Raw genomic sequence first — 45,660 nt, 5'->3', positions numbered from 1 at the left:
ATTGGTGCTATGAACCTTCAACGAAAAGGAATAGAGTACATCGTTGAAGGAACGACACAGGCATGACCTGCGTCGTTGGGCAGCTGTCAACCTGCCCCTAATGCAACCCCAAGTCAAGGAAGGAGGACGAAGTCCGCTCGCACTTCTGGGGAGTTGCAAGCCTCCACTTCAAGCGTTAGCGAAGTGGGGGTAGTTGACTCACGTTCTGCTGGAATGGATTATTTTGTACGAGCAACGGAAAAATCGAAGGCCATCGATGGCGCGGCAGAATAGGCCGTCTAATGATCCCGGCTCACTAGGCTGGGTGGGGGCAGCCTTTTGGTTGTTTGCGGATGAAAAGCCATTTTCTTCATACGTAAAACGAAACATGTGGAAAGGATGGGAAACGGTGTCGTTCAGCTACTACGGGTCGACCTGTGCAACGGAGCCAACGCTGCCGTTTCCCATGGGTGTGATGGAAACAATTACCGGCGCTTGGCGATGGCAAGCGCCTTTTTCGTATTGGCGAAATGAAGCTTGGCGCACGTCTCAAGCGCTTCTTCCCCCCGCGCGCGGATGATCCGGGCGGCGGCTTCGTCAACGATGGCGCCGGCACCTTTTGGAAGCAGGAGGCCGACGGCGCGGGATAATCGCTCCATCTCTTCTAAAAACACATAGCGGGCGATGATCGAGGCGGCGGCGACCGCCACGTGCACGCTTTCTGCTTTTGGCAGGCAATGCACCCGCTCGCGGATAATGCGATCTTCATCGGAAAGGTAACGGAAATACGAATCCCGTTTTAAAAATTCGTCGATGATGATTGCTTCTGGTTCGGCGGGCGCGATGGCGTCAACAAGTTTCGCGAGCGTCCGGTTGTGAAGCAGCGCCTTCATTTTCGTCTGCGGCATGCCGCTTCGCTGCCAGCGGTTGTATTCGGCGTTATCAAGCACAGTGACGGCATACGGCGCCGTTTCCATGATGGCGGGGGCGATCCGTTTGATTGCCTCATCGTTCAATTGTTTCGAATCTTTCACGCCAAGCGCCGCGATTTTGGCGATATGCGGCCGATCCACGTAGGCGGCGGCGACGACGATCGGGCCGAAATAATCGCCGGTGCCGACTTCATCGGAACCGATGGCGGAAAGAGACCCGAGTTGATGAGCTGCCAAAGCGGACGGCTGGTGGTCAGCTGTTTCGTTTGAGGCGCTCGCCCCTGATATCCATTTCGCTGCTTCTTGCTCCGCCGCTTTCCCTTGAAACAGCACTTTGCCTGAGCGGTAGGCGGTGATCACGACATCCGGGCGCTTGACGGCAAACAACGCTCCGGCCGGAAGCCGGTCGGATAAGGCGTCTTGGTAGTGGGCGCGCAAGGCGTCAAGCAGCTGTTGGTCGGCTTGAATCACATAGTTTGACAACGTTCGATCGCTCCTTTATCTTCTCTATCGTTGCTGTGTGTCGCTTCTTTCCATTATACCAGCGTTCATGATATGATAAACAGTAGGATTTGGCGAAATGGGGGAGAAAGCTTGACAGAACAGCCAAAAACGCGAGTGAGCGTCCGCATCTATGGACAAGACTACACGATCGTCGGCGCGGAAAGCCCGGCCCACATCCGGCTCGTGGCGGCGTTCGTTGATGATAAAATGCATGAATTCAGCGAGAAAAATCCGCTCCTTGATGTGCCGAAGCTGGCCGTGTTGACAGCCGTCAACATCGCCAGTGAGTATCTCAAACTGAAAGAACAATATCAACGGCTGGCGGAACAGCTGAAACAGGAAAAGGACGGGAAACAGGATGATTGATGTCGTGCTGCTGTTTGTCCTGTTGATGGGGGCGATGATCGGGCTGAAGCGCGGCTTTATCCTTCAATTCATTCATATGGCCGGGTTTCTGATCGCCTTTTTCGTCGCCTATCGCTATTATGAACGGTTTGTGCCGACATTGCGCCTTTGGATTCCGTATCCGACGTTCGGAGACCCGGAGACGATGAAGCTGCTGTTTCAGAGCACGCATTTGGACGATGCCTATTATCGGGCGATTTCCTTTGCACTTTTGTTTTTTGCTGTGAAAATCGTCCTGCAAATCATCGGCTCGATGCTTGATTTCGTCGCCCAGTTGCCGCTCTTGCGAAGCGTCAACCGTCTGGCGGGGGCGGCGCTCGGGTTTGCGGAAGTGTATTTGCTCGTCTTTTTGCTGTTGTATATCGGGGCGCTCGTGCCGATTGACAGCGTGCAGGAGCAGCTGCAGCATTCGCTCATGGCGACCGTGATTGTGAAACATACGCCGGTGTTGTCGGACATGCTTAATCATTGGTGGATTCATGGCCGCGTCTGACCGGGCGCGGCCGCGGTTTTGCGGGAAAGGGAGGAAATGGGGATGAGCGTCCATAAAAAAGAGGTCATCCGCCTGCTTGAAACGATCGCACTGTATATGGAGATCAAAGGAGAAAATCCATTTAAGGTCAACGCCTTCCGCAAAGCGGCGAACGCCTTGGAAACGGATGAGCGGAGCCTCGCGGAAATCGGCGACTTCACCGCCATTCCCGGCATCGGCAAAAGCACGGCGGCGATCATCACCGAGTTTGTCGAAACCGGTTCATCATCGGTGCTCGAGGAATTAAAGCGCGATATTCCGGAAACGCTTCTTTCCTTGCTTAAGATCCCGGGGCTTGGCGGCAAAAAAATCGCCAAGCTGCATCAAGAGCTCGGTATTGTCGATATGGATGGATTGAAAGAAGCGTGTCTGGCGGGAAAAGTGCGGAAGCTTCCCGGTTTTGGCGCGAAAACGGAAGAAAAGCTGCTTGCGGCCATTGAAAAGGCAGGCAAACGCCCTGAGCGGCTGCCGCTCGCTCGGGTGCTCGCCGCCGCGGCGGATGTGGAACGCCAGCTTGCTTGTCTTGACGGCGTGATTCGCTTCTCGCGGGCCGGCAGTTTGCGGCGCGTAAACGAAACGGTGAAAGATTTGGATTATGTCATCGCCACCGACCGTCCGGCTGCGGTGCGCGACGGGCTTCTTCGTTTTGAGCGTGTCCGTGAGGTCATCGCTGCTGGGGAGACAAAAGTGTCGCTTCTGCTTCGCTATGACGACGATGTGGCCGTCGACTTCCGGCTGGTCAGCGGGGCGCAGTTTGCGACCGCGCTCCATCATTTCACCGGATCGAAGGAGCATAACGTGCGCATGCGCCAGCTCGCCAAAGAGCGCGGGGAGAAAATCAGCGAATACGGCGTGGAAGACGAAGCGACCGGCAAGGTGAAAACGTTCCCGGATGAAGCGGCGTTTTACGCCCATTTCGGGCTGCCGCACATTCCCCCGGAGCTGCGTGAAGACGGCACGGAAATCGAGCGCTATTCGGACCGATATCCGCTTGTCCGCCTTGAAGACATTCAAGGCGATTTGCATATGCATTCGGCATGGAGCGACGGGGCGTGTTCGCTTGAGGAGCTCGTTGAGGCGTGCCGCCGCCGCGGCTATCGGTATATGGCCATCACCGACCATTCGCAATTTTTGAAAGTCGCCAACGGTTTGACGCCGGATCGATTGCGGCGCCAGCGCGAGGAAATCGAACGGCTGAACGCGCGCTATTCGGATTTTACCATCCTCGCCGGCATTGAGATGGATATTTTGCCGGACGGGACGCTCGATTACGATGATGACGTGCTCAAGGAGCTGGATTTTGTCATCGCCGCCATTCACTCTGCGTTCAAACAGCCGCGCGAGGCGATCATGAAGCGGCTCGAGGCGGCGCTTCGCAATCCGTACGTCGATGTCATCGCCCATCCGACCGGAAGGCTCATCGGCCAGCGCGGCGGTTATGACGTCGATCTCGAGCGGCTCATGAAACTCGCGGCCGAGACGAACACGGTGCTTGAGTTAAACGCCAACCCGAGCCGTCTCGATTTGTCGGCAGCTTACGTGAAAAAAGCCGAGGAAGCGGGGGCGTATATTGCCATTAACACGGACGCCCACCATTTGGACATGCTTGATGATATGGCTATTGGCGTGGCGACGGCAAGGAAAGGCTGGATCAAGAACGAAACGGTCATCAACACATGGCCGCTTGACAAGCTGCGGCAGTTTTTGCGCGACAAACGAACGAAATGAATGAGCTGGGGGTCAGATACGTGCAACGAAAAGTGCTTCACACCTTGGAGTTCGATAAAGTGAAAGAGCAGTTGGCTGAGCATGCGTCCTCGCCGCTCGGTTTGGAAAAAATCGAGGCGCTCATGCCGTCATCCGATTTGGAGGAGGTGGCCGCTTGGCTTGAGGAAACGGATGAAGCGGCCGCTGTTTTGCGACTTGCTGGCTATGCGCCGCTTGACGGAGTTGTCAACATTCGCCCTCATTTGAAACGGGCGGCGATCGGCGGCGTGCTCAGTCCGCAAGAACTCGTGGAAACGGCATCCACCTTGACCGCAAGCCGGCAGATGAAACGGCTGATTATGGATCTGCATGAAGAGCAGGGGGGATTGGATCGTCTGTCCATTTATGCCGATGAGCTCGTGGAGGTGCCGGCGCTTGAGCATGACATTCGCCGTTCGATCGACGACCATGGCGAGGTATTGGATGCCGCAAGCGACCGCCTCCGTTCGCTCCGCGGGCAAATTCGGTCAGTGGAAGCGCGCATCCGCGAGAAGCTTGAGAGCATCATTCGCTCGCCGTCGGCGCAAAAGCGGCTGTCGGACGCCATCATTACGATCCGCAACGACCGCTATGTCATTCCGGTGAAACAAGAGTATCGCAGTGCCTATGGCGGCATCGTCCACGACCAGTCGGCGTCCGGGGCGACGCTGTTTATCGAGCCGCAGGCGGTCGTCGAGTTGAACAACGCACTCCGCGAAGCGCGGGCGAAAGAAAAGCAAGAAATCGAACGCATTTTGCGCGAACTGTCGGCAAAAGTCGCTGATCAGGCTGAACCGCTTGCGCGGGCGGTTGAGTCGCTTGCGGCGCTCGATTTTGCGTTTGCCAAGGCGAAATACGCCCGCCGGCTGCAAGCCGCGAAGCCAGCGGTCAATAACCGCGGCTATCTTCGCTTTGTGCAGGCCCGCCATCCGCTGCTTGATCAAGAAAAGGCGGTGCCGAATGACATTGAACTCGGCGGCGATTATACGACGATCGTCATAACAGGCCCAAACACCGGCGGGAAAACGGTGACGTTGAAAACGGTCGGCTTGTTGACATTAATGGCGCAAGCGGGGCTGTTTATCCCGGCGGCCGACGGATCGGAAGCGGCGGTGTTCCGCGCAGTGTACGCGGATATCGGCGACGAGCAGTCGATCGAACAAAGCTTGAGCACGTTCTCGTCCCATATGGTCAATATTGTCGACATTTTGCGCCATGTCGATGGCCAAAGCCTTGTGCTGTTTGATGAGCTCGGAGCGGGCACCGACCCGCAGGAAGGGGCGGCGCTTGCCATCGCCATCTTGGATGAAGTGCACGGGCGCGGGGCGCGGACGGTGGCGACGACGCATTATCCCGAATTGAAAGCGTACGGCTACAACCGCCCCGGGGTGGTGAACGCGAGCGTTGAATTTGACACCGAAACGCTCCGTCCGACGTATAAACTATTGATCGGCATTCCCGGCCGCAGCAACGCCTTTGACATCTCACGCCGCTTGGGGTTGGATGAGCGGATTATCGAGCGGGCGAAAGCGCAAGTGAGCGCGGAAAGCCATAACGTGGAAAACATGATCGCGTCGCTCGAACGAAGCAAAAAGCAAGCCGAGGAAGACGAAGCGCGGGCGCGCGCGGCGCTGGAGGAAGCGGAGCGGCTGCGCGCCGAGTGGGAGCAAAAGCTCGAAGCGCTCGAAGAGGAAAAAGAAGAGCGGCTGGCTGAAGCGGCGAAGCAGGCAACGGACATCATCCGCGCCGCCGAGCGCGAAGCCGAGCGGGTGATCCATGAACTGCGCCGCCTGCAAAAAGAAAAGCAGGCGGAAGTGAAAGAGCATGAGCTCGCCGAGGCAAAACAGCGGCTCGCCGCCGCCGTGCCGAAAGTCGAGAAACGGAAAAGAGCAAAAAAACAGGCGCCGCGCCATGTATTCCAGCCGGGTGATGAAGTGAAGGTGACGAGCCTCAACCAAAAAGGCTACTTGATCGAAAAAGTGTCGGACGATGAATGGCAAGTGCAGCTCGGCATTTTGAAAATGAAAATTCACGAGCGTGACTTAGAATACATCGGCAGCGCGCCGGTGAACGACGTGACGCCGATTGCGACCGTGAAAGGCAAGGACGCCCATGTGAGCCTTGAGCTTGATTTGCGCGGCGAACGGTACGAAGACGCGCTCCTTCGGCTTGAGAAATACTTGGATGACGCCGTGCTCGCCGGATATGCGCGCGTCTCCATCATCCACGGCAAAGGGACAGGCGCGCTCCGCCAAGGGGTGCAGCAGTTTTTAAAGCGGCACCGGGCGGTCAAAAGCTTCCGATTTGGTGAGGCGAATGAAGGCGGGACCGGGGTGACGGTCGTGGAACTGAAATGATGGGGGCGAGAATGATGGCGCCGTTTTGGGAGCACGAAATGGTGAGAACCGCTGCCAATTTCAGCGTCGCCGTGCTGTGCATCGTGGTGTTTTTGGCCGTGTTTGAACTCGTCACGAAGTATAAAAACTGGGAAGAAATTCAAAAAGGCAATATGGCGGTGGCGATGGCAACCGGCGGAAAGATTTTTGGCATTGCCAATATTTTTCGTTACGCGCTCGCCCACCATGAGTCGCTGTTGTCGATGGTCGGCTGGGGGCTGTACGGGTTTTTGCTTCTGCTCGCAGCGTATTTTATTTATGAATTTTTGACGCCGAAGTTTAACATCGATGATGAAATCGCCAACGACAACCGGGCGGTCGGCTTTATCTCGATGGTCATTTCCGTCGGTTTGTCGTTTGTCATCGGCGAAGGGATTCAGTAAAGGGGAACAACGAATGAACGCAGTAGTCAAATGGTTGTTGATCGCCGTCGGGCTGCTTTTGATCGCCGGCATCGCGTATATGGCGGTGCGCAACCGGTCGGTCGATGTGCTGGCGAAAATCTTGTTTGTCATTTGCGCGTGCTTTTTCTTCATTGGTTTGGTGTACTGGTTTTGGTGACGTCTCGCTCAGGCGAGGCGTTTTTTTTGATGAAAAATTACAAAAAGTGAAATAAAATAGAAACAAGGAGGGATGCATATGGAAAAACCGTGGCTCGCTCATTATCCGCCGTCCATTCCTGCTACGCTCGACTATCCAAAGAAAACGCTTTCTGACTATTTGCGGGAGACGGCGGAACAATTCGGAAGCCATGAGGCGATTGACTTTTTGGGCAAAACGATGACGTTTCGAGAGCTGTACGAGCAGGCTTTGACGTTCGCGCATTATTTGCGGACGATCGGATTGAAAAAAGGGGATCGGGTGGCGGTGATGCTGCCGAACTGCCCGCAGGCGGTCATCAGCTACTACGGGACGCTCCTAGCCGGCGGCATCGTCGTGCAGACGAATCCGCTTTACACCGAGTATGAGCTTGAATACCAGCTGAACGACAGCGGCGCCTCGGTGCTCGTGACGATGGATCTTCTGTATCCAAAGGCGGAAAAGGTGAAAGGGAGGACGCCGGTCAAACATTGGATTGTCACGAGAATGCAAGATTATTTGCCCACGGTGAAGAAATGGCTGTATCCGCTTGTGCAGCGGAAGCAAAACATGCCCATCGTCCGCATCGCGGAAAGCGAAACCGTTCATATGTTCCGCACGATCATGAGCCGCAAGGAAACCGCTCCGATCGGGGTGGACATCGATCCGGTGGAAGATGTGGCGCTGCTGCAATATACAGGCGGCACGACGGGACATCCGAAAGCGGCCATGTTGACGCATCGCAACTTGATCGCCAATACGCTCATGTGTGCCCATTGGGTGTATAAATGCGAAAAAGGAAAAGAAACGGTGCTCGGTGTGCTTCCGTTTTTCCACGTGTACGGCATGACGACGGTGATGAATTTGTCCGTGATGATGGCGAGCAAAATGGTGCTGCTCCCGCGCTTTGATGTCAAGCAAACATTAAAAGCAATCGAGCGCACCCGGCCGACGATGTTCCCAGGCGCGCCGACGATGTACATCGCTTTGTTGAATCATCCGGATTTTCCAAAGTATGATTTATCATCAATCAACGTCTGCATCAGCGGATCCGCTCCGCTGCCGGTTGAGGTGCAGGAGCAGTTTGAACGGGTGACGGGCGGAAAATTGATTGAAGGCTATGGGTTAACCGAGGCGTCCCCTGTCACCCACAGCAACTTCCTTTGGGACGGGGAGCGGGTGAAAGGAAGCATCGGCGTTCCGTGGCCGGATACGGACGCGAAAATCATTTCCTTGGAAACGGGTGAGGAAGCAAAGCCGGGAGAGTGTGGAGAACTCGTCGTGCGCGGGCCGCAAGTGATGAAAGGCTACTGGAATCGTCCGGAAGAGACCGAGCAAGTGCTGCGCGACGGATGGCTGTATACAGGTGACATTGGATATATGGATGAGCGGGGGTATTTTTATATCGTCGACCGCAAGAAAGATGTCATTATCGCCGGCGGTTACAACATTTACCCGCGCGAAGTCGAAGAAGCGCTGTATGAGCACCCGAAAGTGCAGGAAGCGGCCGTGATCGGCGTTCCGGATCCGTACCGCGGCGAGACGGTGAAAGCGTTCGTCGTGTTAAAGCCGGGGGAGATGTGCAGCGAACAGGAGCTTGACGCGTTTATGCGCCAGCGCCTGGCTGCTTACAAAGTGCCGCGCATCTACGAGTTCCGCAGCGAATTGCCGAAGACGGCGATCGGCAAAATTTTGCGCCGCGTGTTGGTGGAAGAGGAGAAAAAGAAGCTTGACAAATCGGCAGAATTGCCCGTAAAATGAAAATATGAATGATGGTTCATTCATTTGGCGGATGGAAAGTGAGAAAAGGAGAATCTATATTGCGGAGGGAAAAGCCGAAATTTAAACAAATCATTGACGCTGCCGTCGTCGTCATCGCCGAGCACGGCTACCATCAAGCACAGGTGTCGAAAATCGCCAAGCAGGCCGGTGTCGCCGACGGCACGATCTACCTTTATTTTAAAAACAAAGAGGATATTTTAATTTCGCTTTTTCAGGAAAAGATGGGGGCGTTCATCGAGAAAATTGAACAAGAGACAGAAGGAATTTCAAGCCCCTTAGAGAAATTGTATGTATTGGTGAAAACTCATTTTTCCGCCCTCGCCGCTGATCCGCATATGGCGGTCGTGACGCAGCTTGAGCTGCGCCAGTCGAACAAAGAGCTGCGCCATCGCATCAATGAGGTGCTGAAAGGATATTTGCGGCTCATCGACCGCATCATCATGGAGGGGATGGAAAAAGGGGAGTTTCGCCAAGATTTAGACGTCCGGCTCACTCGGCAAATGATCTTTGGCACCCTGGATGAAACGGTGACGACGTGGGTGATGAACGAGCAAAAGTATGACTTGGCCGCCCTCGCCGATCCGGTGTACGAACTGCTCGTCAAAGGGTGCGCCGCCGGACGTTAGGAAAGGCAGAAAGGGGAGAGGCTTCATGGACTTTTTTCGTTTGGCGAAAGAGGAGTTCGTCGCCGTCGTGACGTTTTCGCGGCCGCCGGCGAACGCCCTTTCATCAGCGGTTTTGAAAGAGCTTTCAACTGTGTTGGACGAGCTCGAGACCGACCCGGACGTGCGCGTCGTGTTGCTTCATGGCGAGGGGCGGTTTTTCTCAGCCGGCGCCGATATTAAAGAATTCACGTCCATCGCTTCCGTCGAGGAGGCATCCGGCTTGTCGCGCAACGGCCAGCTCGTGATGGAGCGGATCGAACGCTTTTCCAAACCAGTCATTGCGGCCATTCACGGCGCGGCGCTTGGCGGTGGATTGGAGTTGGCCATGAGCTGCCATATCCGCATCGTGGCGGAAAACGCCAAACTCGGCCTTCCGGAGCTGCAGCTTGGCATCATCCCTGGATTTGCTGGCACGCAGCGGCTTGTGCGCTACGTCGGCTTTGGTAAGGCAGCCGAAATGATGTGGACGAGCGAGCCGATTACCGGCGCAGAGGCTGTGCAATGGGGGCTTGCCAACAAGGCGGTGCCGGAAGAACGGCTTCTTGACGAGGCCAAAGCGCTGGCGAAAAAGATCGCCGCCAAAAGTCCGCTTTCCGTTCGGGCGGTTATTGAGTTGCTTAACGCCGCCAAGGAAAAAACGTTCGTTGAGGCCGTGCGCGAGGAAGCGGAATGGTTTGGCCGCGTGTTTGGATCCGAGGATGCAAAAGAAGGCGTGCAGGCGTTTTTGGAAAAACGGCCGCCCGTCTTTAAAGGGAAATAATCTTTGTCAATATCTAAATGTTGGAACATGAAACAATGTTCAATCAAACCGAGGAGGGAACGACATGAACATTTTTGTGTTGATGAAACGCACGTTTGACACGGAAGAAAAAATCTCCATCGTCAACGGCAAGATTAACGAGGAAGGGGCAGAATTCATCATCAATCCGTACGACGAATACGCCATTGAAGAAGCGATTCAAGTGCGCGACAAACACGGCGGCGAAGTGACGGTCGTCACCGTCGGCAGCGAAGAGGCGGAAAAAGAACTCCGCACAGCGCTCGCCATGGGTTGCGACAAAGCGGTGCTCATCAACATTGACGATGATGTCGAAGAACAAGACCAATATACGACAGCGAAAGTGCTCGCTGAATACTTAAAAGACAAAAACCCGGACTTGATTTTAGCCGGCAACGTCGCCATTGACGGCGGTTCCGGGCAAGTCGGCCCGCGTGTGGCGGAATTGCTCGGCATTCCATATGTAACGACGATCACAAAGCTCGACATTGCCGACGGCGGCAAAGTGACCGTCGTGCGCGATGTCGAAGGGGATGAGGAAATCATCGAAACGTCGCTGCCGCTCCTTGTCACCGCTCAACAAGGCTTGAACGAACCGCGCTATCCGTCGCTGCCGGGGATCATGAAAGCGAAAAAGAAACCGCTTGAAGAGCTAGAGCTTGACGATTTGGACCTCGACGAAGACGATGTTGAAGCGAAGACGAAAACGATTGAAGTGTTCTTGCCGCCGAAGCGGGAAGCAGGGAAAATTTTGCAAGGCGACATCGCCGATCAAGTGAAAGAGCTCGTCCAGCTGCTCCGCTCCGAAGCGAAAGTGGTATAAGCGGAAACCGCTGTCGGCGTTCGGATGAAGCACAACGGGGAATCAAAGGATAGGGGGACTGAAACATGGCACGTAAAGTATTGACCTTAGCAGAAGTGCGGGACGGATCGCTGCGGAACGTTTCGTTTGAGGCTATTGCGGCCGCCAAAACGATCGCCGAAGGCGGGGAAGTCGTCTCGGTGCTCGTCGGCGACCAAGTGCAGGCGCATGCGAACGAACTCATTTACCGCGGTGCGGACCGCGTCGTCGTCATCGAACATCCGAATTTGAAATTTTATACATCAGATGGCTATTCGCAAGCGTTAAAAGCCGTGATTGACAAAGAGCAGCCGGAAGGCATCGTCTTCGGCCATACGGCGCTTGGCAAAGACTTGTCGCCGAAATTGGCCATCAAGCTCGACGCCGGCCTTGTGTCCGACGTCATCGCCGTCGAAGAGGCGGGCGGCAACATCGTTTTCACGCGTCCGATCTACTCCGGAAAAGCGTTTGAAAAGAAAATCGTCACCGATGGCATCATCTTCGCGACCGTGCGTCCGAACAACATCGCGCCGCTTGAGCGCGACGAGTCGCGCTCAGGCAGCGTGGAAGCGCTCGCCGTCGAGATCAAAGACTTGCGCGCGATTGTCAAAGAGGTCGTCCGCAAAACGGCGGAAGGCGTCGACTTGACGGAGGCGAAAGTGATCGTCGCCGGCGGCCGCGGCGTCAAAAGCGCCGAAGGCTTTAAGCCGCTCCAAGAGCTCGCCGAAGTGTTGGGCGGTGCGGTCGGCGCTTCGCGCGGGGCGTGCGATGCCGGCTATTGCGACTACTCGCTGCAAATCGGGCAAACGGGAAAAGTCGTCACGCCGGACCTTTACATCGCTTGCGGCATCTCAGGCGCCATCCAGCATTTAGCGGGGATGTCCAACTCGAAAGTCATCGTCGCCATTAACAAAGACCCGGAAGCCAACATCTTTAAAGTCGCGGACTACGGCATTGTCGGCGATTTGTTCGAAGTCGTTCCGCTCCTCACCGAAGAGTTCAAAAAACTGAAAGTGCATTCGTAATGAACAACACGGGCGGCTGCAGCCGCCCGTTTTTTGACGGATAAATTCCGCGGCAAAAGCGAATAGTAGAAACGAAGCAAAACATTCGCGCCGACATGCATTCCATGGTATACTTTGCTTGCAGCATTCAAGAAGATGGGAGGGAATCCATATGGCGATTGTCAACGCCACTGACCAAACGTTCGCCGCAGAGACGAAAGACGGCCTCACGCTCGTTGACTTTTGGGCGCCATGGTGCGGACCGTGCCGCATGATCGCTCCGGTGCTGGAAGAGCTTGACCGCGAAATGGGCGACAAAGTGAAAATCGTCAAAGTGAATGTCGATGAAAACCAAGAAACAGCGTCGAAGTTCGGCGTCATGAGCATCCCGACGCTGCTCGTGTTCAAAAACGGCGAACTTGTCGATAAAGCGATCGGCTATCAGCCGAAAGAGGCGCTTGTGCAGCTGGTTGGCAAACATGTGTCATAACGGAGAAAGAAGGAAATCCAGAGGGGAAGAAGCCTCTGGATTTTTTTTATTTAAGGTGTGATCAGCTAGGAAAAGAGGATTTTCAGCAAGAGGGGAGTCCTCTCTTTTTCATCATGTGTTGACATTGAAATTCATTTTCTATTATAATCTTATTGTATTGATATTGATTATCATTTTTTGGATGTGTGAACGGGGGGATACATAATGTCATTGAAATGGAAGTGGCTCGCCGTGTTCGCCGCCGCGGCGTTGGCGCTTGGCGCGTGCGGCCAGAGCAAACAGACGGCGGGGACAGAAAAAGAAAGCAGCAACCAAACGGCTGTGGAAAAACAAGAAAAGCCGAAAGAGGAAGAGAAGGCGGAGAACGAGAAGGAAGAAGCGGAAGTCGATTATGCGGGAGCGTTCAGCGAAGCGCTCGCGGAGCTTGAGAAGGCGAAGCAAGGCGGGGCGGTCGACTTCGGCAAAGTGGAGAGCATCTACAAAGAAAAGCTGCAGCCGCTTGTACAAAAACGTGACGCGGAATTTGAAGATACGCTTGACCAACATATTACCAACGCACTGGCCGCCGGCAAAGACGGGTCGCTTGAGCCGTTGGTTGTCAAGCAAATTTTTGACAAGCTGATGCAAAAAGTGTTTTACACGACGATCAAGCATGAGTTTACCGAAGCAGAAGAACATTGGGCCAATAAGGAAGAAGTAAAGGAAGAGCTTGAGGAAGCCAAAACCTTTTACGCGATTTTGCAGTCGACCGTGGAAAAGCGCGATGCGGCTTACGGAACGAAGTTGGTTGACGCGATCAACGGGGCGTTTGCCCAAATGGAGCAAGCGGTCCAAAACGATGATGCGCTCTCATTTGCCCTCGGCAAGCAAGTCGTGGACAAAACATTGATGAAAACATTCTATTTAGCGAGCGGAGCGCTGCCGCACGGCTATGCGGCGAAGGCGGCGGCTGCGGCCAAGGAAAACGCCGAAGAAGCCAAAGTGGAGCAGGCGGAAGGCTGGGCGTTTTATCAGTCCGTCTATCCGTATATGAAACGGCATGCCGCGGAGGAGGCGGACTACATTTTGAAACAGTTTGACCTGCAAACCGATGTCAAAACGCTCGATCCGAAAGCGGTGAACCATGCGTTCGTGCGCGGATGGGCGAAAGTGGCGCTTCACGAATATGAAGAAAGCAAAGAAAATTGGGGGCAAGACAAGTCGGTGATCACCGCCTTAGAAGGCGCGCTCTTTATTAACATGATCGAACAGGATATCAAAACGCTGCTTGGCGACAAAGCATACACCGACTTGAACGAACAGGCGACACGCTACCTAGAGGCGGCAAAGGCAAAAAACAAAGCTGAGGGTGACAAATGGCTGCCGCAAATTGAAGCCGCCCTGCAACAAGTGATTGAAAAAGCGAAATAACCTAGCAAACAAGGGGATGACCCAAAAGGGTAATTTTCCTTAACAAAGCACAACATATTGTTTCTTAATGATTGTTTTATACCTATATACGTAATAAGAAAGGGTGTCCCGATCCTTTTGGGACACCCTCTTGTATGACGAAGGAGGCAGCAGATTTGATGTCGGCAGAGTGCTCGATGGTGGATGTCAGGCAGCTTGTGTGTCTTCAGGGCAGCCGTCTGTCCGGAAACGTTTGGTTTTTTTCATGGCGCCGCGACTTTTCCGAGCGGCTGTGGTAAGATGCTGATGGATAGTCCATTTTGTAATGGGGTGAAACCGTTGAAAATCGTTGTTACTGGAGGAGCCGGATTTATTGGCAGTCATTTGGCCGCTCGTCTGCATGAACAAGGTCATGAAGTGGCAGCGATCGATTGTTTTCATCCGTACTATCCTGTTGAGCGGAAGGAGCGGCAGTTTCACGCGCTCACCGGCGGCCGGGTGCCGCTTGCCCGCTTCGACTTGCTTGATGGGGAAGCGACGAAGCGTTGGTTCAGCCAGTTTCGCCCCGATGTCGTCTACCATTTGGCGGCGCTGCCGGGCGTGCCGTATTCCCTCGAGGAGCCGCTCGCGTATATCGATTATGACATCAAAGCGACGGTCAATGTGTTGGCGGCGGCGGGGGAAGCGGGGGTGGCGCATGTGCTGTTTGCCTCATCGTCATCGGTGTACGGCGACCGCGGCAACGTCCCGCTCCGGGAAGAGATGGCTGACGGCCGCGTCGTTTCGCCGTATGCGGCGGCGAAATACGGAGCGGAGTCGTTTTGTCATGCTTATGCTCATTTATATGGTTATCAAATGACGATTTTTCGCTATTTCACCGTTTACGGGCCGTGGGGTCGTCCGGATATGGCGATCGGCACGTTTTTGCGCCGATTGCTGGCGGGCGAGGAGATTGTCGTATATGGCAAAGGAACGGCGCGTGATTATACGTACATCGATGATATTGTGGAGGGCATGATCGCAGCACTTCACCGCAGCGGTGGGCGAAGCGAAGTGTTCAACTTGGGCGCCGGGGCGCCCGTCACCATGGAGCAGCTGCTCGCTGAGTTGCGGAAGCACTTTCCCGATCTGAAAATCGTGCACGCGCCGGAGCGGAAAGGCGATGTGAAAGCGACATGGGCGGACATCACGAAGGCGGAGCGGGCGTTTGGTTACAAGCCGAAGGTGGCGTTTGCCGAAGGGCTCGCCCGCACGGTGGCGTGGGCGCGCGAATATGAGCGGTAAACCGGCGGCTAAAGCGGCGTTGCAAGCAGCTGGGCTCGCGCTTCTTTTCTTTTCCGCTTGGTTGACATACCGCTACTTTGACGGCCGGCAGATGCTCCATCATCTATCCAGGCTAGTCAGCCGCCCGATCGAGATGGCTGCCGCTGCTTTCGTATATGGCTTGTCGTTTTGGCTGCGGGCGTGGGCGTGGAAGCGATATGTCGGAAAGCCAATCGCCTTCTCTGTTTATTGGCGTGCCGTGCTGCTTAGTTTGTTTGTTAACCATCTAGCCCCAGTGAAAATCGGTGATGCTGTGCGTATGGCTTTGCTTGCCCGCCAGCCCGGTGTTTCAGCCAGCGAGGCCATTGAATCGGTGGCGGTGATGCGGCTCCTTGATATGGCGGTGCTTGGTGGATTGACTGTCATTGGGATGTATGCGTATATGCATTACATTCCCCGCATTTCTCTCTTGGCAGCGGCCGTTGCGGCCGGGTTCATGCTGACCGTGATCGTGTTTCGCCGTCCGCTCCGCCTCGAACGGTTATGGCGCCGGTGGCGGACGGTGTTGCAGGGCCGCCGCGGTGTGGAGATCGCTGCGGCTGTGGCGGCGAGCTGGTTGTGTGAAGCGGCCGTCATTGGCGTGATCGCGAAAGCAGTCGGCATCCCGCTTTCCTTTGGACAGGCGGTGTGGGCAAACAGCGCGACCGTTTCCGGACAAATTGCCCAAATCGCTCCCGGTGGACTCGGAACGTATGAGGCGGTGATGGGGTTTGCCTTAACTACGGTTGGTGCACCGTGGGATGTGGCGTATATGGCCGCGGTGTTGACACATGCCTTTAAATTTCTGTTTTCTTACGCCGCTGGTGCCGCGGTATTGTGGTTTTGGCGGTCCGACTGGCAGGCGGTGCGGAGCGTATGGAGAAAGGAAAGGGAGAGGCGATGAAAGAAGCATCACGATTCGAAAAAATCGCGGCGCGCTGCTGGAATTTGTTGAACGAAGGGAAACCGTTCACGCCGATTTTTGTCGTGGGAACGATGATGATCTACCATGCCGCTGATTGGATGGGCGGCTCATGGGGGTGGCTGCTCGGTCTGGCGGCGGCGTTGCCGCTGTTTGTCATCTACTATGTCTACGATTATCCATTGTTTTTGCGCAATTATTTATGGATCCCTTATGTCGTGTTTCTCATCGTTTGGTCGTTCGCTGATGCGTCGTTGTTGTTGTTGGCGTCGGGGCTTTACTTTTTCTTTACCGTCTTTTTTTGGGGGACGCTGTATTACCATTTGCGCATCGGCACGTCGTGGTGGAATTTCACCCGCTTTTGGAAGCTGGTGCTGAAAAACAGCGATTCGACGAGCGGCAACGCCCAAGAGCAGCTGCCAAAATGTTTTCTTCTTTTGTCCGTATGGGAATACGCTTCACGGCAGATCGAGCAAGGAACGGCTTTGGCGCCGCTGTGCGGGGCGCTTTGGCTGTTTGCCGCTGGGGTGTGGCTGTTTTCATGGATTTTGCATCGGAATTTGTTCGACTGGCAGCCGGAGATCATTCCGACTTATACGAACAATGTGCCGAGTCCCACCGCGCCGATCAGTGACAAAGTGTATGTCATCGTGATTGATGGCATGCGCAAAGACCGGTTTGAAGCGGCCAACGCCCCGTTTTTAAAGCGGCTGCGCGCGCAAGGGACGGAATTTGCGCAAATGGAAACCGTCTATCCGGCGCGCACGGTCGTTTGCTTCACCTCGATGCTGACGGGGACGTATCCGTTTGAGCACGGCATCCGGTCCAATATGGTATGGAAGCTTGGGGCGAAAGTGGAGACGATTTTCGATTCGCTCCGGAAAATCGGAAAAACCGGCCGCTTGCTTGGCATCGCTCATTTGGTCGATTCGTTCGGCGACGATGTCGAAACGGTGACGGCCGTCATGCCGAACGACCTCGCCGACCGTTATATCATCGAGCGGGCGAAACGCATTGTGGAAGAGCAGCACCCAGACTTGCTTGTCGTGCAATTGATCGCCACCGATCAGACCGGCCATAGCCGCGGTGTGCTGTATGACGAGTATATCGAAAAAATTGAAGAAGCCGACGCGTTGATCGCGGAGTTTGTCGGCTGGCTTGAGGAACGGGGCGAGCTCGAGCGCGCGACATTGATTGTCTGCGCCGACCATGGCCAAGCGGATGGCATCGGCGGCCACGGCCACCTCGATGAAGGGGAGAGGTATGTGCCGTTTTTTCTATACGGCCCGGCGATTGAGGCAGGAAAACGAGTCGATGAGAAAAAAAGCCTCGTTTCGCTGGCGCCGACGATCGCCTATTTGCTCGGCGCGCCGTATCCGAGCCATAGCCGTGGTCCGGTTTTGATCGAGGCGATGAGAAAGGAGGAGAGCGATGAAGAAGCAGCGCGTCATCGTCTTTTTGCCGGCGCACAATGAAGAAGAAGCGATTGGAGATGTCATCCGCCGCATTCCGCGTCATTTCCATCCCGATGTAGAGGTCAGCGTCTTGGTCATTGATGACGGGTCAACCGACCGGACCGCTGAAGCGGCGAAAGAAGCGGGAGCGGACTACATTTGCCGCTGGCCGGAAAACCGCGGCCTCGGTGCGGCGGTGCGGCGAGGGCTTGAAGAGTGTGTCCGTCTTGGCGCGGATATCGGCGTGATGATCGATGCTGACAACGAATATCCGCCGGAACAAATTCCTGACCTTTTGGCGCCGATTTTCACCGGTGAAGCGGACTATACGATCGGCTCGCGCTTCCTTGGCACGATTCGCGGCATGAAATGGCATCGCCGCCTTGGGAATTATTTGTTCACTTGGCTGCAGTCGTTGCTGCTCGGACAGCGGCTGTATGACGGACAGTCGGGGATGCGCGCGTTTTCCCGCCAAGCGATGGAAGAGGCGGAAATCATTCATGATTACAATTACGCCCAAGTGCTGACGCTCAATTTAGTGCGCAAAGGGTTTCGCTTGAAAGAAGTGCCGATCCGCTATCAAGTGCGGACGACCGGCCGCTCGTTCATCAAGTTCACCGCCTATATAACCGCGGTCATTCCAGCCATCTGGAAGGAAATGCGCCGCCCGGTCAAAAAAGCTGTCATTGACCCCAAAGCGCATGTGCTTTCTTTGGAGCGGGAGCGCCATTGTTCGTGAGGGGCGGCCGCATCTGGCCGCCGGCCGTTTTTTTCTATATTGACAACGATGATGATAATGATTATCATTGATCTTGATAGGAGGGGCAGAAACGTGAAAACATCCCGTTTCTTTTTTTACATAGCAGTGATCATTATTCTCAATCTCATTCCGCTGAAAGCGTTCGCCTATTCGTATGGAGACCCGAACAAAGAGGCGGTTGCTGAGGCGTATAAAGAGATGAAAGAAAAGTTGAACGAGCAGCCGCCGAACTTTGCCGCAGCGAAGGAAATTTTCGAAACCGTAAAAGAAGAAATCGACATGCATATGGGACCTGAGCCGTCCAAGGCCGTGCTTGCAGCCATCGAAGCGAAGGACCGCCAGGCGGTGATCAAAGACATGGAAAACATTTTAGTGCTCAATATCGCCCGACGTTTGGACAATATTGAGGCGAACTTTGATCAGTACGACACGAGCAAGCGGCTGTTGGCGAAGGCGTTTGCGACGTATGAGGCGCTGTCGCCAATCATCCAAGGGAAAGACCCTGCGCTTGACAAACAGCTGCGCACCGAGTTTGACAAGGCGCTTCAGTCGCTTGGCAATCCGGGGCTGTTCGGCGTCGGGGAGAAAAAATCGGACATCAATGCGTTTAAACAAAGCAAAGAGACGATTTTAACGGCGCTGCAGAAGCAATTCGGTTTGAAAAGCTTAGAAGTTGGCCATTTTTCGGAAAGCGCCACGGAAAAACCGGATGAAGTGAGAAAAAAGGAATGGACCGACTTGTCAGAATTGAAAAACTGGATTCCTCTCATTGTGATCGTTGCGATCATCATTGGCGCTGTCTTGATTTATGTACGGCGTCGGAAACGGACTTAGTCTACTTGTGAAGGGGGAGGCGGGGGCATGGAAGTTCAAGCGCTGCTCATTACGTTTCGCGAAGCGCTCGAGGCATTGCTTATTATCGGGATTATTACGTCGTATTTGAAACGGGTGAACCATCGCGAGTATACGAAATACGTATGGCTTGGCGCCGCCTTGGCGGTGGCCGCCAGCGTCGGTGTCGCTATTTTGTTTCAAGTCGTGTTGACCGGCTTCGCTGCGATGGCAAGTGAAATCTACTTAAAAATCGGCATCATGATCGTCTCCGCGTTGCTTTTGACGCAAATGGTGTTTTGGATGGCCGAGCATAGCCAGGACATAAAAAAAAGCGTCGAAGGGAAAATGGATCAGTTCATCACAGCCGGCAATGTCGCCGGCATGGTCATCCACTCGTTTTTAGTCGTGTTGCGCGAAGGGGTGGAAACCGTCTTTTTCTTCGCCGCCATCACACACGGCAACATCGGCGCGGCGCTGCAAGGCTGGGGAGCCGCGACAGGCATGGCCATCGCCGCCTTGGTCAGCTACTTCTTCTTTAAGGGAACGATGCGCATCCCGCTCAAGACATTCTTTAAGGTGACCGGCGCTTTTATCGTCCTCATTGCTGCCGGGTTGCTCGTGCAAGCGATTTCGATGATGCAGGACATTGGCCTCATTGGCAGCGTCATGCCGCATGTATATGATTTGACATGGCTGCTTCCGGAACACCCGATCGATTATGAGCATTATTTGCGCGACCACGGTGTGGCCCCCATCTTCTCCGGTGAAGTCGGCGTCTTTTTAAAAGCGCTGTTCGGCTACTCGTCGATGCCGTCGCTTGAGGAAATGATCGCCTATATCGGTTATTTTGTCGTGATTTACTTGCTCGTGACGAGCCGCCAAGGCCAAAAGAACAGCAAAGAGCACCCGTCGGCAGCGGCGCTTAAGGAAAAGACGAAAGGCATTCTGTAAAGGTACAAGGCGCTGCGCCTTGTATTTTTTCTTTGGAGGGAATCTCGTGAAACGACTGCTGCACGACCGGCTTTGGCTTTGTTTCAGCATCGGGCTGGCCGCCGTTTTGGCCGGCGCCGCGTTGTATTGGGCAAGCCCGTATGCGGCCACATGGGATGAAGTCGATTTTGCGCTGGCGCTTGAGCGCTACGACTTGTTAGGCATGCAGCCGCATTTTCCCGGCTATCCGTATTTCATTTTAGGCGGCATGGCCGTTCACACGGCCATCGCCAATCCGGCTAAGGCGCTTTCCGTGTTGAATGTTCTCGTTCTCTTGTCCGCCGTTTTTCCGCTCGTTTGGCTGCTGCGCCGGAACGTTTCGCTCCCGGCGGCGCTGCTCGCCGCTTTGGCCGTGCTCTCTTCAAGCTATGTGCTCCTGGCCGCCGCCCGGCCGATGTCGGACGGCGCGGCGCTTGGCGTGCTTTGGTGGTACATATGGGCGGTGGAATGGGCGCGGCGGCGAATGACATGGCCGGCGCAGCTTTGGCCGTCCGCGTTGTTTAGCATCCTCATGGGCATCCGTTTGTCTTATGCCCCGTTTGCTGCCGCGTTGTTGATCCTTTGGCATGAAGACTGGAAAACGCACCGCCGCCTCGGCCGCGTGGCGGCATCGCTGTTGGCGGCGGCCGCCTTTCAATTTGTTTGGGTGGCGGCGGTCGCGGCGACGGAAGGCGGCCTTTGGCCGTTTTTCAAGCTTGGCTTTGCGTTTGTTGCCGGTCATTTCAGCGAATGGGGCGGAACGGCGGCGGCGAGCCCTCTTCCATTTTGGGAGCGGGTGTGCCGCTTTGTCCTTGACAACTTTCTTTGGACCGGCATGGCCAGCCGAAATGCTTGGCTGCTGGCTGCCTATGCAGTGGTCGGCGCCATCGCCTGGCGCGCGGGGCGGTTGGGGCTTCCGCGCCCGCTTGTCGTTTCCGCGTTGCTGTATGCTTTGTGGGCGCTTTTCGGACAAAACATTGACAAGCCGCGTCATCTCCTTCCGCTCGTTCACATTGCGCTCGTTTTCGTGTGGGGGCGGCTGCTGGCCGCGCCCCGGACATGGCGGTTTGTTCTTGCCGCGGCAGTGGTGATGCTGCAGTCTACAATCGGCATCGGGCTGTTGCGCGAGCAGGCAAAGACGCCGCCGGCAGTGTATCAGCTTGCCGACGATTTGCGTGACAAACGGCAGCCGTTTGTGGTATATACGTGGGAAGAGACGCGCGTCCTAGACTATTTGAACGTGCCCTTTCCACATAAAGACGTGCTCCATTTTTCCTTCTTTTTGCAAGACAAAGAAAACTACCGCCATGCTGCGATATATATGACCAATCACGTTGTCCAAGGGTTCGAGGCTCAAGGGATCGATGTTTCCCGCCATGTGCGCAAAGTGAAAACGTATCGTTCCAGTTTGCTTGCTGATCCGGTGTATGGGACGATTACGCTGTACGAATGGGTTGATGGAGCAGTGAGGTGATGGCCAATGAACGAGCGGCTGAAGGAAAAGCTGTCCGTGCTCCCGGAACAGCCGGGCTGCTATTTAATGAAAGACAAACACGGAACGGTCATTTACGTCGGCAAGGCGAAGTCGTTGAAGGCGCGCGTCCGTTCGTATTTTACCGGGACGCATGATGGCAAAACGCAGCGGCTTGTGGAGGAAATCGCCGATTTCGAATACATCGTCACCTCGTCAAACGCCGAAGCGCTCATTTTGGAGATGAATTTGATCAAAAAGCATGATCCAAAATACAACGTCATGCTCAAGGATGATAAAAGCTACCCGTTTATTAAAATCACCGCGGAACAACATCCGCGCTTGCTCATCACCCGCAAAGTGAAAAAAGACGGCGGCAAATATTTCGGCCCGTATCCGAACGTGCAGGCGGCGAACGAAACGAAAAAGCTGCTCGACCGTTTGTATCCGCTCCGCAAATGTTCGACGATGCCTTCGCGCGCCTGTTTGTATTACCATATGGGCCAATGCCTCGCCCCGTGCGTCAACCCGGTGTCGGACGAACAAAATAAGGCGATGGTTGAACAAATCGTCCGCTTTTTAAACGGCGGCTATGAAGACGTAAAGCGGGAGTTGGCCGAGAAAATGCACGAGGCGGCGGAAGCGCTCGAATTTGAGCGGGCGAAAGAATACCGCGACCAAATCGCGGCGATTGAGATGACGATGGAAAAGCAAAAAATGATGTTCAATGATTTCATCGACCGCGATGTATTCGGCTATGCGTACGACAAAGGCTGGATGTGCGTGCAAGTGTTTTTCCTCCGCCAAGGAAAGCTGATTGAGCGCGACGTGTCGATCTTCCCGCTTTACCAAGACCCGGATGAGGAAATGCTGACGTTTTTGGGCCAGTTTTATGCGAAAGCGCATCATTTGAAGCCGAAAGAAGTCGTCCTCCCGTCCGACATTGACGGGGAGCTTGCCCGTGAATTGCTCGGCGTAGCCGTCGTCCAGCCGAAAAAAGGGAAGAAAAAAGAGCTTGTGGAGCTGGCGAGCCAAAACGCGGCCATTGCTCTGAAAGAAAAATTTTATTTCATCGAGCGGGACGAAGAACGGACGATCAAAGCCATCGAGCGTCTCGGAGAGCGCCTCGGCATTCCAGCGCCGCGCCGCATCGAGGCGTTTGACAACTCGAACATTTACGGGGCCGATCCGGTCTCGGCGCTCGTCGTGTTCCTTGACGGCAAGCCAGCGAAAAAAGAATACCGGAAATATAAGGTAAAAACAGTGGCGGGACCGAACGATTATGAAACGATGCGCGAAGTTGTGCGCCGCCGCTATACGCGCGTGTTGAAAGAAGGATTGCCGCTTCCCGATTTGATCATCATCGACGGCGGTAAAGGCCACTTGTCGGCGGTGCGGGATGTATTGGAAAACGAGCTTGGCCTCGATGTGCCGCTGGCCGGGCTGGCGAAAGACGAAAAACACCGCACATCTGAGCTTTTGGTCGGCGACCCGCCAACGGTCGTGCCGCTTGACCGGCAAAGCCAAGAGTTTTATTTATTGCAGCGCATTCAAGACGAAGTGCACCGGTTTGCGGTCACGTTCCACCGCCAGGCGCGGCAGAAGACGATGTTCCATTCCGTGCTTGATGACATCCCGGGTGTTGGGAAAAAGCGGAAAAAAGCACTCTTGAATTATTTCGGCTCGGTGAAAAAGATGAAAGAGGCGACGGTGGAAGAGCTGCAACAGGCGAACATTCCGCGGGCGGTGGCGGAGAAGATTTATGAGAAGCTGCATGAATAACTGCAAACGGAAACGAAAGGGCGTCCGGCCGAGCCGGGACGCCCTTTCGTTACTCGATGGGCTGCTTCCGGTCCCATTTGACTAAAATGCGCGCCTGGCCGGCTCGCTTGGCCGGCAGTTCAACCGCTTCGGTGACAAGCCGTTTTTGCTGCTCAATCTGTTCGGCAAGAAATCCGGCTTCGAGCTGAAACGAGCAGCTGCCGTACAAGGAAAAGCGAGCGGCGATGATAGAGCCGGACAGCTCGATGGGCAGCTCGTCGTTCCGTTCTTCGCCGGCCGTCAGCGTTCCCCAGCCGGCCTCCTCAAAAAAAGCGGCGATTTGTTCCAAGTCGCGAAGCGGATAGCGACGCGCCAACTGTCTGCCCGCCCAGTATAAAAGGGACGGGGCGTTTTTGCCGAGCAGCTCGGGAAGAAGCGAATGGCGGAGCAGCTCAGCACCAAACGCCGATTGGGTAATTGATCGAAATGTTTCGTACTGTTTTTCCAATGATGGCTGTCTCATCATGTTCCCCTCTTTCTATCCATTTTCCCATTATAGCCAAACAGCTGCCGGCATGCACTCTCTTTCTTGCAAAAAACGTGAACGGAGAATGTTTGAACACTTTGTGACGATGTTTTCTTGACGCTTGTACAATGTGGGAGTACAATGAATGTGACAAATGCAAGATGGAAATGGAAGGCGTTTCTATTTCCATCCTGTAACGAGGGGAATTTATTTTTACTTACGTTAAAGGGGGTTTACATAATGGCAGGGAATCGCGAGTTTTATTATCGCCGGCTCCATTCGCTGCTCGGGGTTATCCCCGTTGGGGTGTTTTTAGTGCAGCACTTGGTCGTCAACCATTTTGCGACGCGCGGGCCGGAAGCGTTTAACCGGGCGGCTGCGTTTATGGAAAACTTGCCGTTCCGTATTTTTTTGGAAATTTTCATTATTTTCCTTCCATTGCTGTTCCACGCGGTATACGGCATTTACATCGTGTTTACAGCCAAATTCAACACGCGCCAGTACGGCTATTTCCGCAACTGGATGTTCATGCTTCAGCGGATTACGGGCATTATCACATTGATTTTTGTCGTCTGGCACGTGTATGAAACAAGGGTGAAAGCCGCGTTTGGCGCTGAAGTGAATTATGATATGATGGCCAATATTGTCGATAATCCGTTTATGCTTTGGTTTTATATTATCGGCATTTTGTCGACCGTCTTTCACTTCGCCAACGGTTTATGGTCGTTCTTCGTCAGCTGGGGTTTAACGGTATCCCCTCGTTCACAGCAAGTGTTCACGTACATTACGATGATCATCTTTGTCGCGCTTTCGATTGTCGGCATTCGCGCCATTTTGGCTTTTGCGTAAAAAATTGATTTCAGCTGTTGGATGACATGAACCGCTGCGTTGGCTCTTGATGGATCGCGCTGCAGCCGTTTGTCGAACGAACGCTTGATCGACAGAGGCAAACCGAGGGACATTGAAGCAAAAGCAGCAATTTTCTAGGGAGTGAGTAGCCATGAAAAAAGGAAAAATCATCGTTGTCGGCGGCGGGTTGGCCGGTTTGATGGCCACGATTAAAATCGCCGAAGCAGGAGTGCCTGTTGAGTTGTTTTCGCTCGTTCCGGTAAAGCGTTCTCACTCCGTCTGTGCCCAAGGCGGCATTAACGGAGCGGTCAACACGAAAGGGGAAGGCGATTCGCCGTGGGAACACTTTGACGATACCGTCTACGGCGGCGACTTTTTGGCGAACCAGCCTCCGGTCAAAGCGATGTGTGAGGCGGCGCCAGGGATCATTTACATGCTCGACCGGATGGGCGTCATGTTCAACCGCACGCCGGAAGGGCTTCTTGATTTCCGCCGTTTCGGCGGGACGCAGCACCACCGCACGGCGTACGCCGGGGCGACGACCGGACAGCAAATTTTGTATGCGCTTGACGAACAAGTGCGCCGCCATGAAGTAGCGGGGCTTGTGACGAAATATGAGCATTGGGAATTTTTAGGGATCGTTTTGGATGACGAACAAATTTGCCGCGGCATTGTCGCGCAAGACTTGCGTTCGATGGAAATTAAAGCGTTCCCTGCCGATGCCGTCATTTTGGCGACCGGCGGCCCGGGGATCATTTTCGGGAAATCGACGAACTCGGTCATCAATACCGGATCGGCGGCTTCCATCGCCTATCAGCAAGGCGTTTACTACGCGAACGGCGAGTTCATCCAAATTCACCCGACCGCCATTCCGGGCGATGACAAGCTTCGGTTGATGAGCGAATCGGCGCGCGGGGAAGGCGGCCGCGTTTGGACGTATAAAGACGGGAAACCGTGGTACTTCCTTGAGGAAAAATATCCGGCTTACGGAAACTTGGTGCCGCGCGACATCGCCGCACGGGAAATTTTCCACGTCTGCGTCGATTTGAAGCTCGGCATCAACGGCGAAAACATGGTGTATTTGGATTTGTCACATAAAGATCCGAAAGAGTTGGATGTTAAGCTCGGCGGCATTATCGAAATTTACGAGAAGTTCATGGGCGAAGACCCGCGCAAAGTGCCGATGAAGGTGTTCCCGGCCGTTCACTACTCGATGGGCGGCTTATGGGTCGACTATGACCAAATGACGAACATCAAAGGGCTGTTTGCCGCCGGTGAGTGCGATTATTCCATTCATGGCGCCAACCGTCTCGGGGCAAACTCGCTTCTGTCGGCGATTTACGGTGGAATGGTCGCCGGCCCGAATGCAGTCCGCTACATCCGCGGCCTCGAGAAATCGGCCGATGCGATGCCGTCGACGCTGTACGACCGTTATGTCAAACAAGAGCAGGAAAAATGGGAAAACATTTTGGCGATGGACGGCACGGAAAACGCCTACGTGCTGCATAAAGAGCTCGGTGAATGGATGACGGCAAACGTGACGATCGTCCGCTACAACGACCGGCTGCTGAAGACCGATGAGAAAATTCAAGAGCTGATGGAGCGGTATAAAAACATCAGCGTCACCGATACGTCGAGATGGAGCAACCAAGGGGCGACGTTTATCCGCCAGCTGTACAACATGCTCCAGCTTGCCCGCGTCATTACGCTCGGCGCGTACCATCGCAACGAAAGCCGCGGGGCGCACTACAAGCCGGAGTTTCCGGAGCGCAATGACGAAGAATGGCTGAAAACGACGATGGCCCGCTATACGCCAGACGGTCCGGCGTTCCATTACGAAGATGTCGATGTCTCGTTGATTAAGCCGCGCAAACGCGACTACAGCAAAAAGAAAGAGGAAGTGAAGTAAGATGAGCGAAAACAAAACGGTTCGGTTCATCATCACGCGCCAAGATCGTCCGGATTCCGCTCCATATGAAGAGGAGTTTGTCATTCCGTACCGCCCGAACATGAACGTTATTTCGGCGCTCATGGAAATTCGCCGCAATCCGGTCAACGCCAAAGGGGAAAAAACGACGCCGGTCGCCTGGGAAATGAACTGTTTGGAAGAAGTGTGCGGGGCCTGCTCGATGGTCATTAACGGAAAGCCGCGGCAAGCATGTGCGGCGCTCATTGATAAATTAGAGCAGCCGATCCGCCTGGAGCCGATGCGCACGTTCCCGGTCATCCGCGACTTGGTCATCGACCGGAGCCGGATGTTTGATGCGCTAAAACGCGTCAAAGCATGGATTCCAATCGACGGAACGTACGACTTGGGTCCGGGTCCGCGCATGCCGGAGCGGAAGCGGCAATGGGCGTACGAGCTGTCCAAATGCATGACGTGCGGGGTCTGTCTTGAAGCGTGCCCGAACGTCAACAGCAAGTCGAACTTTATCGGCCCGGCGCCGCTGTCGCAGGTGCGGCTGTTTAACGCCCATCCGACCGGAGCGATGCATAAAGCCGAGCGGCTGCGGGCGATTATGGGCGACGGCGGTTTGGCCAACTGCGGCAACTCGCAAAACTGTGTGCAGTCGTGCCCGAAAGGCATTCCGCTGACGACGTCAATCGCCGCGTTAAACCGCGACACGACGATCCAAATGTTCCGCGATTTCTTTGGCAGCGACGAAGCGTAACAGTTGAACCTCTCATCCCCTCCGTGGCCAGCCATGGAGGGGATTTTGCGCTTGCCCAGCCCCCTTGTCTTTGATCAGGTGGGGAGGCGAAAAAAAGACCTATTTTTCTATTAGATAAGCAAAATTTCGTCACCGCCGCCCTTGCTCTCACATACGATATGGCGAGGAAATACCCATCCGGCAGTTCGGGCCCATTGAGAGCAAGGAGGGTTACCACCGTTGAAGGATCAATCGTTTCAATCGAAGCCGCTGCTGACAAAGAGAGAAAAAGAAGTCTTCGAATTGCTCGTGCAAGATAAGACGACGAAGGAAATCGCCAAAGAACTGTTCATCAGTGAAAAAACCGTTCGCAACCATATTTCGAATGCGATGCAAAAGCTTGGGGTCAAGGGGCGCTCGCAAGCTGTGATTGAATTGCTTCGAATGGGCGAACTGAAACTTTAAACAATGCCGGCTTTTCCCTTTCCGGGTGGCCGGCTGTTATGTTCCTTTGCGGCCGGACGAGGCTTTGCCGCCTGTCTGGCCTTTTGTCTGCAGCGGCGTTCTATATTATTTTGTATTGATTATGTCCCTCGGTATTGTAAAATGAAAAATAGAATGGCCGTTGGCTGAGGCACGTTGTTTTGGGGCCAGGCCGCGAAAATGATCAAGGGGAGATTGTATGTCGTCTGCGATGAACGAAAAAACGGTTGCCGAGTTGGAAAAATTGCTTCGCTATATCGCCGCCAACTTAAAACAGCGCGGCCGCGAAATTTTAACGAACTACCCCATCACGCCTCCGCAGTTTGTCGCGTTGCAATGGCTGCTTGAAGAAGGGGACTTGACGGTTGGCGAGTTATCGAACAAAATGTATTTGGCGTGCAGCACGACGACCGACTTGGTCGATCGTATGGAGCGAAACGGTCTCGTCGCCCGAGTGCGTGATGAACATGATCGGCGCGTCGTCCGCATTCACCTGCTCGAAAAAGGCGAGCGCATCATTGAGGAAGTGATTGAAAAACGCCAGCGCGATTTGGCCCAAGTGCTGGAAAACTTTTCGGATGAAGAAATTGTCGTTTTTGAGCGCTGTTTGCGCAAACTGCATCAAGAAATGATGAAAGAATGAGGCGATCACTTGGAAAGAGCAATTGGTGTCATTGATTCAGGAGTCGGCGGCTTAACCGTCGCCAAAGAAATTATGCGGCAGCTGCCAAAGGAACAGATCATTTACCTTGGCGACACCGCCCGCTGTCCGTACGGGCCGCGCCCGGTTGAAGAAATTCGCCGATTTACATGGCAGATGATTCACTACTTGCGGCAATATCCGTTGAAAATGCTTGTCATTGCCTGCAACACGGCAACCGCGGTCGCGCTCGATGAAGTGCGGGAGCGGCTTGACATTCCAGTGCTCGGCGTCGTTCATCCCGGCGCCCGCGCCGCCTTGAAGGCGACAAAAAATGGGCATATTGGCGTGATCGGCACGATCGGCACGGTGAGAAGCAAGGCGTACGAAAAGGCGCTCCAATCGATCAATCCGCACGTCCATGTCGAAAGCTTGGCGTGCCCGAAGTTTGTCCCTCTGGTCGAAAGCGGCGATTTTGAAGGGGAGAAAGCGAAGGCGGTCGTCGCCGAGTCGCTTGCTCCGCTGCGCCCGCTGCCGATTGACGTGCTTATTTTAGGCTGTACGCATTATCCGCTGCTTGCCCCGCTGATCCGGGCCTACATGGGCAAAAAAGTGAAACTGATTTGCTCGGGCGGTGAAACGGCCCGCGAAGTGAGCGCCATTTTGCATCACAGCCACCTTCTTTATACGGGCCAGCGCGAGCCGGAGCATTTGTTTTTTACGACCGGTCCGAAAGAGCTTTTTGAAAAGATTTCAAGAAAGTGGTTTGGCAGACCGATCGGCACGGTGGAATCGATTCGCCTGTAGGCAAAAAAATCCTTTAGCGCATAGACGCTAAAGGATTTTTTTATTCTATTTTGGACAGCGGCTCGTATACATAGTAGTACAAACCACGAGTAGGAGGGAACGTCAATGGGCAAACGGACGGTTCATAGATGGACGGCGCCGGTGCTCGCTTCGCTTTTGCTGCTCGGCGGCTGCGGCTTGTTTGGCCAAGATGAAGCAGTGAAGGAAATTGATCCGCCGCAAGACACGAGCTATGTAAAAGACGGCCAGGCGCTCGAGGAGGCAACGAAAGGGAAAGAGGGGGCCAAAGAGGAAGCGAAGGCGACCGAGACGGTCAAGCGAGAGCTTTACCTGATTGACAAAAACGGATATGTCGTGCCGCAAACGGTTGAGTTGCCAAAAACGCAGGCTGTTGCGAAACAAGTGCTTGAGTATTTGGTTGAAGACGGCCCGGTGTCGAATATGTTGCCGAACGGTTTCCGCGCCGTCATTCCGGCAGGGACAACCGTGCTTGGCACCAAACTTGAAAAAGACGGGACGTTGATCGCCGATTTTTCACCGGAATTCAAGCAATACAAACCGGAAGACGAAAAGCGGATTTTGCAAGCCATTGTGTGGACGTTGACGCAGTTTGACAACATTAAGCGCGTCAAAATCCGCATTAACGGTTATGACCAAGAGGTGATGCCGGTCAATAAAACGCCGATTCAAGACGGGGTGAGCCGCGCCGACGGCATCAACATGGAGGCGGGCGGTGTGCCGGACATTACGAATACGCATCCCGTCACCGTGTATTTTGTTGCCCAACAGGGAGAAACGACGTATTATGTCCCTGTGACAAGACGTGTTTCCAACCAAGAGAAAGATGATATCGCGGCGGCGGTCCATGAACTTATTCAAGGGCCGGAACATGGCAGCGGGCTTGTCGGCGTCTTCCAGCCGGACGCCAAGCTGCTTGACAAGCCAAAATACGAAGATGGCCAAGTCACGCTCAATTTTAACGAAGGCATTTTTGGCAGCAACAAGAAAAATGTGATTTCTGACGTCGTCTTGAACTCGCTTGTGTTGTCGCTCACCGAGCAAAGCGGCGTTGAGAGCGTCACGATTACGGTGAACGGCAAAGCCGATCTTGTTACGGAAGACGGCAAACCGCTCACAAAACCGGTCGCCCGCCCACAAAACGTCAATACCGGGGCGTTTTAACATCTTTCCGAAAGAAGTCTCCCGCTTCTAAGCAAAGTGAAAGTGGGAGATGAATGTCGGTTGGCGTTAGCCAACGAATAGGATAAAATAAGGTTAGAACGGACCCCTTCGGAACGAAGGAAAGCGTAAAGGGTTCTTGTGTGTGGCTTACCGTTCGGCGAACACGCACAAGTCGCTTGAAGCCCCCGCCTCTAAGCGAAGCGTAGGTGGTGGGGTGTTCACCCAAGCTGGAAACGAATAGGCTGTTATGGTATAACAAAGAGGTGGAAGCGTGCTCCGCCTCTTTGTTTTTTGGCAACGGCGGCACGGAGTCGTGATGCAGGGAAGGAGGCAGGACCGACCGGCTCCTGCTGGCAAACGGGAAGGAAAAAGGAGGAAGAGTGAATGAGAGCAGACGGACGACATAACCGTGAGCTGCGCCCTGTACATATACAGCCGCATTATGTGAAACATGCCGAAGGGTCCGTGTTGATTGAAATCGGCGACACGAAAGTGATTTGCACGGCGACGGTGGAAGAAAAAGTGCCGCCGTTTATGCGCGGCGGCGGAAAAGGATGGATCACCGCCGAATATGGGATGCTGCCGCGGGCGACAGAGCAGCGGAATGCGAGGGAGGCAAGCAAAGGGAAAGTGTCGGGGAGGACGATGGAAATTCAACGCCTGATCGGCCGCGCGCTCCGCTCGGTCGTTGAGTTGGAGCGGCTTGGCGAACGAACGGTTTGGATCGATTGCGACGTCATTCAGGCGGACGGCGGAACGCGCACCGCCTCGATCACCGGCGGCTACGTGGCGCTCGTGCTGGCGCTTTCCAAGTTCGTTGACGAAGGGAAGCTCGAGGCGCTTCCAATCCGCGATTTTCTTGCCGCTACGTCCGTTGGCATCGATCCGGAGCATGGCGTTGTGCTCGATTTGAATTACGATGAAGACGCGCGGGCAAAAGTCGATATGAACGTCGTCATGACCGGATCCGGCCAGTTTGTTGAAATTCAAGGGACCGGGGAAGAAGCGACTTTTTCTCGCGCCGAGCTCGATGAATTGCTTGAGGCGGCGCACATCGGCATTGAACAGCTGATCGCCGTGCAGCGCCGCGTTTTGGGCGATTGGGCGGCTCGCATCGGGACGAAGCAAGAAGCGAAGCAGGAGGAGGGGACAGAGTGAACAAGATTGTGATCGCGACGAAAAATGCCGGAAAAGTGCGCGAATTTGCCGCTTTGTTTGCGAAGCGGGGCATCGACGTCAAATCGCTGCTTGATTTTCCGGACGTTCCGGACGTCGAGGAGACGGGAAGCACGTTTGCCGAAAACGCCCGGTTAAAAGCGGAAGCCATATCTCGCCGTTTCGGCTGCCCGGTGATCGCCGATGATTCCGGGCTCGTGGTCGATGCGCTCGGCGGCCGGCCGGGCGTCTATTCAGCCCGCTATGCCGGTGAAGACAAAAACGATGCGCGCAACATCGCGAAGCTGCTTCACGAGTTGGAAGGCGTGCCGATAGAACAGCGCACCGCCCGGTTTCATTGCGCACTGGCGGTCGCCATCCCCGGGCGGCCGACGGCCGTTGTGGAGGCGGCGTGCGAAGGGTACATCGCCGAAGCGCCGCGGGGAGAAGGCGGTTTTGGCTATGACCCCGTCTTTTATCTTCCGGAAAAGGGGAAGACGATGGCGGAACTCACCCCGGAAGAGAAAAATGAGATCAGCCACCGGGCGAAGGCGCTGGCCAAGCTTGACGAGCAATGGGATGACATCATGGGAGGGGAGGGACGGACGGAATGAAAGCGGTCGTTGTAAGCGACAGCCACGGGCTCAGCGGCGAACTCTCCGCCATTGTCGAGCGCCATCGCCATGAAGCCGATCTGTTTATTCATTGCGGCGATTCCGAGCTGTCGGCTCAAGCGGCCGAACTTGCTCCATTTGTTGTCGTGCGCGGCAACTGCGATGTTGAAGCGGCGTTTCCGAATGAGCGGACCGAGGAGGCGGAAGGCCTTCGCTTTCTCATCACGCACGGCCATTTGTACGGCGTCAAAACGTCGCTGCTGCGCCTCTACTACCGGGCGAAAGAAACGAGCGCCCATGTCGTTTGTTTCGGCCATTCCCACCTGGCTGGGGCCGAGCAAATCGAGGGGGTGCTGTTCATCAATCCCGGCAGCATCGCCTTGCCGCGCGGGAGAAAAGAAAGAACGTACGCGGTGCTGACCGCTGCAAACGGCCGGGCGACAGTGGAATTTTACGACACAGCAGGGAAGCCGGTCCCAGGCTTGCAACAAACGTTTTCCATCTAGGCGGACAAAGCGTCCGCCTTTTTCGTTTTCCGGACGTTTTCAAGAGGCCGACGGGTTTCTCGAGCCGGCGGCGTTGCGTTGCTTTTGCGAATGGGGAAACATAGCTTCTTCCCTCTTCACTGCTGGGCGAAGAAAAAATTTTTTAAACGGCAAATCCTTGATTCTATCACATTGTAAGCGCATACAAGTAGTTTGACGAATCGAAATTTTCAAAAAAACGTTATTGACGGCGCGGTCGTTTCGGATTATTATAATTTTCAAACAAGAGAAACGCCTCAAACACATCACCGAGCCGTTTAAAGCAACCGTTGACTGATCAAGGAAGAGGGGAACCGAAGTGGGCGAACAATGGATCTTTTTAAACGGAGAATTTGTGACAAAAGAAAACGCCAAAATTTCCGTGTATGACCATGGATTTTTGTATGGGGACGGCGTATTTGAAGGCATCCGCGTCTACAGCGGCAACGTCTTCCGCCTTGAGGAGCACATAGATCGGCTGTACAATTCGGCCAAGTCGATTTTGCTCGACATTCCGTACACGAAGGAAGAAATGATTGGCCACGTGCTCGAAACGATCCGCCGCAACGGCTATCAGGATGCATACATTCGCTTAGTCGTTTCGCGCGGGGTCGGCGATTTGGGCCTTGATCCGTACAAATGCAAAACGCCGCAAATCGTCATTATCGTGGAGCCGCTCGCGCTCTTTCCAAAACATTTATATGAAACCGGCATCGAAGTGGTGACAGTAGCGACGCGCCGCAACCGCTCTGATGTGCTGAGTCCGAAGGTCAAATCGCTCAACTATTTGAACAATGTTCTCGTGAAGATCGAAGCGCATTTGGCCAACGTGAGCGAGGCGCTGATCTTAAACGACCAAGGATATGTGGCCGAAGGTTCCGGCGACAACGTCTTCATCATTAAAAACGGCGTCATTTACACGCCTCCAGGGTATGTCGGGGCGCTGGAAGGCATCACGCGTCAGGCGATTATGGAAATTGCCGTTGATCTCGGCTATACGGTGAAAGAGGAGCCGTTCACCCGCCATGACGTGTATGTGGCAGATGAAGTGTTTTTAACCGGGACGGCAGCCGAAGTCATTTCCGTCATTAAAGTCGATGGCCGGACGATCGGCGACGGGACGCCGGGTCCGCATACGAAGCGGCTGCTTGAAGAATTCCGCCGCCGCGTAGTCGTCGAAGGAGTAAAGGTGTATCCGACGAACGCCAATGTCAGTTGAGCAAGAATGACAACCATATAGCGAGAAAGCGTTGACGAGGATAAGTAGTCAGCGGGGCCAACATCCACAGAGAGCCGGGGGAGCTGCGAACCGGTGATGTTGCCGCTTGATGAACTCACCTCCGAGCGCCGGCTTGAACGCAGATTCGCCAGTAGGGCCGGACGGGTGGGGATGTGCGCTTCACCCGTTACAAAAAACGAGCAGCCGGTTTCGGCTGGCTGCTCCTGAGGCGGCCGTCATGGCCGTGAAGAAGGGTGGTACCGCGGAAAGGAAACCTTTTCGCCCCTTTGGCTGGAAATGCCAGTCATGGTGGGTGAAAAGGTTTTTTATATGGATCACAACCAACGGGGAGGATCGACGATGGCAAAGATGAACGTGGAGGAGCAGGCGAAGACGAAGACGAGGATGAGCGGGTCGATGATGTTGATCGAAGCGCTGAAGGCGGAGCAAGTCGAAGTCATTTTCGGCTATCCGGGCGGCGCGGTGCTTCCGCTTTACGATGAGCTGTATAAAGCCGGTGTGTTTCACGTCTTGACGCGGCACGAGCAGGGAGCCATTCATGCGGCGGAAGGGTACGCGCGCATTTCGGGAAAACCGGGGGTCGTCATCGCAACATCGGGGCCGGGAGCGACCAACATCGTCACCGGACTGACCGACGCCATGATGGATTCGTTGCCGCTCGTCGTGTTCACTGGGCAAGTAGCGACGAGCGTCATCGGCTCGGACGCCTTTCAGGAAGCCGATGTCGTCGGGATTACGATGCCGATTACGAAACACAACTACCAAGTGCGCGACATCAGTGAGCTGCCGAAAATCATCAAAGAGGCGTTCCACATCGCAACGACTGGACGGCCGGGGCCGGTGTTGATCGATATTCCGAAAGACATCACAACGGCCGAAGGGGAATTCGATTACGATGAAGAAGTTTGCTTGCCTGGGTATCAGCCGACGACGCAGCCGAACCATTGGCAAATCCGCCGTCTTGTCGAGGCGGTCAGCCAGTCGAAGCGGCCGGTCATTTTAGCCGGCGCCGGCGTCTTGCACGCCGACGCGGCAAACGAATTGCGGCAGTACGCCGAGCAGCAAAACATTCCGGTCGTTCATACGCTTCTTGGCCTTGGCGGCTTCCCGGCAGACCATCCGCTTTTCTTGGGGATGGCGGGCATGCACGGGACGTACACGGCGAACATGGCGCTCTATGAGTGCGATTTGCTTATCAACATCGGCGCCCGTTTTGACGACCGGGTCACCGGCAACTTGAAATACTTCGCGCCAAAGGCGACTGTCGCTCATATCGACATCGACCCGGCGGAAATCGGCAAAAACGTGCCGACCAAAATTCCGATTGTCAGCGACGCCAAAGCGGCGCTGCAGGAACTGATCGCCCAGCAAGGCAAACCGGCTGACAACGCGGCGTGGCTCGAACAGCTCAATGAGTGGAAGCGGCGCTTCCCGCTCCATTACGAGCCGGAAGCCGGGACGATCAAGCCGCAAAAGCTTGTCGAAATGATTTACGAATTGACAAATGGCGAAGCGATCGTCACAACGGACGTCGGCCAGCACCAAATGTGGGCGGCGCAATATTACAAGTTCAATCGACCGCACCGGTGGGTGACGTCCGGGGGGCTCGGCACGATGGGCTTTGGGCTTCCGGCAGCGATCGGCGCCCAGCTGGCGGATCGGAGCGCGACCGTCGTTTCCATCGTCGGCGACGGCGGTTTCCAAATGACGCTTCAAGAGCTGTCGGTCATTCAAGAGCTGGGGTTGCCAATTAAAATCGTCATCGTCAACAACCAGGCGCTCGGCATGGTGCGGCAATGGCAGGAGCTGTTTTACGAAAAACGGTACTCCCATTCGCTCATCCCGAATCAGCCGGATTTTGTAAAACTCGCTGAAGCATACGGCATACCGGGGCTGCGGGCGAAGACGGAGGCGGAAGCAGCTGAAGTGTTAAAACAAGCGTTTGCGATGGACGGCCCGGTGCTGTTGGATTTCCACGTCCGCGCCGACGAGAACGTGTATCCGATGGTGGCGCCCGGCAAAGGGCTTCATGAAATGGTGGGGGTGAAAGCGTGCGAAGAATTATCACGATGACGGTCAACAACCGCCCGGGCGTGTTAAACCGCATCACCGGGCTGTTTACGAAGCGGCATTACAATATCGAAAGCATCACCGTCGGGCATACGGAAATCGATGGAGTCTCGCGGATGACATTTGTCGTCAATGTCGACGACGAACGGACCGCGGAACAAATTATCAAACAGCTAAACAAGCAGATCGATGTATTGAAAGTCAATGACATCACGGATCAGGCGATCGTCGCCCGTGAGCTGGCGCTTGTGAAAGTGGCGGCTGCTCCGGCGATCCGCCAAGAAATCTACACGCTCATTGAGCCGTTCCGCGCCTCGATCGTCGACGTCAGCAAAGACAGCCTCGTCATTCAAGTCACCGGCGAGCCGGAAAAAGTCGAGGCGTTGATTGAGCTGTTGCGCCCCTATGGCATCAAAGAAGTGGCGCGCACCGGTACGACCGCGTTCACCCGCGGGGCGCAAAAAGCGGCGGCCAACCAGAAAACGGCGTTTATCATTTAACGGCCGCTGTCTCCGTTGCAATGATCGTTGTCAAAACATTGTCGATACGAATAACCGCGCCTGTGCGCAATGAGGGCGCATGGCGGCCCATTTACACTACACGACAAAGGAGAGGGTAATCATGGCAAAAGTCTACTATAACGGGGATGCAAACGAACAATATTTGCAAGGGAAAACGGTCGCGATCATCGGCTACGGCTCACAAGGCCACGCCCATGCGCAAAACTTGCGCGACAGCGGCGTCCGCGTCATTGTCGGGTTGCGCAAAGGGAAATCGTGGGAGCAGGCGGAACAGGACGGCTTTGAAGTATACTCGGTGCGCGAAGCGGCAAAACAAGCGGATATTGTGATGGTGTTGCTGCCGGATGAGAAACAGCCGGCTGTCTACAAGGAAGAGATTGAACCGGGGCTTGAACCGGGCAACGCGCTTGTGTTTGCGCACGGGTTTAACATTCATTTCAGCCAAATCGTCCCGCCGGAGCATGTCGATGTCTTCTTGGTGGCGCCGAAAGGACCAGGCCATCTCGTGCGTCGCACATATGCGGAAGGAGCCGGGGTGCCGGCGCTCATCGCCGTTTATCAAGATGTAACCGGACACGCGAAAGAAACGGCGCTCGCCTATGCGAAAGCGATTGGTGCTGCTCGAGCTGGGGTGTTGGAGACAACGTTCAAAGAAGAGACGGAAACCGACTTGTTCGGTGAACAAGCGGTGCTGTGCGGCGGGCTGACGGCGCTCATCAAGGCCGGGTTTGAAACGCTCGTTGAAGCCGGGTATCAGCCGGAAGTCGCCTATTTCGAGTGTTTGCATGAAATGAAGCTCATCGTTGATCTTCTTTATGAAGGCGGTTTGTCGTGGATGCGCTATTCGATTTCCGATACGGCGCAATGGGGCGACTTTATCACCGGCCCGCGCATTATTAACGACGCTGTGAAAGCGGAAATGAAAAAGGTGCTCTATGACATCCAAACCGGCAAATTCGCGAAAAGCTGGATTTTGGAAAACCAAGCGAACCGTCCGGAGTTCAACGCCATCAACCGGCGTGAGAATGAGCATTTGATTGAGATTGTCGGACGCGAACTGCGAAGCATGATGCCGTTTGTGAAGGCAAAACAAATCGAGGCGGTGGTGCCAGGTGCGAAACATTAAGTTTTTTGATACCACATTGCGTGATGGGGAACAATCCGCTGGTGTGAACTTGAATTTGCAAGAAAAGTTGGAAATTGCCCGTCAGCTTGAACGGCTGCGGGTTGACATCATCGAGGCGGGCTTCCCCGCCTCATCGAAAGGCGATTTTGAGGCGGTCAAACAAATTGCCGAAACGGTGAGAACATGCTCGGTCACCGGGCTGTCGCGCTCGGTCCGAAGCGATATTGATGCGGCGTGGGAGGCGTTAAAAGGCGGCGCGGAGCCGCGGCTCCACCTATTCATCGCCACCTCGCCGATCCATATGGTGCATAAATTGCGGATGACGCCGGAACAAGTGATTGAAGCGGCGGTTGAGGCAGTGAAATACGCGAAGCGCTTTTTCCCGATCGTCCAATGGTCAGCGGAAGATGCGTGCCGGAGCGAGCTGCCGTTTTTGGCGAAAATCGTCGCCGAAGTGATCAAAGCCGGCGCCTCGGTCATCAACATTCCGGATACGGTCGGCTATATTACGCCGAAAGAATACGGGGAAATTTTCCTCTATTTGCAAAACAATGTTCCGAATATTGAAAATGTTTCACTCTCCGCTCATTGTCATGATGACTTGGGCATGGCGGTGGTGAACTCGCTGTCGGCCATTGAACATGGAGCGACGCAGGTCGAGTGCACGATCAACGGCATCGGCGAGCGGGCCGGCAATGCGGCGCTTGAGGAAATCGCTGTCGCCCTTCACATCCGCAAAGATTATTATCAAGTGGAAACGCGCCTCAATTTGCAAGAAATTAAGCGCACAAGCAATCTCGTCAGCAAGCTGACCGGGGTCGTCGTTCCACCCAACAAAGCGGTCGTCGGCAAAAACGCGTTTGCGCATGAATCCGGCATCCATCAAGACGGCGTCTTAAAAGAAAAAACGACGTACGAAATCATTTCACCGGAGCTCGTCGGCGTGCCGTCGAATTCGATGGTGCTCGGCAAACATTCCGGCCGCCATGCGCTTCGCAACCGGGTTGAGGAGCTCGGCTACACGTTGTCCGATGAAGAGATCAATCAGCTGTTTGTCCGTTTTAAAGAACTGGCGGACAAAAAGAAGGATATTACCGACGACGATTTAATCGCGTTGATTTTCGAAGAGAAGTTCGACCACTTCAAAGATTTTTATCAATTGTCTTCCATTCAAGTGCAATACGGGACGAATCAAATTCCGACAGCGGTCGTGGTACTGAAAGACGGGAAGGGGAATGAAATCCAAGAAGCGGCGACCGGCGCCGGCAGCGTCGAGGCGCTGTACAATACGCTCGAGCGCTGCTTCCAAACGGAAGTGACACTGCTTGACTACCGGATTGAGTCGGTCGGCGGCGGCCGCGATGCGCTAGCACAAGTGTTTGTGAAAGTGCGCGTGCGCGATGTTGAAACGAGCGGGCGCGGAACGGCGCAAGACGTGCTTGAGGCGTCGGCGAAAGCGTACATCAACGCCATGAACCGCGTGTTTATGATCGAAGCGATGCGTGCTGAAAACGAAAAGGTGGCAACATCATAAAACGGAGGGATTCAAACATGGGAAACTATCGGATTGCCGTCTTGCCGGGCGATGGCATCGGCAAGGAAGTGACGTCCGGAGCGGTCGAGGTTTTGAAAGCGGTCGGCATCCGGTTTGGCCACGAGTTTGCGTTTGAGTATGGATTGATTGGCGGAGCCGCGATCGATGAAGCCGGGACGCCGCTCCCAGAAGAGACGCTTCGCCTTTGCCAACAGAGCGATGCGGTGCTGCTCGGGGCGGTCGGCGGTCCGAAGTGGGACGACAACCCTCCGCATTTGCGCCCGGAAAAAGGATTGCTTGCCATTCGCAAGCAGCTCGACTTATATGCCAACTTGCGGCCGGTTGTTTGCTATGACAGTTTGGTTTCCGCTTCGCCGTTAAAACCGGATCTCGTGCAAGGCGTCGATTTTGTCATCGTCCGCGAGTTGACCGGCGGCATTTACTTTGGCCAGCCGAGCGGCCGCGTCGTGGAAAACGGGGAAGAAAGAGCGGTTGACACTCTCTTATATAAAAAGGAAGAAATCGAACGGATCGTGCGCATGGCGTTTATGCTTGCGCGCGGGAGGAAGAAAAAAGTGACGTCGGTCGACAAGGCGAACGTCCTGTCGTCAAGCCGATTATGGCGAGAAGTGGCCGAAGAGGTGGCGAAGGAATTTCCGGACGTCACGCTTGAGCATATGCTTGTTGACAATGCCGCGATGCAGCTCATCCGCGCGCCGAAGCAGTTTGATGTCATTGTGACAGAAAACATGTTTGGCGATATTTTGAGCGACGAGGCCTCGATGCTGTCCGGTTCGCTCGGGATGCTGCCGTCAGCCAGCTTATCCGCTTCCGGGCCGAGTTTGTATGAGCCGGTTCACGGCTCGGCGCCTGATATTGCCGGTATGAACAAAGCCAATCCGATTGCCGCGATTTTGTCGGCCGCGATGATGCTTCGCCTGTCGTTCGGGCTCACTGCGGAAGCGGAGGCGGTCGAGCACGCGGTGCGGCAGGTGCTCGATCAAGGCTTGCGCACTGCGGATTTGGCGTTTGGCGGCCGCGCGGTGTCGACAGATAGAATGGTGGAAGAAATCAAAAACGCGGTGCTCGATTACACAGCCATTGCGCAAATTATGACCGTTTATGCCTAAAACGCGCGAGGTGAAAGCCAATGAAGCCAAAAACGATCATCGATAAAATATGGGAAAACCATGTCGTCTACCGCGAGGAAGGCAAACCGGATTTATTGTACATCGATTTGCACCTGGTGCATGAAGTCACATCGCCGCAGGCGTTTGAGGGGCTGCGGCAAAAAGGGCGGAAGGTGCGGCGGCCGGATTTGACGTTTGCGACGATGGACCATAACGTGCCCACTGTCAATCGGTTTGTCATCACCGATGAGGTGGCGCGCAACCAAATTGCAGCGCTCGAGCGCAATTGCCGCGAGTTCGGCATCCCACTGGCAGATTTGCATAGCGAAGAGCAAGGAATCGTGCACGTCATCGGTCCGGAGCTCGGCTTGACCCAACCGGGGAAAACGATCGTCTGCGGCGACAGCCATACGTCGACGCACGGGGCGTTTGGCGCGTTGGCGTTTGGCATCGGCACAAGCGAGGTCGAGCACGTGCTGGCGACGCAAACGCTTTGGCAGCATAAACCGAAAACGCTGCAAATCCGCATCAACGGTCGTCTCGGCAAAGGGGTGACCGCCAAAGACGTCATCTTGGCCATTATCGGCCGCTATGGCGTTGGCGTCGGCACCGGCTATATTATTGAGTTTACCGGTGAGGCGATCCGCCGCATGTCGATGGAAGAACGGATGACGATTTGCAACATGTCGATTGAAGCGGGGGCGAGAGCCGGGCTCATCAGCCCGGATGAAACGACATTCGCCTATTTGCGCGGCCGCAAATATGCGCCAAAAGGCGAAGCGTTTGAGCAAGCGGTCGAACGGTGGCGGGCGCTCGCCAGCGACGAGGGGGCGGAATACGACAAGACGATTGAAATCGACGCGTCGACGATCGCCCCGATGGTGACATGGGGTACAACCCCGGCGATGAGCACATCGGTCGATGGCGTCGTGCCGCATCCCGAGCAGTTTGAAAGCAAAACAGAGCAAAACGCGGTGCGCCGGGCGCTCGAGTATATGGGCTTGAAACCGGGAATGGCGATCACCGATATTCCGGTGCAGCACGTTTTTATCGGCTCATGTACGAACTCGCGCATCAGCGATTTGCGGGCGGCAGCGGGCATTGTCAAAGGAAAAAAAGTCGCTCCGGGCGTGCGCGCGCTCGTTGTGCCGGGGTCGCAGCAAGTGAAAAGACAGGCGGAAGAAGAGGGGCTTGCGCAAATTTTCATCGATGCCGGTTTTGAATGGCGTGAGGCTGGCTGCAGCGCCTGTTTGGGCATGAACCCGGACATCATCCCAGAAGGCGAGCACTGTGCGTCAACGTCGAACCGCAACTTTGAAGGGCGGCAAGGAAAAGGAGCGCGCACGCATCTCGTCAGCCCGGTGATGGCCGCGGCGGCTGCGATTTACGGACATTTTGTCGACGTGCGCCAGCTTGAAGCTGAGCCGGTCCGATGACGGGTGCTCCTTGATATGGCCGCCCCCGTTTTGGGGCTATCTTCTCAAAAGCGGCATAGAAACGAACGATACACGGGACGGAAGGGGAGAGACGGGATGAAGCCGTTTACGATTCACCGCGGGAAAACCGCCGGCATCGACCGGGCGAACATCGATACGGACCAGATCATTCCGAAGCAGTTTTTAAAACGAATCGAGCGCACCGGGTTCGGCCAGTTTCTATTTTATGATTGGCGGTATTTGAGCGATGGCACGCCAAATCCGGAGTTTGAGCTGAATCGCCCGGAGAACGAAGGAGCGACGATTTTGATCGCCGATGAAAACTTCGGATGCGGCTCGTCGCGCGAGCACGCGCCCTGGGCGCTTCAAGATTACGGATTTCGCGCGATCATCGCCCCGTCATTTGCTGATATTTTTTACAATAACTGCTTAAAGAATGGACTGCTGCCGATCCGGCTCGATCGGGAAGATGTCCGCTACTTATTGCGCCAAAGTGAGCGCGCTGACTATGAGTTGACGGTGTCGCTTGAAGAGCAGCGCGTGTTCGATGACGAAGGGTTTTCGCGCCCGTTTGACATTGACCCGTACCGGAGGCAGCTGCTGTTAAAAGGATGGGATGAAATCGATTTGACGTTTGTATATGAACCTTACATTGCCGCGTACGAACAAAAACATTGCCCACGGCCGTAGCCGTTATGCGTTTGGCGCGGCAAGGCGGGATGGACGAAGGGTGTCCCAAAAGCGACGGGGCACCCTTTTTATCGTCCGTTCACGCGCTGGCGCTTCTTTATAACGAGTCGATCGTCAAAAGGGACATGGCCCTCCTGCAACGTTTTTTCTATTCAGAAATATCGCGGCGCCATCCCCTCATCTTCTGGCGATTTCTTATCAATCCGGCGAATCCGTCATTTTCCTCCGGCCTTTCGGGCTATATTTGCCTCCCGTCTGAAGGCAGACCGCCTTTTAACGCCGCCCCGTTTCTTTGTCCGGTTGTGAACGTATGGGCGTGCTTCCATCATGTCGCTGCGGTGTGCTGCAATCCACAGCTTGTGTCGCTGGGGAAAACTTGCTACACTTGTAGTAAATGAAAATAGGAGCGGGCGAAGATGGGAAGCGAAAAAAAAGGAAAAATCATTATGTTTCCACAAACAAAGGAACGGCTGATCGAAGAAGCGTTTATGGCGCTTGAGGCGAAGCGGTACAAGGAAGCGTTCCGCTTTTTGCGCGCCGCTGAGCAGCTCGGCGACAGCAGCTTTCCGGTTCGGCTCGGGCTTGCCGTTTGCTGCTACGAGCTCGGGGAGCACGACGAAGCCGAATGGCGCTTGGCGGCTTTGCTTGAGGAACAGCCGGACAACAGCGAACTGTTGCAGATGTATATTGCGCTTTTGTTGCAGACGAACCGGTACAGCGAAGCGGAAGCAGCCATTCGCGCCGCTTTGCAGCGTCCTTCGCTTTCCGTTTCGCTGCGCGGACAGCTTCGCCAGCTTCTCCGCTTCAGCGAAAAAATGAGCGCTCGCCCGCTGCCGCCTGCCGAATGGAAACAGGCTAAGCGGCTGCTTGAGTCAGGAGACATCGCCGAGCAAATGCAGCTTATCAAGCAGTTGGAAAAAGAAGAAATCAGCCCCGTATTGCCGCTGCTTAAGCAATATTTGCGCGAGCCGGACAAAAGCCCGATGGCCAAAACGATGCTGCTTCGCCTGCTGACCGTCAAACGGGTCGACGAAGCGGTGACAGTCGAAAAATTCGGCCGCCGCATTGACGTGGTGCCATCCGCGCTAAACGAGCAGACGGAGACGGAGTTTGCTTCCATGTTGCTTCGCCTGCTGGAACAGCGGCTTTCTGCAGACAGCCCGAGCCTATATGAGACAGCGGCGGAAATTTGGCTCCGTTATGCCTACATCTTATATCCGTTTCCACCGGAGCCCGCCAATGCCGAGGCATGGATGGCTGCCCTTCACTGGATGGCGAGCCGGTTTCAAGGCATCGACGTCGAAACGAATGACGTGGCGGCTCGCTACGGTGTCACAGAAGCGGAGATGGCGGAACTTTGCAAAAAGTTGCACGAGGTAGAGAAACTTTCCTTTTTTTAAATAGAGGGTTCGATGTTGAAACATGGCTTTCATATGTTATAATATAATGGCTGTGCTATGTATTTGTTTTCGCATACTTGCTACATAATCAGAGCATAATAAGAGGATAATGGACAAGCGGATGGCATGATGGATCCGCGCAATGATTTTAGTTGGAGGGAACAGTATGTCAGTCAAATGGGAAAAGCTCGAAGGAAATGAGGGCGTATTGACGGTTGAAGTCGACGCCGAGCAAGTGAACAAAGGCTTGGATGCCGCATTTAAAAAAGTGGTGAAAAATATTGCGCTGCCGGGCTTCCGCAAAGGGAAAGTGCCGCGCGTCCTGTTTGAAAAACGGTTTGGCGTTGAGGCGCTCTATCAAGACGCGCTCGATATTTTGCTGCCGGAAGCGTATGCGAAAGCGGTCGAAGAAGCAGGCATTGAGCCGGTATCGATGCCGGAAATCGACATTGAACAAATGGAAAAAGGGAAAAGCCTGATTTTTAAAGCGAAAGTGACGGTAAAACCGGAAGTGAAGCTCGGCCAATACAAAGGGCTTGAAGTGGAAAAAATGGATGCGACGGTAACGGATGAAGACGTCGAAAACGAGCTGAAACGCCTGCAAGAAAATTACGCCGAACTCGTCGTGAAAGAAGACGGAACGGTGGAAAACGGCGATACGGCCGTCATCGATTTCGAGGGATTTGTCGACGGTGAACCGTTTGAAGGTGGCAAGGCGGAAAACTATTCGCTCGAAATCGGTTCAGGCACCTTTATCCCGGGGTTTGAAGAACAGCTTGTCGGTATGAAAGCCGGCGAAGAAAAAGAAATTCAAGTGACGTTCCCGGAAGAATACCACGCTGAGCAGCTGGCTGGCAAACCGGCGACGTTCAAAGTGAAAGTGCATGAAGTGAAAGCGAAGCAATTGCCGGCTTTGGACGACGAGTTTGCGAAAGACGTCGATGAAGAAGTTGAAACGCTTGACGAACTGAAAGCGAAAATCCGCGCCCGTCTGGAAGAAGCGAAAAAGAATGAAGCGGAAACGGCGTTGCGCAATGCGGTCGTCGAAAAAGCGGCAGCCAATGCGGAAATCGATATTCCGGCTGTCATGGTGCAAAACGAGACGGACCGGATGCTTCGCGAATTTGATCAACGACTGCAAATGCAAGGGCTGAACTTGCAGCTGTACTATCAATTCTCAGGTCAGGATGAAGCGGCGCTGCGTGAGCAAATGAAAGAAGACGCCGAAAAACGGGTGCGTGCGGCCTTGACGCTCGAAGCGATCGCCAAAGCAGAAAACATCGAGGTAACCGATGAAGAGGTGGAGGAAGAACTCCAAAAAATGGCGGAAGCCTACAACTTGAGCGTGGACAAGTTAAAAGAGCTGCTCGGCAGCTTGGATGGCGTCAAAGAAGATTTAAAATGGCGGAAAACGATCGATTTTCTTGTGGAGCACAGCACGGTTGCGGCATAATAATAAAGGTAGAAGGAACAAGGCGCGAGACGTTCGTGCCTTGTTCTTTATCTCAGTCATTGGCGCCTGGAGGTAATTTTTCAAACTTTTCTAACACATTACAGGTTTTTCATTCGCTTTTTTTGACGCATGTA

The 45,660-nt window shown here is 54.6% G+C and carries 43 protein-coding genes and 1 other annotated feature; of the genes, 41 read left to right on the top strand and 2 right to left on the bottom strand.

Annotated elements, in window-relative coordinates:
- Positions 1-464: 464 nt before the first annotated feature.
- Complete coding sequence (gene rnhC, locus CV945_RS01450; protein WP_047818834.1) at positions 465-1,394, bottom strand: ribonuclease HIII; 930 nt, start codon at positions 1,392-1,394, stop codon at positions 465-467.
- A 111-nt stretch (positions 1,395-1,505) separates the two neighbouring features.
- On the opposite strand from rnhC, the gene zapA reads away from it, so the two are divergent.
- The 21 genes from zapA (at position 1,506) to uvrC (ending at position 23,516) form a co-directional block, all read left to right on the top strand.
- A complete protein-coding gene (gene zapA, locus CV945_RS01445; protein WP_014196491.1) occupies positions 1,506-1,781 on the top strand; it encodes a cell division protein ZapA in 276 nt (91 codons plus the stop codon).
- Positions 1,774-2,313, top strand: coding sequence for a CvpA family protein (locus tag CV945_RS01440; protein WP_100658978.1), 540 nt, complete (start codon positions 1,774-1,776; stop codon positions 2,311-2,313). Before zapA ends, CV945_RS01440 begins: the two co-directional genes overlap by 8 nt.
- Positions 2,314-2,355: 42 nt before the next feature.
- On the top strand, positions 2,356-4,080 hold the full coding sequence (polX, locus tag CV945_RS01435; RefSeq protein ID WP_100658977.1) for a DNA polymerase/3'-5' exonuclease PolX: 1,725 nt from the start codon (positions 2,356-2,358) through the stop codon (positions 4,078-4,080).
- A 20-nt stretch (positions 4,081-4,100) separates the two neighbouring features.
- Positions 4,101-6,455: an endonuclease MutS2 gene (locus CV945_RS01430; RefSeq protein WP_369806424.1), complete on the top strand. Its 2,355-nt coding sequence runs from the start codon at positions 4,101-4,103 to the stop codon at positions 6,453-6,455.
- A gap of 14 nt (positions 6,456-6,469) precedes the next feature.
- On the top strand, positions 6,470-6,877 hold the full coding sequence (locus CV945_RS01425; RefSeq protein WP_063330420.1) for a DUF350 domain-containing protein: 408 nt from the start codon (positions 6,470-6,472) through the stop codon (positions 6,875-6,877).
- Positions 6,878-6,890: 13 nt separating this feature from the next.
- A complete protein-coding gene (locus CV945_RS17175; protein WP_171698049.1) occupies positions 6,891-7,055 on the top strand; it encodes a hypothetical protein in 165 nt (54 codons plus the stop codon).
- Between the two features lie 78 nt (positions 7,056-7,133).
- Positions 7,134-8,834: a long-chain-fatty-acid--CoA ligase gene (locus CV945_RS01420; RefSeq protein WP_100658975.1), complete on the top strand. Its 1,701-nt coding sequence runs from the start codon at positions 7,134-7,136 to the stop codon at positions 8,832-8,834.
- Between the two features lie 59 nt (positions 8,835-8,893).
- Positions 8,894-9,481: a fatty acid metabolism transcriptional regulator FadR gene (locus CV945_RS01415; protein ID WP_011232163.1), complete on the top strand. Its 588-nt coding sequence runs from the start codon at positions 8,894-8,896 to the stop codon at positions 9,479-9,481.
- 25 nt (positions 9,482-9,506) lie between these two features.
- Positions 9,507-10,280 carry an enoyl-CoA hydratase gene (locus CV945_RS01410; RefSeq protein WP_100658974.1) on the top strand — a complete coding sequence of 258 codons (774 nt, stop codon included), beginning with the start codon at positions 9,507-9,509 and terminating at the stop codon, positions 10,278-10,280.
- Positions 10,281-10,344: 64 nt separating this feature from the next.
- The gene (locus CV945_RS01405; protein ID WP_100658973.1) at positions 10,345-11,121 is read left to right on the top strand and encodes an electron transfer flavoprotein subunit beta/FixA family protein; all 777 of its coding nucleotides are present in this window, start codon (positions 10,345-10,347) and stop codon (positions 11,119-11,121) included.
- A gap of 65 nt (positions 11,122-11,186) precedes the next feature.
- Positions 11,187-12,164: an electron transfer flavoprotein subunit alpha/FixB family protein gene (locus CV945_RS01400; RefSeq protein WP_047818828.1), complete on the top strand. Its 978-nt coding sequence runs from the start codon at positions 11,187-11,189 to the stop codon at positions 12,162-12,164.
- 151 nt (positions 12,165-12,315) lie between these two features.
- Positions 12,316-12,633 carry a thioredoxin gene (gene trxA, locus CV945_RS01395; RefSeq protein ID WP_011232159.1) on the top strand — a complete coding sequence of 106 codons (318 nt, stop codon included), beginning with the start codon at positions 12,316-12,318 and terminating at the stop codon, positions 12,631-12,633.
- A gap of 204 nt (positions 12,634-12,837) precedes the next feature.
- On the top strand, positions 12,838-14,043 hold the full coding sequence (locus CV945_RS01390; protein WP_021322161.1) for a hypothetical protein: 1,206 nt from the start codon (positions 12,838-12,840) through the stop codon (positions 14,041-14,043).
- A 318-nt stretch (positions 14,044-14,361) separates the two neighbouring features.
- A complete protein-coding gene (locus tag CV945_RS01385; protein WP_100658972.1) occupies positions 14,362-15,306 on the top strand; it encodes an NAD-dependent epimerase/dehydratase family protein in 945 nt (314 codons plus the stop codon).
- The gene (locus tag CV945_RS01380) at positions 15,296-16,228 is read left to right on the top strand and encodes a lysylphosphatidylglycerol synthase transmembrane domain-containing protein (protein ID WP_100658971.1); all 933 of its coding nucleotides are present in this window, start codon (positions 15,296-15,298) and stop codon (positions 16,226-16,228) included. Before CV945_RS01385 ends, CV945_RS01380 begins: the two co-directional genes overlap by 11 nt.
- On the top strand, positions 16,225-17,721 hold the full coding sequence (locus CV945_RS01375; protein WP_100658970.1) for an alkaline phosphatase family protein: 1,497 nt from the start codon (positions 16,225-16,227) through the stop codon (positions 17,719-17,721). Before CV945_RS01380 ends, CV945_RS01375 begins: the two co-directional genes overlap by 4 nt.
- Positions 17,678-18,439, top strand: coding sequence for a glycosyltransferase family 2 protein (locus CV945_RS01370; protein ID WP_047818825.1), 762 nt, complete (start codon positions 17,678-17,680; stop codon positions 18,437-18,439). Before CV945_RS01375 ends, CV945_RS01370 begins: the two co-directional genes overlap by 44 nt.
- A 93-nt stretch (positions 18,440-18,532) precedes the next feature.
- Positions 18,533-19,294: a hypothetical protein gene (locus CV945_RS01365; protein ID WP_198518473.1), complete on the top strand. Its 762-nt coding sequence runs from the start codon at positions 18,533-18,535 to the stop codon at positions 19,292-19,294.
- A 27-nt stretch (positions 19,295-19,321) separates the two neighbouring features.
- Positions 19,322-20,245, top strand: coding sequence for an FTR1 family iron permease (locus CV945_RS01360; RefSeq protein WP_100658968.1), 924 nt, complete (start codon positions 19,322-19,324; stop codon positions 20,243-20,245).
- Between the two features lie 46 nt (positions 20,246-20,291).
- The gene (locus CV945_RS01355; protein WP_100658980.1) at positions 20,292-21,737 is read left to right on the top strand and encodes a nucleoporin-interacting protein; all 1,446 of its coding nucleotides are present in this window, start codon (positions 20,292-20,294) and stop codon (positions 21,735-21,737) included.
- 6 nt (positions 21,738-21,743) lie between these two features.
- Complete coding sequence (uvrC, locus tag CV945_RS01350) at positions 21,744-23,516, top strand: excinuclease ABC subunit UvrC (protein WP_100658967.1); 1,773 nt, start codon at positions 21,744-21,746, stop codon at positions 23,514-23,516.
- 49 nt (positions 23,517-23,565) lie between these two features.
- On the opposite strand, the gene CV945_RS01345 is transcribed toward uvrC, so the two are convergent.
- Positions 23,566-24,018 (bottom strand): YslB family protein, encoded by a 453-nt coding sequence (locus CV945_RS01345; protein ID WP_033010653.1) that lies wholly within the window; start codon positions 24,016-24,018, stop codon positions 23,566-23,568.
- Between the two features lie 243 nt (positions 24,019-24,261).
- Here CV945_RS01345 and CV945_RS01340 point away from each other — a divergent pair, with 243 nt between their 5' ends.
- The 20 genes from CV945_RS01340 to tig all read left to right on the top strand — a co-directional run bounded on the left by CV945_RS01340 (position 24,262) and on the right by tig (position 45,526).
- On the top strand, positions 24,262-24,870 hold the full coding sequence (locus CV945_RS01340) for a succinate dehydrogenase cytochrome b558 subunit (protein ID WP_100658966.1): 609 nt from the start codon (positions 24,262-24,264) through the stop codon (positions 24,868-24,870).
- A 151-nt stretch (positions 24,871-25,021) separates the two neighbouring features.
- Positions 25,022-26,779 (top strand): succinate dehydrogenase flavoprotein subunit, encoded by a 1,758-nt coding sequence (sdhA, locus tag CV945_RS01335; RefSeq protein ID WP_100658965.1) that lies wholly within the window; start codon positions 25,022-25,024, stop codon positions 26,777-26,779.
- Position 26,780: 1 nt separating this feature from the next.
- Positions 26,781-27,542: a succinate dehydrogenase iron-sulfur subunit gene (gene sdhB / locus CV945_RS01330; RefSeq protein ID WP_033010649.1), complete on the top strand. Its 762-nt coding sequence runs from the start codon at positions 26,781-26,783 to the stop codon at positions 27,540-27,542.
- A gap of 219 nt (positions 27,543-27,761) precedes the next feature.
- Positions 27,762-27,986: a helix-turn-helix domain-containing protein gene (locus CV945_RS01325; protein ID WP_033010648.1), complete on the top strand. Its 225-nt coding sequence runs from the start codon at positions 27,762-27,764 to the stop codon at positions 27,984-27,986.
- Between the two features lie 217 nt (positions 27,987-28,203).
- The gene (locus CV945_RS01320) at positions 28,204-28,647 is read left to right on the top strand and encodes a MarR family winged helix-turn-helix transcriptional regulator (protein WP_033010647.1); all 444 of its coding nucleotides are present in this window, start codon (positions 28,204-28,206) and stop codon (positions 28,645-28,647) included.
- A gap of 9 nt (positions 28,648-28,656) precedes the next feature.
- Entirely contained in the window at positions 28,657-29,451 is a 795-nt protein-coding gene (gene racE / locus CV945_RS01315) for a glutamate racemase (RefSeq protein ID WP_033010646.1), read from the top strand.
- 105 nt (positions 29,452-29,556) lie between these two features.
- Positions 29,557-30,633, top strand: coding sequence for a GerMN domain-containing protein (locus CV945_RS01310; RefSeq protein ID WP_063330412.1), 1,077 nt, complete (start codon positions 29,557-29,559; stop codon positions 30,631-30,633).
- A 384-nt stretch (positions 30,634-31,017) separates the two neighbouring features.
- On the top strand, positions 31,018-31,791 hold the full coding sequence (gene rph, locus CV945_RS01300) for a ribonuclease PH (RefSeq protein ID WP_033010643.1): 774 nt from the start codon (positions 31,018-31,020) through the stop codon (positions 31,789-31,791).
- Positions 31,788-32,402 carry an XTP/dITP diphosphatase gene (locus tag CV945_RS01295; protein WP_100658964.1) on the top strand — a complete coding sequence of 205 codons (615 nt, stop codon included), beginning with the start codon at positions 31,788-31,790 and terminating at the stop codon, positions 32,400-32,402. The genes rph and CV945_RS01295 overlap by 4 nt, the downstream gene beginning before the upstream one ends.
- Positions 32,399-32,908, top strand: a complete 510-nt coding sequence (locus CV945_RS01290) for a metallophosphoesterase family protein (protein ID WP_033010641.1) — start codon at positions 32,399-32,401, stop codon at positions 32,906-32,908. The genes CV945_RS01295 and CV945_RS01290 overlap by 4 nt, the downstream gene beginning before the upstream one ends.
- A gap of 337 nt (positions 32,909-33,245) precedes the next feature.
- The gene (ilvE, locus tag CV945_RS01285; protein ID WP_100658963.1) at positions 33,246-34,145 is read left to right on the top strand and encodes a branched-chain-amino-acid transaminase; all 900 of its coding nucleotides are present in this window, start codon (positions 33,246-33,248) and stop codon (positions 34,143-34,145) included.
- Between the two features lie 22 nt (positions 34,146-34,167).
- Positions 34,168-34,435 (top strand) — a binding site (T-box leader).
- A gap of 70 nt (positions 34,436-34,505) precedes the next feature.
- Positions 34,506-36,239, top strand: coding sequence for an acetolactate synthase large subunit (gene ilvB / locus CV945_RS01275; RefSeq protein ID WP_033010674.1), 1,734 nt, complete (start codon positions 34,506-34,508; stop codon positions 36,237-36,239).
- Positions 36,218-36,736, top strand: coding sequence for an acetolactate synthase small subunit (gene ilvN / locus CV945_RS01270; protein WP_033010639.1), 519 nt, complete (start codon positions 36,218-36,220; stop codon positions 36,734-36,736). The genes ilvB and ilvN overlap by 22 nt, the downstream gene beginning before the upstream one ends.
- 121 nt (positions 36,737-36,857) lie before the next feature.
- A complete protein-coding gene (gene ilvC / locus CV945_RS01265; RefSeq protein WP_100658962.1) occupies positions 36,858-37,883 on the top strand; it encodes a ketol-acid reductoisomerase in 1,026 nt (341 codons plus the stop codon).
- Complete coding sequence (locus CV945_RS01260; RefSeq protein ID WP_033010636.1) at positions 37,870-39,417, top strand: 2-isopropylmalate synthase; 1,548 nt, start codon at positions 37,870-37,872, stop codon at positions 39,415-39,417. Before ilvC ends, CV945_RS01260 begins: the two co-directional genes overlap by 14 nt.
- 17 nt (positions 39,418-39,434) lie before the next feature.
- Entirely contained in the window at positions 39,435-40,547 is a 1,113-nt protein-coding gene (leuB, locus tag CV945_RS01255) for a 3-isopropylmalate dehydrogenase (RefSeq protein ID WP_094239050.1), read from the top strand.
- A gap of 20 nt (positions 40,548-40,567) precedes the next feature.
- Complete coding sequence (gene leuC / locus CV945_RS01250; RefSeq protein ID WP_094239049.1) at positions 40,568-41,983, top strand: 3-isopropylmalate dehydratase large subunit; 1,416 nt, start codon at positions 40,568-40,570, stop codon at positions 41,981-41,983.
- 96 nt (positions 41,984-42,079) lie between these two features.
- On the top strand, positions 42,080-42,673 hold the full coding sequence (gene leuD / locus CV945_RS01245; protein WP_044744798.1) for a 3-isopropylmalate dehydratase small subunit: 594 nt from the start codon (positions 42,080-42,082) through the stop codon (positions 42,671-42,673).
- Positions 42,674-43,089: 416 nt separating this feature from the next.
- Complete coding sequence (locus tag CV945_RS01240; RefSeq protein WP_100658961.1) at positions 43,090-44,073, top strand: tetratricopeptide repeat protein; 984 nt, start codon at positions 43,090-43,092, stop codon at positions 44,071-44,073.
- Between the two features lie 166 nt (positions 44,074-44,239).
- Positions 44,240-45,526, top strand: a complete 1,287-nt coding sequence (gene tig, locus CV945_RS01235) for a trigger factor (protein ID WP_033010630.1) — start codon at positions 44,240-44,242, stop codon at positions 45,524-45,526.
- Positions 45,527-45,660: the final 134 nt, after the last annotated feature.

Origin of the sequence: Geobacillus sp. Manikaran-105 (genome assembly GCF_002809955.1) — a bacterium.
Taxonomy (GTDB): domain Bacteria; phylum Bacillota; class Bacilli; order Bacillales; family Anoxybacillaceae; genus Geobacillus; species Geobacillus thermophilus.
Note: the sequence above shows the minus strand (reverse complement) of the source record. Positions and strands in the feature narration are given on the sequence as shown.

What these genes read in the sequence shown, in the direction of transcription:
- CV945_RS17175 (WP_171698049.1), top strand. Translation starts at nt 6,891, where the DNA reads ATGAACGCAGTAGTCAAATGGTTGTTGATCGCCGTCGGGCTGCTTTTG.
- CV945_RS01345 (WP_033010653.1), bottom strand. Translation starts at nt 24,018, where the DNA reads ATGAGACAGCCATCATTGGAAAAACAGTACGAAACATTTCGATCAATT.
- CV945_RS01390 (WP_021322161.1), top strand. Translation starts at nt 12,838, where the DNA reads ATGTCATTGAAATGGAAGTGGCTCGCCGTGTTCGCCGCCGCGGCGTTG.
- CV945_RS01370 (WP_047818825.1), top strand. Translation starts at nt 17,678, where the DNA reads ATGAAGAAGCAGCGCGTCATCGTCTTTTTGCCGGCGCACAATGAAGAA.
- CV945_RS01440 (WP_100658978.1), top strand. Translation starts at nt 1,774, where the DNA reads ATGATTGATGTCGTGCTGCTGTTTGTCCTGTTGATGGGGGCGATGATC.
- CV945_RS01410 (WP_100658974.1), top strand. Translation starts at nt 9,507, where the DNA reads ATGGACTTTTTTCGTTTGGCGAAAGAGGAGTTCGTCGCCGTCGTGACG.
- sdhB (WP_033010649.1), top strand. Translation starts at nt 26,781, where the DNA reads ATGAGCGAAAACAAAACGGTTCGGTTCATCATCACGCGCCAAGATCGT.
- CV945_RS01360 (WP_100658968.1), top strand. Translation starts at nt 19,322, where the DNA reads ATGGAAGTTCAAGCGCTGCTCATTACGTTTCGCGAAGCGCTCGAGGCA.
- CV945_RS01240 (WP_100658961.1), top strand. Translation starts at nt 43,090, where the DNA reads ATGGGAAGCGAAAAAAAAGGAAAAATCATTATGTTTCCACAAACAAAG.
- CV945_RS01310 (WP_063330412.1), top strand. Translation starts at nt 29,557, where the DNA reads ATGGGCAAACGGACGGTTCATAGATGGACGGCGCCGGTGCTCGCTTCG.
- CV945_RS01405 (WP_100658973.1), top strand. Translation starts at nt 10,345, where the DNA reads ATGAACATTTTTGTGTTGATGAAACGCACGTTTGACACGGAAGAAAAA.
- CV945_RS01340 (WP_100658966.1), top strand. Translation starts at nt 24,262, where the DNA reads ATGGCAGGGAATCGCGAGTTTTATTATCGCCGGCTCCATTCGCTGCTC.
- leuD (WP_044744798.1), top strand. Translation starts at nt 42,080, where the DNA reads ATGAAGCCGTTTACGATTCACCGCGGGAAAACCGCCGGCATCGACCGG.
- leuB (WP_094239050.1), top strand. Translation starts at nt 39,435, where the DNA reads ATGGGAAACTATCGGATTGCCGTCTTGCCGGGCGATGGCATCGGCAAG.
- trxA (WP_011232159.1), top strand. Translation starts at nt 12,316, where the DNA reads ATGGCGATTGTCAACGCCACTGACCAAACGTTCGCCGCAGAGACGAAA.
- CV945_RS01380 (WP_100658971.1), top strand. Translation starts at nt 15,296, where the DNA reads ATGAGCGGTAAACCGGCGGCTAAAGCGGCGTTGCAAGCAGCTGGGCTC.
- CV945_RS01320 (WP_033010647.1), top strand. Translation starts at nt 28,204, where the DNA reads ATGTCGTCTGCGATGAACGAAAAAACGGTTGCCGAGTTGGAAAAATTG.
- tig (WP_033010630.1), top strand. Translation starts at nt 44,240, where the DNA reads ATGTCAGTCAAATGGGAAAAGCTCGAAGGAAATGAGGGCGTATTGACG.
- rph (WP_033010643.1), top strand. Translation starts at nt 31,018, where the DNA reads ATGAGAGCAGACGGACGACATAACCGTGAGCTGCGCCCTGTACATATA.
- CV945_RS01375 (WP_100658970.1), top strand. Translation starts at nt 16,225, where the DNA reads ATGAAAGAAGCATCACGATTCGAAAAAATCGCGGCGCGCTGCTGGAAT.
- ilvC (WP_100658962.1), top strand. Translation starts at nt 36,858, where the DNA reads ATGGCAAAAGTCTACTATAACGGGGATGCAAACGAACAATATTTGCAA.
- sdhA (WP_100658965.1), top strand. Translation starts at nt 25,022, where the DNA reads ATGAAAAAAGGAAAAATCATCGTTGTCGGCGGCGGGTTGGCCGGTTTG.
- CV945_RS01425 (WP_063330420.1), top strand. Translation starts at nt 6,470, where the DNA reads ATGGCGCCGTTTTGGGAGCACGAAATGGTGAGAACCGCTGCCAATTTC.
- polX (WP_100658977.1), top strand. Translation starts at nt 2,356, where the DNA reads ATGAGCGTCCATAAAAAAGAGGTCATCCGCCTGCTTGAAACGATCGCA.
- leuC (WP_094239049.1), top strand. Translation starts at nt 40,568, where the DNA reads ATGAAGCCAAAAACGATCATCGATAAAATATGGGAAAACCATGTCGTC.
- ilvB (WP_033010674.1), top strand. Translation starts at nt 34,506, where the DNA reads ATGGCAAAGATGAACGTGGAGGAGCAGGCGAAGACGAAGACGAGGATG.
- CV945_RS01290 (WP_033010641.1), top strand. Translation starts at nt 32,399, where the DNA reads ATGAAAGCGGTCGTTGTAAGCGACAGCCACGGGCTCAGCGGCGAACTC.
- CV945_RS01400 (WP_047818828.1), top strand. Translation starts at nt 11,187, where the DNA reads ATGGCACGTAAAGTATTGACCTTAGCAGAAGTGCGGGACGGATCGCTG.
- CV945_RS01420 (WP_100658975.1), top strand. Translation starts at nt 7,134, where the DNA reads ATGGAAAAACCGTGGCTCGCTCATTATCCGCCGTCCATTCCTGCTACG.
- uvrC (WP_100658967.1), top strand. Translation starts at nt 21,744, where the DNA reads ATGAACGAGCGGCTGAAGGAAAAGCTGTCCGTGCTCCCGGAACAGCCG.